The 57,267-nt window shown below is 57.1% G+C and carries 52 protein-coding genes, 2 tRNA genes and 1 pseudogene (1 of these 55 only partly in view); 32 read left to right on the top strand and 23 right to left on the bottom strand.

What is annotated here, in order from left to right; all coding sequences use genetic code 11:
* The 12 genes from NFR47_RS04115 to NFR47_RS04060 all read right to left on the bottom strand — a co-directional run.
* Nucleotides 1-793: the 5' portion of a restriction endonuclease subunit S gene (locus NFR47_RS04115; protein WP_251214316.1), read on the bottom strand. The gene continues 365 nt to the left of window position 1, outside the view; only the first 793 of its 1,158 coding nucleotides appear in the window; the start codon lies at nt 791-793; the stop codon falls past the left edge of the window.
* Nucleotides 786-1,820, bottom strand: a complete 1,035-nt coding sequence (locus NFR47_RS04110; RefSeq protein WP_251214315.1) for a hypothetical protein — start codon at nt 1,818-1,820, stop codon at nt 786-788. The genes NFR47_RS04115 and NFR47_RS04110 overlap by 8 nt, the downstream gene beginning before the upstream one ends.
* A gap of 15 nt (nt 1,821-1,835) precedes the next feature.
* Nucleotides 1,836-4,271 carry a type I restriction-modification system subunit M gene (locus NFR47_RS04105; RefSeq protein ID WP_251214314.1) on the bottom strand — a complete coding sequence of 812 codons (2,436 nt, stop codon included), beginning with the start codon at nt 4,269-4,271 and terminating at the stop codon, nt 1,836-1,838.
* 123 nt (nt 4,272-4,394) lie between these two features.
* Nucleotides 4,395-5,108: a hypothetical protein gene (locus NFR47_RS04100; protein WP_251214313.1), complete on the bottom strand. Its 714-nt coding sequence runs from the start codon at nt 5,106-5,108 to the stop codon at nt 4,395-4,397.
* Between the two features lie 19 nt (nt 5,109-5,127).
* Nucleotides 5,128-5,910, bottom strand: coding sequence for a hypothetical protein (locus tag NFR47_RS04095; RefSeq protein WP_251214312.1), 783 nt, complete (start codon nt 5,908-5,910; stop codon nt 5,128-5,130).
* 469 nt (nt 5,911-6,379) lie between these two features.
* A complete protein-coding gene (locus NFR47_RS04090; RefSeq protein WP_251214311.1) occupies nt 6,380-7,627 on the bottom strand; it encodes a hypothetical protein in 1,248 nt (415 codons plus the stop codon).
* A gap of 734 nt (nt 7,628-8,361) precedes the next feature.
* On the bottom strand, nt 8,362-8,709 hold the full coding sequence (locus tag NFR47_RS04085) for a helix-turn-helix domain-containing protein (protein ID WP_251214310.1): 348 nt from the start codon (nt 8,707-8,709) through the stop codon (nt 8,362-8,364).
* A gap of 232 nt (nt 8,710-8,941) precedes the next feature.
* The gene (locus tag NFR47_RS04080) at nt 8,942-9,931 is read right to left on the bottom strand and encodes an AAA family ATPase (protein ID WP_251214390.1); all 990 of its coding nucleotides are present in this window, start codon (nt 9,929-9,931) and stop codon (nt 8,942-8,944) included.
* A 30-nt stretch (nt 9,932-9,961) separates the two neighbouring features.
* The gene (locus NFR47_RS04075) at nt 9,962-10,411 is read right to left on the bottom strand and encodes a hypothetical protein (protein WP_251214309.1); all 450 of its coding nucleotides are present in this window, start codon (nt 10,409-10,411) and stop codon (nt 9,962-9,964) included.
* 4 nt (nt 10,412-10,415) lie between these two features.
* On the bottom strand, nt 10,416-10,811 hold the full coding sequence (locus NFR47_RS04070; protein ID WP_251214308.1) for a helix-turn-helix domain-containing protein: 396 nt from the start codon (nt 10,809-10,811) through the stop codon (nt 10,416-10,418).
* A gap of 242 nt (nt 10,812-11,053) precedes the next feature.
* On the bottom strand, nt 11,054-11,491 hold the full coding sequence (locus NFR47_RS04065) for a hypothetical protein (protein ID WP_251214307.1): 438 nt from the start codon (nt 11,489-11,491) through the stop codon (nt 11,054-11,056).
* A 4-nt stretch (nt 11,492-11,495) separates the two neighbouring features.
* Nucleotides 11,496-12,716 carry a site-specific integrase gene (locus NFR47_RS04060; protein WP_251214306.1) on the bottom strand — a complete coding sequence of 407 codons (1,221 nt, stop codon included), beginning with the start codon at nt 12,714-12,716 and terminating at the stop codon, nt 11,496-11,498.
* Between the two features lie 319 nt (nt 12,717-13,035).
* On the opposite strand from NFR47_RS04060, the gene NFR47_RS04055 reads away from it, so the two are divergent.
* Nucleotides 13,036-14,079 (top strand): linear amide C-N hydrolase, encoded by a 1,044-nt coding sequence (locus tag NFR47_RS04055; RefSeq protein ID WP_420838554.1) that lies wholly within the window; start codon nt 13,036-13,038, stop codon nt 14,077-14,079.
* A 36-nt stretch (nt 14,080-14,115) separates the two neighbouring features.
* Here NFR47_RS04055 and NFR47_RS04050 read toward each other — a convergent pair.
* Nucleotides 14,116-14,346, bottom strand: a pseudogene (locus tag NFR47_RS04050) (FCD domain-containing protein); the annotation flags it as partial.
* 128 nt (nt 14,347-14,474) lie between these two features.
* Between NFR47_RS04050 and NFR47_RS04045 the strand changes: the two are divergent.
* The 10 genes from NFR47_RS04045 (at nt 14,475) to NFR47_RS04000 (ending at nt 27,034) form a co-directional block, all read left to right on the top strand.
* A complete protein-coding gene (locus NFR47_RS04045) occupies nt 14,475-16,076 on the top strand; it encodes a thiamine pyrophosphate-dependent enzyme (RefSeq protein WP_251214304.1) in 1,602 nt (533 codons plus the stop codon).
* Nucleotides 16,077-16,098: 22 nt separating this feature from the next.
* Nucleotides 16,099-16,683, top strand: coding sequence for an indolepyruvate oxidoreductase subunit beta (locus NFR47_RS04040; RefSeq protein WP_251214303.1), 585 nt, complete (start codon nt 16,099-16,101; stop codon nt 16,681-16,683).
* Nucleotides 16,680-18,002, top strand: a complete 1,323-nt coding sequence (locus tag NFR47_RS04035; RefSeq protein WP_251214302.1) for an aminotransferase class I/II-fold pyridoxal phosphate-dependent enzyme — start codon at nt 16,680-16,682, stop codon at nt 18,000-18,002. Before NFR47_RS04040 ends, NFR47_RS04035 begins: the two co-directional genes overlap by 4 nt.
* 6 nt (nt 18,003-18,008) lie before the next feature.
* Nucleotides 18,009-19,304: an acetyl-CoA hydrolase/transferase family protein gene (locus NFR47_RS04030; RefSeq protein ID WP_251214301.1), complete on the top strand. Its 1,296-nt coding sequence runs from the start codon at nt 18,009-18,011 to the stop codon at nt 19,302-19,304.
* 354 nt (nt 19,305-19,658) lie between these two features.
* Entirely contained in the window at nt 19,659-20,345 is a 687-nt protein-coding gene (locus NFR47_RS04025) for an ABC transporter ATP-binding protein (RefSeq protein WP_251214300.1), read from the top strand.
* Nucleotides 20,342-21,592, top strand: a complete 1,251-nt coding sequence (locus NFR47_RS04020; protein ID WP_251214299.1) for an ABC transporter permease — start codon at nt 20,342-20,344, stop codon at nt 21,590-21,592. The genes NFR47_RS04025 and NFR47_RS04020 overlap by 4 nt, the downstream gene beginning before the upstream one ends.
* A gap of 7 nt (nt 21,593-21,599) precedes the next feature.
* A complete protein-coding gene (locus NFR47_RS04015) occupies nt 21,600-22,859 on the top strand; it encodes an ABC transporter permease (RefSeq protein WP_251214298.1) in 1,260 nt (419 codons plus the stop codon).
* Between the two features lie 25 nt (nt 22,860-22,884).
* On the top strand, nt 22,885-23,997 hold the full coding sequence (locus NFR47_RS04010; RefSeq protein WP_251214297.1) for an efflux RND transporter periplasmic adaptor subunit: 1,113 nt from the start codon (nt 22,885-22,887) through the stop codon (nt 23,995-23,997).
* Between the two features lie 3 nt (nt 23,998-24,000).
* Nucleotides 24,001-25,332 (top strand): TolC family protein, encoded by a 1,332-nt coding sequence (locus NFR47_RS04005; protein ID WP_251214296.1) that lies wholly within the window; start codon nt 24,001-24,003, stop codon nt 25,330-25,332.
* A gap of 40 nt (nt 25,333-25,372) precedes the next feature.
* On the top strand, nt 25,373-27,034 hold the full coding sequence (locus NFR47_RS04000; RefSeq protein WP_251214295.1) for a putative transporter: 1,662 nt from the start codon (nt 25,373-25,375) through the stop codon (nt 27,032-27,034).
* On the opposite strand, the gene NFR47_RS03995 is transcribed toward NFR47_RS04000, so the two are convergent.
* The 5 genes from NFR47_RS03995 to NFR47_RS03975 form a co-directional block, all read right to left on the bottom strand.
* Entirely contained in the window at nt 27,003-28,304 is a 1,302-nt protein-coding gene (locus tag NFR47_RS03995) for a mechanosensitive ion channel family protein (RefSeq protein WP_251214294.1), read from the bottom strand. The two genes, NFR47_RS04000 and NFR47_RS03995, sit on opposite strands and share 32 nt — an antisense overlap.
* 149 nt (nt 28,305-28,453) lie before the next feature.
* Nucleotides 28,454-30,835: an OstA-like protein gene (locus NFR47_RS03990; RefSeq protein WP_251214293.1), complete on the bottom strand. Its 2,382-nt coding sequence runs from the start codon at nt 30,833-30,835 to the stop codon at nt 28,454-28,456.
* Nucleotides 30,836-32,245, bottom strand: a complete 1,410-nt coding sequence (locus tag NFR47_RS03985; protein ID WP_251214292.1) for a peptidylprolyl isomerase — start codon at nt 32,243-32,245, stop codon at nt 30,836-30,838.
* Nucleotides 32,246-32,339: 94 nt separating this feature from the next.
* Nucleotides 32,340-33,239: a hypothetical protein gene (locus NFR47_RS03980; RefSeq protein WP_321571061.1), complete on the bottom strand. Its 900-nt coding sequence runs from the start codon at nt 33,237-33,239 to the stop codon at nt 32,340-32,342.
* 59 nt (nt 33,240-33,298) lie between these two features.
* Nucleotides 33,299-34,168 carry a CPBP family intramembrane glutamic endopeptidase gene (locus NFR47_RS03975; protein WP_251214291.1) on the bottom strand — a complete coding sequence of 290 codons (870 nt, stop codon included), beginning with the start codon at nt 34,166-34,168 and terminating at the stop codon, nt 33,299-33,301.
* 191 nt (nt 34,169-34,359) lie between these two features.
* Here NFR47_RS03975 and NFR47_RS03970 point away from each other — a divergent pair, with 191 nt between their 5' ends.
* The 8 genes from NFR47_RS03970 (at nt 34,360) to NFR47_RS03935 (ending at nt 43,011) form a co-directional block, all read left to right on the top strand.
* The gene (locus NFR47_RS03970) at nt 34,360-35,127 is read left to right on the top strand and encodes a ParA family protein (RefSeq protein ID WP_251214290.1); all 768 of its coding nucleotides are present in this window, start codon (nt 34,360-34,362) and stop codon (nt 35,125-35,127) included.
* A 17-nt stretch (nt 35,128-35,144) separates the two neighbouring features.
* On the top strand, nt 35,145-36,017 hold the full coding sequence (locus tag NFR47_RS03965; protein WP_251214289.1) for a ParB/RepB/Spo0J family partition protein: 873 nt from the start codon (nt 35,145-35,147) through the stop codon (nt 36,015-36,017).
* 4 nt (nt 36,018-36,021) lie between these two features.
* Nucleotides 36,022-37,215 (top strand): DUF5683 domain-containing protein, encoded by a 1,194-nt coding sequence (locus tag NFR47_RS03960; RefSeq protein ID WP_251214288.1) that lies wholly within the window; start codon nt 36,022-36,024, stop codon nt 37,213-37,215.
* Nucleotides 37,216-37,217: 2 nt separating this feature from the next.
* Nucleotides 37,218-38,603 (top strand): lytic transglycosylase domain-containing protein, encoded by a 1,386-nt coding sequence (locus NFR47_RS03955; RefSeq protein ID WP_251214287.1) that lies wholly within the window; start codon nt 37,218-37,220, stop codon nt 38,601-38,603.
* Between the two features lie 2 nt (nt 38,604-38,605).
* Nucleotides 38,606-39,958, top strand: coding sequence for a tRNA uridine-5-carboxymethylaminomethyl(34) synthesis GTPase MnmE (mnmE, locus tag NFR47_RS03950; protein ID WP_251214286.1), 1,353 nt, complete (start codon nt 38,606-38,608; stop codon nt 39,956-39,958).
* Nucleotides 39,959-40,236: 278 nt separating this feature from the next.
* Entirely contained in the window at nt 40,237-41,361 is a 1,125-nt protein-coding gene (locus tag NFR47_RS03945) for a site-specific integrase (protein ID WP_251214285.1), read from the top strand.
* A gap of 13 nt (nt 41,362-41,374) precedes the next feature.
* Nucleotides 41,375-42,370, top strand: coding sequence for a virulence RhuM family protein (locus NFR47_RS03940; RefSeq protein ID WP_251214284.1), 996 nt, complete (start codon nt 41,375-41,377; stop codon nt 42,368-42,370).
* Nucleotides 42,367-43,011, top strand: a complete 645-nt coding sequence (locus NFR47_RS03935; protein WP_251214283.1) for a hypothetical protein — start codon at nt 42,367-42,369, stop codon at nt 43,009-43,011. The genes NFR47_RS03940 and NFR47_RS03935 overlap by 4 nt, the downstream gene beginning before the upstream one ends.
* On the opposite strand, the gene NFR47_RS03930 is transcribed toward NFR47_RS03935, so the two are convergent.
* From NFR47_RS03930 to NFR47_RS03915, 4 genes are all read right to left on the bottom strand, one after another.
* Nucleotides 42,991-43,344, bottom strand: coding sequence for a hypothetical protein (locus tag NFR47_RS03930; RefSeq protein WP_251214282.1), 354 nt, complete (start codon nt 43,342-43,344; stop codon nt 42,991-42,993). The two genes, NFR47_RS03935 and NFR47_RS03930, sit on opposite strands and share 21 nt — an antisense overlap.
* A gap of 321 nt (nt 43,345-43,665) precedes the next feature.
* Entirely contained in the window at nt 43,666-44,598 is a 933-nt protein-coding gene (locus tag NFR47_RS03925; protein WP_251214281.1) for a hypothetical protein, read from the bottom strand.
* 174 nt (nt 44,599-44,772) lie between these two features.
* Nucleotides 44,773-45,993: a site-specific integrase gene (locus NFR47_RS03920; RefSeq protein ID WP_251214280.1), complete on the bottom strand. Its 1,221-nt coding sequence runs from the start codon at nt 45,991-45,993 to the stop codon at nt 44,773-44,775.
* A gap of 126 nt (nt 45,994-46,119) precedes the next feature.
* A tRNA-Pro gene (locus NFR47_RS03915) sits at nt 46,120-46,194 on the bottom strand.
* A 92-nt stretch (nt 46,195-46,286) separates the two neighbouring features.
* Between NFR47_RS03915 and NFR47_RS03910 the strand changes: the two genes are divergently transcribed.
* The 6 genes from NFR47_RS03910 (at nt 46,287) to NFR47_RS03885 (ending at nt 51,083) form a co-directional block, all read left to right on the top strand.
* A complete protein-coding gene (locus tag NFR47_RS03910) occupies nt 46,287-47,456 on the top strand; it encodes an ABC transporter substrate-binding protein (RefSeq protein ID WP_251214279.1) in 1,170 nt (389 codons plus the stop codon).
* A 1-nt stretch (nt 47,457) separates the two neighbouring features.
* Entirely contained in the window at nt 47,458-48,462 is a 1,005-nt protein-coding gene (locus NFR47_RS03905; protein ID WP_251214278.1) for a FecCD family ABC transporter permease, read from the top strand.
* Nucleotides 48,459-49,223, top strand: a complete 765-nt coding sequence (locus NFR47_RS03900) for an ABC transporter ATP-binding protein (protein WP_251214277.1) — start codon at nt 48,459-48,461, stop codon at nt 49,221-49,223. Before NFR47_RS03905 ends, NFR47_RS03900 begins: the two co-directional genes overlap by 4 nt.
* Before the next feature lie 99 nt (nt 49,224-49,322).
* Nucleotides 49,323-49,394 (top strand) — tRNA-Glu (locus NFR47_RS03895).
* 34 nt (nt 49,395-49,428) lie between these two features.
* Nucleotides 49,429-49,680, top strand: a complete 252-nt coding sequence (rpsT, locus tag NFR47_RS03890; protein WP_251214276.1) for a 30S ribosomal protein S20 — start codon at nt 49,429-49,431, stop codon at nt 49,678-49,680.
* Between the two features lie 89 nt (nt 49,681-49,769).
* On the top strand, nt 49,770-51,083 hold the full coding sequence (locus NFR47_RS03885; RefSeq protein WP_251214275.1) for an acetylxylan esterase: 1,314 nt from the start codon (nt 49,770-49,772) through the stop codon (nt 51,081-51,083).
* Nucleotides 51,084-51,353: 270 nt separating this feature from the next.
* Here the strand turns inward: NFR47_RS03885 and NFR47_RS03880 are convergent, their stop codons facing one another.
* Entirely contained in the window at nt 51,354-51,932 is a 579-nt protein-coding gene (locus NFR47_RS03880; RefSeq protein ID WP_251214274.1) for an adenylate kinase, read from the bottom strand.
* 86 nt (nt 51,933-52,018) lie between these two features.
* Between NFR47_RS03880 and thiL the strand changes: the two genes are divergently transcribed.
* From thiL to NFR47_RS03845, 7 genes are all read left to right on the top strand, one after another.
* Entirely contained in the window at nt 52,019-53,062 is a 1,044-nt protein-coding gene (thiL, locus tag NFR47_RS03875) for a thiamine-phosphate kinase (RefSeq protein WP_251214273.1), read from the top strand.
* A 216-nt stretch (nt 53,063-53,278) separates the two neighbouring features.
* The gene (gene rpsF / locus NFR47_RS03870; protein WP_251214272.1) at nt 53,279-53,620 is read left to right on the top strand and encodes a 30S ribosomal protein S6; all 342 of its coding nucleotides are present in this window, start codon (nt 53,279-53,281) and stop codon (nt 53,618-53,620) included.
* A gap of 3 nt (nt 53,621-53,623) precedes the next feature.
* Nucleotides 53,624-53,902 carry a 30S ribosomal protein S18 gene (gene rpsR / locus NFR47_RS03865; RefSeq protein ID WP_018694586.1) on the top strand — a complete coding sequence of 93 codons (279 nt, stop codon included), beginning with the start codon at nt 53,624-53,626 and terminating at the stop codon, nt 53,900-53,902.
* An 18-nt stretch (nt 53,903-53,920) separates the two neighbouring features.
* The gene (gene rplI, locus NFR47_RS03860) at nt 53,921-54,361 is read left to right on the top strand and encodes a 50S ribosomal protein L9 (RefSeq protein WP_251214271.1); all 441 of its coding nucleotides are present in this window, start codon (nt 53,921-53,923) and stop codon (nt 54,359-54,361) included.
* Nucleotides 54,362-54,494: 133 nt separating this feature from the next.
* Nucleotides 54,495-55,799, top strand: coding sequence for a M23 family metallopeptidase (locus tag NFR47_RS03855; protein WP_251214270.1), 1,305 nt, complete (start codon nt 54,495-54,497; stop codon nt 55,797-55,799).
* Between the two features lie 4 nt (nt 55,800-55,803).
* On the top strand, nt 55,804-56,508 hold the full coding sequence (locus NFR47_RS03850) for a 2-C-methyl-D-erythritol 4-phosphate cytidylyltransferase (RefSeq protein WP_251214269.1): 705 nt from the start codon (nt 55,804-55,806) through the stop codon (nt 56,506-56,508).
* A gap of 4 nt (nt 56,509-56,512) precedes the next feature.
* Entirely contained in the window at nt 56,513-57,040 is a 528-nt protein-coding gene (locus NFR47_RS03845) for a PH domain-containing protein (RefSeq protein ID WP_251214268.1), read from the top strand.
* Nucleotides 57,041-57,267: the final 227 nt, after the last annotated feature.

The following is a 57,267-nucleotide window of genomic DNA, read 5'->3' as shown; positions in this document are numbered from 1 at the left end:
CACCTTCGCCGGGGACTAAAATAGCTTCTCCGTCAAACGAATAAGAATCAATACGAGCAACAACATTTGACCTGACGAAAAATGGATATTTACCATTTTTGACTTGTTCTTCACCATTCCGTTTACCTGTTTTTATGCGCGCTATTTCTCCCAATTTCTTAAAAACCCATTTCTCCGAGAAACCAGGTAGTCGTTTTTTGCCGGTCAACAGTTGCTGCATTGCACCTTGTTTGATAAGGCGTTTTTTTGCGATTTTCTTGTTGAGTGCCGCAATCAACGCATCCACATCGCTCAATGCTTCAGCAATAGCCTTTTGTTCCATTGGCGGAGGGATAGGGCAACGCATCTGTTCTATATCCTTGTGAGAAAGATGCTTGACGGTCGTTGCTCCTGTTTTTTCTTGTTTTTGCGATAACGGTTCAAATAATAAGTAAAATAAGAATATTTCGTTCCAGTTCGTTCTTGTAATAATTCGACCAACCCGTTGATTTAGCAATGCAACTCCTTTTTGCCAAATACACGGCAAAAAATCACCATCCATGCTAACTAATACATTGCCATTATGAACAACATATTCTATTTGATATTTTCCTGAATAATAAATGATTTGGTCATCCGATTTCAAATCTCTATTCCGAACGAGGCGCAACCCAATAGCATCTCCATTGAAATGTTCAGAAACAAACGGGAACCCGACTTGAAAACTTAAGCCTTGTTCCAATTCCACAACCTCCCAATCCTTCGGAATAACTCCCAGTTCGGTCTGTTTATATCCTTGCGGTATATTATTCATTTGCATGAGTATCTTTAGTTGGCGGGAATAAAGAAGGCAACTTGCCTTCGTAAAAGGTGCTATTTATATAATCTAAAACTTCTCTTATTTGAGATGCATAGGTATAATCCCCGGAATTGTAATTATTGGCAATGTATTCTGCCATATTGCCCGGTGATTCATAATAATTTCTGTATTCATAGTCCTTATATTTTTCAATATATTCTTCCCCGCTATGCTTGATTCTTTCCATTGCCAAATAAATGGATTTTTTATTATTAATCCATTTGTCTGTGGTTACTTGCATGATGCCTAATGTGTGAGGTTTGCGAGTAATGAAAAAGCGCAGATATTCAATCAATCTAATAAGTTTCGGGCGATTGAAATCTTCGTATATCATTATCGAGTATGTAATCGCTTCATAAGTGCTATTGTTATAACATCCAGCTATTATATCATTGTATTCTGCTCTGAATTTTTTGTATCGGGATGTTATATATTTATTTTTTCGCTTAATAGTTCCCTCCCTCGATATCTGAATTTTATTCAAAGTAGAATAAACAAATATTATAATGAGAATCCATAATTGGTCAAGCAAAGAACGCGGTGTGGGTAATATTTGTTCAACACTTTCAAGTAGAGAATACACCCATAGAGAAAGCCCGATTGAACTTATCCAATACAAGATTTGCTCGCACCAGTTGGTCAAACTCCCTCTATTTGTACATAGAACCCACAACAATCGAAAACACCAGTAAAATATTACTATAAAATAACAATTTTTATTTAATTGAGGGATATTGAGGCTTTGAAATAAAACCGCACTTAATACGAGAAAAACAATAGGAGCAATAACTTTGAAAAGAAAATTAAAAGCAGGTGCGGATTCTTCTTTTATAACGATGTCCATTTGCATATATCCTACGGAAATAGAATGCGCACCTATCCAATTGATTATAAAAAATAACAGAACGGCTAATGCAAAATGGATTGTCGCAATCCACCATGAATATTCGCTAAATACTTCTATAATAATATCGTTACACATATTTTATTTTGGTTATTAGAATCCCATCTGTTTCAAATGTGCGGCAACTTTGGCTTCGAGGTCGGCGATTGCGGCGTCGATTTCCGGAAGTGTCTGTGCATAGCGTTCGGCGAGTGCCGAGACTTTCGAGGTCAGTTGCTGGCCAATGCGTTGCATTTCGCTGTCGAGCCGGGCCGAAAGGGCCGCGAACCATTTCTTTTCGATAACCAACCGTTTGATATCGTCTTCTGCCAGATCGGCGTATGTGACCATCAGTGCCGTCAGCAGATTATATTTCAAGGTCTTCAAGGTTTTCTTCGTCAGCGAAATATCCTCTTTCAACTTAAGATATTGCATCAGAACAGCGATTTCATCGGCATCCGATTTCTTGTCGAGGGTTTTGATTCGCTTTTTGATGTTGCTGTCGGTGAGTTTGTTGTCCGCGAAGTTATCTTCGTCGAATGCTTCGTCCGCATGCTCTTCGAGCAGTTCGTTCAGTTGGTTTTCCTTATCGCTCAACAGCTCCTCAGAAGCCGAGATCAACCGCTTTTCTTTCGCGAAATACTCGTCGACGACAATCGAAACAGGCAATAAATCGCATGCGACATCTTCCGGCGTCGAGGCCTTCTTCTCCTTCGGTTTCGCATCTTTCTTTTTTACCGTCGGCTGCGGCGTATACAGTTCCGCTTTCCACCCGTTCGCGGCAATCAGATAGCAGTCGTCCTGCATCGTTTCGCTCCAATAGTTCATCAGGCAATCGTATACATCATAAGCATCGACCAGCGATTCATCGTGTTTGAACGTTGCGAGCAGCGAATCGCTCAACGCTTCGATCAAACGTTTCGGCGCAAATCCTGCGGTAAGATCATAGAGCGTCGCGCGATGCCGGTCGCACCACTCGGCATAACTCCGATAAAAAATTTCGGTCTGGCGGCGGAAATCGACATTGTCCATAATCGTATCGCGAACCGCTTCCGCGTCGCAATTCAATGCGAAATATCCCGTGCGAGTGTCGTGCGGCCGGAACAGATCATTGCGCAACGAGGGGCACACCTGCCAATATGCGGCAAGTTGCTCGATGTCGTGAGCTGGTAAACCTCCATGCAGATGAGCATCTATATCCTGTAAAATTTCAGTGTCGGGAGCCGAGATATAACGCGGAATGTTTAAGTTGTAATCGTTGCGTTCGATTTCCTCCAGCGGAACGAATCGGGCAAAGTGCGGGACATCGCGCTGTTGCTGCCAAATATCGACAATACGGCGGATATCCTGCTCGCGCAACCGATTTTTCGCACCGTCTTTCATGAACCCCGATTTCGCGTCGATCATGAAAACGCCCTTACGATTGGAAGCCTCGGACTTTTCGAGGATGATAATACATGCCGGAATGCCTGTGCCGAAGAAAAGATTGGCCGGCAATCCGATAATGCCTTTGATATATCGCTTCTCCGCCACCAGATACTTCCGAATTTGCGCTTCGGCATTGCCTCGGAACAACACGCCATGCGGAAGGATGCAGGCCCCACACCCCGTCTGTTTAATCGACCGCACGATATGGAGCAGAAAGGCGTAATCGCCGTTTTTCTCCGGCGGAATACCGATTGACGATCCCCAACGATAATATTGGTCTTCTTCTTTCGCGCCTTTCAGCCACGATTTGGTCGAGAACGGAGGATTGGCCACCACGAAATCGAACGTTTTAAGACAGCCAGAATCCTCCTTATATTGAGGGTCATTGAGTGTATCGCCTTGTTTAATTTCGGTCAACTGCTCGCCATGCAGAATCATATTCATCTTAGCCAATCCGACTGTAGCATTGTCTTTCTCCTGCCCATATAAAGTTATGTTATTCTGTATTTCTGCCTTTGCGCGTAAAAGCAATGAACCAGACCCGCATGTCGGGTCATAGATGGTCGTCTGAGCTGTAGTGTGAACTTTATCAAGGCCCAAAACTTTTGCCATGACACGGCTGACCTCGGCCGGAGTATAGAATTGCCCTTTGCTTTTGCCGCTTTCTGTGGCGAAATTTTTCATCAGATATTCATAGGCATCGCCTATAAGGTCGTCATCAGCCGCGCGGTTTTTGCTGAAATCGAGGTCTGAAGTCTGGAATATGCCGATAAGCCCGCTCAATGTTTCGACTTTATCCTTACCCTTGCCGAGCTTGGTTTCATCATCGAAATCCGCGATAAACACCCCGTCCAGTTGATTGGCTTCGGACAAAGCCGCCATTTTCTTGTTCATCTCCTCGCCGATGTTGGCATGTCCTTTCAGGGCGACGAAATCCTCGAAGTGGCAACCTGCAGGAATGTCTATCACGAAATTGGAGTCGTTGCGACTTTTATCGCTGATGTATTTCACGAACAGAATCACCAATACGTAATCCTTGTATTGGCTTGCATCCATGCCTCCGCGAAGTTCATCGCAACATTTCCAAAGAGTACTATATAATTCCGATTTTTTGACTGCCATATTGCTTTGCTATGATTAAATACCTTTTATTCAATTATTTATTTCACCCGTCACATGTGTGCGAATACAATATTTGCTATAAAAGTATGAAAAAAATCCGCTACATCCGGTTGAAGCGGAGAATTATTTGTTCTCGTCAGGTTTACGGGTACGATAGATGATTAAAAGACCCAACATGGCCGTTGCCGAAATTATTCCGGTTATAATTGTCTTATATAACCTGTTTGATAATTCCCTAAAGCCATATTCGACACTCATTCGGGTGGAACGTATGTGAGCGTCTGTATTTGCGACTTCCTGTAAAATCTGGGAAAAGACTGTATTGTTTGTTTCATATTGAGAAGCAGGAAGGTTGAAATAAAAATCTAATGATTTGCCTTGACTTAGAAGCATTGAAGTAAGAGGTACTATTATTAATAATATCAACCAAGTAACATTATTAAACTGAATTCTGATCTTAGGGAACAGCTGTTTGTCGTGTGGAGTCGATTCGATCTGTTTCCAGCGTTCGATCAATCCACGCAAATATAAGAACCATAATATACTTATCTCAAGAATTGCAGCAAGCGTCCACCATAAAGCCTTATGTTGAAATAAGGCATTGTCTTGCGCTAAACCTATTGAGCCAAGAGGGATTATGAGCATGAATAATACACCTAGCCACCTACCTGCTGTGAATAAAAATCCCATGGCGATATCTCCGATTTTATATCGCAAGGGTACCGGTGTATCTCCTATTTTTCGCATGTCACTCTTGTAAATGTACCAAAAGGAGCTTTCTATATACCAGCAAAGCAGGAATAAAAGAATAAGTACGATAATAACTAAAGCTGTCATAATATCATTTTTTTAGGAGTTAATCTTCATGTATGTCCATAGAGGGTTCGGTCAGACGAATTTCTGTTTTACCGTCCGGCGATAAGGCTGCATAGTACCAATAACGGCCGCCCTGTCCCTCGATAAAGCAAGAATTCAAGATTTTGAGATATCCGATATACGGTTCATCCAAAATAAGACCGACCAGATTTCCGCTGGACAGGCAGGCGACTCTTCGGGTTGCAAGGCTGTAACTAAAAATTTCGGAGGAACCGGCAGTATCGCCATAGCTCGTGAAATAGATGACATCCGACTCAAGATTCCAAATAAGATTGACGATATTTTCCTTTATTGGGTCTTGTCCCGGAGCTACAATTTGACGAGAGGCCCCGGACTGGCGGTCGATCAGACGAATGCCATTTCGGTAGATGGAGCATCCTTCGGTTTCTCCGGCGATCACTTCATCTCGAAAAACCGGATTGGGATGAGTCGAAATATAAGCCACATACTTCATATCCACCGAGAAAATGCGCTCCGCATTCTCGGTTTCTATATCAGCCCGTTTGTTCCATTCGTCAATATTCGCTTGCGCATCTGTTTTTGCAACTTCCGTTGAGAACGTGTTGGGTATTTCTTGTTCGCAAGCCCGAATTGTCGCCATATATTCATCCCATTCAGCCTTTGCATTCTTATATACATCAAGCTGTTCTTGCCTATCCACTGCTTCTCGAATCTTTTCGGGAAGGTCATGAGAAGCGTATATGATTATTGCCAAAATACATATGGCCAACAACCAAATTACATTCTGTTGTTGTGATGTCATAGAGCTATTATTCTGAATATTCGACCAATCTATTGTTTACGAAGGTATAAGAACGAATCTTACTGACTGTACCCCAAAAACTATTATAGCCTCCATAGGTCAATACAATAATTTCGCAGCCCGATTCTACATGGCGAGTAACTTCTCATCCGACAGATAAGTTGTACTGGCAGGCATCCAAAGAATAGCATTTAACGGTTTAACAAAAAACACTCCAACAACCTGATTATCTATCTGCTGTGTCGAAAAAGCAATTTCGGAATCCGGACTATCCACGTAACATGGCATAAGAGGCATGGGTACCGTCACGCCATTAAATGTACAAAATGGATTGAGCTTGTACTGTGGTTCCTAATAATAAGCCACCAAAGAGTGAAAACCAAAATATAGAAGCATCGTTGCATTGTAATAAATTTATCAAAAAGGACTTGTGGTATTCCCGCTACAGTATACCAAGGAAAATATATCTTTAATTTATGGCCGTCAATACTCCATCCGTAAATTCAAGCTGGGAATATCGGCGTTTGCGAATTCTTGGTGTAATTCCAAACGCTTGGTAGATTCCAGAAGTCAATTCCAGCTCCATCAAATCCCGCTCATAATTGAAACTCCATGTTTCAATATTGCGTCCCCAAGATACATGTTTGCTAATGTCGTATGAGCCGATATCTACAACCTCTTGACACATCTGCTTTGTCATGCCAAGCTCAAGTTTGCCCATTGCAAGCAATACACCCCATTTTGATCCATATTTCCGAATAAGTTGGGCTTTTCGTTGTTCTGCTTTAATTCGCTGCTCCCGTTCTTTTTTCAGTTGTTCTTCTCGTTGCAAGGCTTCCTCCCGGGCTTTTTCTTGTTGCTTTTCAAGTTCTTGTTGCTTTTTCTTAGCTTCTTCTTTTTGCTTGCGTTCTTTCAGAATTGGCAATAATTGAGAAGGATTAAGATACTCGTCTTGCTCGGTAAGGAATTTTTTGTAATTTATCTTGTAATCTTCATAACCCAATGTGCTGCCATCAACAAGATGGAAGCATCCGCTCACAACGGAAGTTATTAGCGGATTCGCATCTTTGTGCGAGTTAGAACTCTTCAATTCTCCTATGAAATAATCTCCGTTGGGCCATACATATTGATACTTAAAGTTACCATAATCTTTACCTATATACCATCCATTTATAAGGATAATTGGTCCGATATATTTGCATCCATTCGGAAAATAAACAGTTGCAGCAATACAGTTATTAATAGTATGGCCCCAGAAGCTCCAGTCAATTGATTCTTTTTCGGTAGAAAACTGGAATCGAAATTCGGGTATCGCTTTAATTTGGGGATCGTTGTCAATAAACAAGTAAAACCGCAGATCAATCTCCCACTCTTTTGCTGATGACTTTTTTGAAATGGTGCGGTTTTCTTTGTTGTTATATACGGTGCCATAACAACCTAAAACAGGGCCACGGTATTCTTTGTAAGTTCCCAAGAATGTGCATGTTGAGTCGGAGCAATAAGTCCCCTCTAAAACAATGTTCCAATCTCTGCCTTTTTCCGGATGCAACGATAAATAAATAGGCCCATCGGATAACATTCCATTTTGGAAATTTCCACGACATATTATAAAATGATACCCTCCCTTACCTTTAATGGTGTAGGTTTTCGTTTGCTCTTCTGCATAGGAGGTTGAACACAGATAAGTCGCGAATAAAAGCAGTAAAAAACGTTTCATAAAGTAGATTAATTGGTGTTTGATTTTGTGTGATCTTGATGTTATTTCTTAGCAGGCATCCATTTCCCAAAACAAATCAAGACATCTTCGTTAAGTACCATCAATAATTTATAGGGCACCACTGCGTAATGCAGGTACATCCTCACAAAAGAAAATGCCTTAAATATGATGATAAAATCAGTGAGACAAATCCCGGCCAAATTTCCCATGAATCTTGCCGCATAATAGTCTAACTAAAAACCTGCAAGGTCTCTTGATAATAGATCATAGCAACAAATTTTTTGTTGCCATCCGACTCCTGATATGGCGGGTTAGTATAGAAACAGAAAGTGTGGAGTCGTTCGTTTATCTAACAAGAGGCTCTGGAATGCCCAACCGAAATAAACATAACACAATACCCCACACCTGTTCAGTATGGGGTAATAAAGATACGGCCGAGAAAGGCCGCGGAATGTACGCATACCGAAACAGATGATGAGTGTTGTCGTTATCCTTCGGTTGCGAAATTTTCCAGATTTCTTGTCAAGGATAAAAGCGAAACACTTTCATCAATATGTCCGCCGCTTACGCGACATGACAAAGATAGAAAATGTTTTTGCTTCGGACAACACTCATCGGGGTATTGTTGCGCAAATCTCGTAGAAAACGCCGTAGGAAATATTGCATTCCAAGCCGGTTCGCATCATGTGAGCGCTCTCACACGACGTTTAAGCCGACAAGACCGGAAAATGCCGCTATCTCCGGCATAATTTGCGGGCGCACTTTTTATCCTCTTGTTCGATGGCAGGTATGCGTTGACTTTGGAACCAGTCGAGAATATCTTTCCGCAGGAAATAAAGTTTGCGCCCGCCGTGATCAAGTTTGCAAAACGGAATTTTACCCTGATGGACCAATTTATAAATAGTGGACTTGCTGCAACCCATTAACCGAACAAGCTCTTCGAGATTCATAACCTCTTTATCCGAGGGTTGAACCGAGGTCGGATTTTCCATGATGCACCCAAAAAGAGTCCAAAGTTCTTTTTGTGGTCCTACAATCAGCATAGCAATCGGAGTGTCGTCCGTAATTAAATCATTTTTCATAAGAAAAGAATTAAGTTTTACTTGATTTCTTTTCTCAGATATATGATGAGAATCCAAACAGAGTGAGCATAAGAAAACCGCCCCAAAATCAGATGATTTCGGAGCGGTCGCACACATCGGACAAGAAAAATTCCCAGCCGTTTGGGGCGGGTGGGGTCACAAAGTCACACCCCTATATAAGGGGTTGTGACTGTGACCCGCCTCCCACAAGCCTGTAACAAGACATAGATATTCAGAAAGGTTCATCGTGCAACTCGGGTTGTGAAACCTCGACTTGCGACCCCGGGAGGTAATAACCGCCTGCTTGGTTCTTCACGATGTTACCGGCCTTGACAGCACGGGAGATTTTCATCTTGGCCCCGCTCTCTTTTACATTCAACCGTTCACGAATCAATTCTGCCAACTCCGAATGCGAATAGACTTTACCGCTCTCCATGACCTCGGCGAATACATCCTCTTTTGGTTGAGGAGCCGGCAGACCGCACGGCTCTGGTAGGCCGGCCGCATTGATCTGGAATGCGAACTCCGAAAACGGCTCGTTCCGGCAATACTGCGGCGAAACGACGGAAGTAGCACTATCGGCCTTGACGAGCATGACCGTTTCAGCCTTACGGAGCAATGCCGAACCGAGGTGTCCACGAGCTTTTTCGCCGCCGGGATTGGAATGCAACACACAAAGGATATGGTTGTCGTACTCGCTGCTCCACCGCATCAGCTCGCACGTCAGGGCCTCGGACTCGTGCAAGTCATTGGGATCGTTGCAGAGGTCGGCCACACCGTCGAGAATCAGCAGGTCGGGCTTATACCGTCGCAGAATTTCGGAAGTAACCTCCTTGCGCTGATCGGGTGTCAACTCCCGCAACGCCGCAACGATCAGTTTATCGTGGTTGCGGTCAGTGGGTAGTCCGATGCTCCGAAGAATCCGCCGGGCGATCTTATGGACGTGGGCTTTCGACTGCTCCGTGTCGATATAGACCACCTTACCCGTAGCGGGCGTATCGAACCCCATGAACTCCGAATCGGAAAGGAAGCCCGAAGCCACGGCACACGTCAAAAAAGTCTTTCTTGACTTGGCCAATCCTACCACAGCGGAGACATTACCCCGAGAAGCGATTAAATTACCCCGAATTCGCACGATCGGCTGCGGATCGGGCACTCGTTCGGACAAGTCGATAATAAGTGCCGAAATGTCAATTTTAGCGCTTTGCTCCGGCTTGCTCATGATACAATCATCTACGAATCCCATTACCGCCTACATTTTGAAGTGATCGAGACCTTCGAGAATCAAGTCGAACGCATACCGAGCACTCGGAGAATCGGCCGGATTGTGTGTAATGATGGCCCGGCGGTCGCACGCCTCGATTTCCAACAATTCGTACAATCCTTTTTGCGGGTCGTCGAACTTTGCAGTATAGATTAAATCAGCCAATCCGATACGCTTGATTTCGGGATTGGATGTTAGTCTCATGCCCACAATCAATGCGTCGTCCCGGTTCTCGACGTACAAAGCTTTGTAGAGAGTGTCCCTCAACAAAATCAACAACCGATTATCCACTCCGCTGTCGTTGAGGTCTACGCAATGCTCCAATACCTTGATTTGCTCTTCCAACTTATTGATGATGTAAGGCTTTGCATCGGGACGCTGGCGGTAACGAGCCAACTCCCGCATCTTATCGAGCTTGATGGTTTCGAGAGTTTCCATAAGGCTACCCGATTTTAAAAGTGCCGCACGAATGCACGGAACAGCCTTTGTTTTCAACACTTCGAGCAATCCGCAATGCGGCCTCCGAACGTTTCGACACAGGACGCGTCAGACGCTCGTCAATCCACACAAGCAACTCCTTTTTCGAGAAGACCGTACGTCGTCCGAACTTGCGATAGGGAATCGAATTTTTGTAGATAAGATTGTAGAGCGAAGACCGTGTAGTGGGGATGCCCTGTTCAGTCAGAAACCGGGCTGCATTCTCAACGGTCATGCCGTCCGTTTCGACGGCTTCGTTCTTGCGCCGGAAGTCAGCGAGTTTCGGAATGATGGCGCAGACCGCTTCGTCGATGATGGTTTTCAGCTGCGCTGGAGTAGTTACAATTACGGAATGATCCATAACTTTACACTATTTAACGATTTGACATTTCCCGCCGGCCGAGCGGGTTGCTCAACGTTGATAGTGCAAAGGTGAGGAATACGAATCCAAAACGTAAATAGCGGATAACCAAGTAATAAATGCCAATAAATGTAAACGGCATGCCCAGCAAAGCAAGATAAATACTGGGCAACACAATAGTTAAATGTAACCTAATGTAAATGGGCTGACCAGTAAAAACCTATTTTTACCGGTCAAAAAAATCATAATTTTTTACAAATTTCTTCAATGGTTGCTTCTATATCGATTTTTCTGGGCCCGATACCCGAATCAAACCGCACGATTAATCCTTTGCGCATCCAATCTTCGACCGTTTTCCGATTACGTCCTGTAATCTTTGAAAACTGCCCAACGGTTACAGCACGTTCTTCATCCGGAAAAGACGACAAAGGAAAAGCTCTCTCATTACCATTCATATCGCACAATAGAACATCCGAAGTCATATAATTTTGAAGTTTTTCGAGAGTCTCCTTGAATCTATGCCGTTGTGCATGATCAGCCTTTTTTACTCGAATATCAATATTGCACCAATCATAATCGTCTCTATTGACTCCATGACATTCAACCAACTCTTTTGCAATTGCCTCACGAGTTTCTAATGAGAATTGCATTAAAAATTTATCGTATTTATACCGTCCCATAATGCTAAAATTGCGTGAGTAATTCCGCATTCTTCTGCCGCTCCTCGCGCTCGAAGCTGGCGAGGTAGTTTTCCGTCGTTTTGAGGTCGCTGTGCCCGAGCGATTCGGAGATATAGGCGATGTTGGCCCCTGCGCGCTTCAAGACCGTAGCAAACGAATGCCGGGCGGTGTAGGTCGAGATATTGCCTATTCCGAGGACACGGCCGATTTCCGCCATCCGTTTGTTGATGGCTTTGGTCAGATACATCGTTTTCATCTTTTGTTTCATCGCATCTTCCGACCCGTCGAGAATCGGGAAAATGAATCGCTCCGGCGCTGGCGCATTGCCTCGTCGGTCGATAATGGCCCGCATCTGTTCGGTGACAATAACTCGAATCTCTTTGCGAGTTTTGGTGGTGTGTTCCGTTTTTTGCCGGACAAAACAAATTTCGCCGTTCACGATGTCCCGATACCTCAACTTCACGAAATCGGCGACGTTGATGCCATTGCACAAGTAGAGGAACAGCCAATAATCGCGGTATTTGGCCGAAGTGTCGGTTCCGTCGTCGTAACGGGCGATTTGTCCGATCTGCTCTAATGTAAGCGCCAGCTTGCGTCCTTCACCAGCTTGTATTTCATAGCGACCGCGGCCGAACGGATATTGCGCCTCCTTGACTACGCCAAGACGTCGAGCTTCATTGAGGATGGCTCGCAGATGACGCAAGTGTATCGAAACAGTCGTCTGTGTTTTTCCCTCCTTGTGCAGAAATGCAGCATACTTGTCCAACCACGCGACCGTGATTACCTCGAACCGGATATGCTCACCAGAGAAACGCTCCAACCCTTTCAACACGTTATCGTAGACAAGCATACTGCCGATACGCTCAGCCTTTCGCAAATGCTCTATCTTCGCCCGGAACATCGTATTTACCGTATCCGACGCTGCACCTTTCAACCGACCGTTGAGAGCATCGAGAGAGAAGCTGCCCGCCGAAGCCAGCTCTTCGACGGCAGATCGTACAATCTGATAGCTGTTTTCGATGTCCTTGCGGACTGCGACAGCCTGCCGGGCTTTCGAGGCCGGCAATACATCCCATTCCTCCGGGGTCATATCTTTTCCGGTCGGGTAGTATCGACGATCCCGGGCATAGGTTACCCGAATACGAACCGGATAAAGTCCGCTTTTCTTCGGGTGGCTCGTATCGAGCATTGCCGCGACCGTGATACCGTCTTTTGCGTAATTCATTTTGTGTATAAATTTCGGAATCGGGCACACAATTTATACACAAAACTACAAAATAAATAGAAATAGACAAAAACAGAATGAAAGAAAATAGTTATATTTACATCTGAAAAACAAACAATTACGAACAGATGTAGAAATCGGTCGAAATTCGTAAAAACAGCCGAATTATGCCTACGGATCAGAAGGTTACAGGTTTGAGTCCTGTCGGTGTCACACTCAAAATCAACCTCTTACAGCAATGTAAGAGGTTTTTCGTGTCGTATCCGAAAACTCCGGCCCTAAGAAGAGGTGTAGCACGCAATTTGCGAAAGGGGCGAACATGAACAAGAAAACAATTCTGATACTGCTGCTGGCGACGGCGGCATGGAGTGAACCGAGAGCGGAAATGTGCACGAGAGTAGTATACACGGGCCCGGAAGAAACAACGCTGACGGGCCGGACGATGGACTGGAAAGAAGACCCGCAGAGCAAACTCTGGGTATTCCCGCGGGGCATGCGCCGCGACGGAGCGGCGGGCGCGAACTCGCTGGAATGGACGTCGAAATACGGCAGTGTGGTGACCTCGGCCTACGACATCTGCACGACGGACGGGATGAACGAAAAAGGACTGGCCGCGAATCTGCTGTGGCTGGCGGAATCGGAATACCCCGCGAACGACGGCCGCAAACCGGCCCTCTCGGTCTCGGCATGGACGCAATACGTACTGGACAACTTCGCGACGGTGGACGAAGCCGTGGCCGCCTTTTCGGGCGGCGAATTCGACGTGGTTTCGGACATGATGCCCGACGGCACGAGGATGGCGGCGCTCCATCTGTCGGTGTCGGACGCCACGGGCGACAGCGCCATATTTGAATACATCGACGGCAAACTTGCCATCCACCACGACTGCGCCTACAAAGTCATGACCAACTCGCCCGCATTCGAGAAACAGCTGGCGCTCGACGACTATTGGAACAGCATCGGAGGGCTCGTTTTCCTGCCGGGCACCAACCGGGCGGCCGACCGTTTCGTACGGGCTTCGTTCTACATAGATGCGGTTCCCAAAACCGCCGAGCAGCGGCTGGCCGTGGCATCGGTCTTCAGCGTCATCCGCAACGTCTCGGTGCCGCTGGGCATCAGCACGCCCGACGAACCGAACATCTCGTCGACGCGCTGGCGCACGGTCGCCGACCAGAAAAACCGCGTCTACTACTACGAATCGGTGCTCTATCCGTTCCTTATCTGGGTGGATTTCGACGAACTGGATTTCACGGCAGGCGCTCCCGTCGGGATGATCGACCCGGCCTCGGGCAAACGGTATGCCGGGAACACGAGCGCAGAGTTCAGCCCGGCCGAGCCGTTCGTCTTTCAAGCGGCGAAATAGCACAAGTCCCGGAAAACGAATGTTTCCGGGACTTTCTCATTCGAGGAAATGATTCTCCTGGTTGTTGGTGCGGGAGAACTCGCGGATGGACTTAAGGTGGCGCTGCAACATGGCGACGCACCCTTGCTCGTCGTGCTCGCGGACGCACCGCAGCAACTCGCGATGCTCGAAACAAACCTCGTCCAACAGCACGGAACAAACCCGATAACGCTGATAATAGCGCAGAACGTCGGGCGTAATAACCAACAGCAACGACACGATGACGGGATTGTGCGCCCCGCGCCGAAACTACGATTCTGCCGAAAATCAGCGCAATCGCTAACTTTTTGTTGCCGAAAGCGGTTTTTCTGCTAAAAGTTTTTAACTTTGTACAAAACAGCTAACCGACCGCAAACATGGCAAAACGGGAACTTTTACTCGGAGACGAAGCTCTCGCGCTGGGAGCCCTCCACGCAGGTCTGTCGGGGGTGTACGCCTACCCTGGCACCCCCTCGACCGAAATCACCGAATACATCCAGCTCCATCCGCTCACCGCACAGCGCGGCATCCACTGCGCATGGTCGGCCAACGAAAAAACCGCCATGGAGGAAGCCCTGGGGATGTCGTTCGCCGGAAAGCGGGCGCTGGTCTGCATGAAGCACGTAGGGATGAACGTCGCGGCCGACGCGTTCGTCAACGCGGCCATGACGGGAGCCAACGGCGGTCTGGTCGTCGTGGCGGCCGACGATCCCTCGATGCACTCGTCGCAGAACGAGCAGGATTCGCGCTTCTACGGCAAATTCGCCGGAGTGCCGGTCTTCGAGCCCTCGACCCAGCAGGAAGCCTACGACATGGTACAGGAGGCGTTCGGGCTGTCGGAACGCCACCGCATCCCGGTGCTGATGCGCCTGACGACCCGCATGGCCCATTCGCGCGCCGTGGTCGAAGTGGCCGACGTACGCGAACAGAACGCCCTGCACTGCCCCGAAGCGGAGCACAAGCGCCAATGGGTGCTGATGCCGGCCAATTCGCGCGTGCGCTACAAAGCACTGCTCGAAGAGAACGCCCGGCTGGAGCAGGAAGCCGAAACGAGCCGATTCAACACCTATACCGACGGGGCCGACAAGTCGCTGGGCATCATTGCCTGCGGCATCGCCCACAACTATGTCATGGAGAACTTCGCGCAGGGGGCGCCGTATCCCGTGCTGAAGATTTCGCAATATCCCCTGCCCGCGGCGCTGATTCGCCGCATGGCCGCCGAGTGCCGGGCGCTGCTCGTCGCCGAAGAGGGGCAGCCCGTGGTCGAAGAAGCCCTGCGGGGCATTCTGCCGACCCCCATAGCAATCCGCGGGCGGCTCACGGGCGAACTTCCCCGCACGGGCGAACTGACGCCCGACAGCGTGCGCGCCGCCTTGGGACTGGCACCGCTGGAAGCCCACGCCCCGAGCGAAATCGTCGTACCGCGTCCGCCCGCCCTGTGCCAGGGCTGCGGCCACCGTGACATGTACACGGCGCTGACCGAAGTGGTCCGCGAAGAATATCCCACCGCCAAGGTCTTCAGCGACATCGGCTGCTACACGCTCGGGTGGCTGGCGCCGTTCCATGCCATCGACACGGTGGTGGACATGGGCGCGTCGATCACCATGGCCAAGGGAGCCGCCGACGCAGGACTGCGCCCGGCCATCGCCGTCATCGGCGACTCGACCTTCACCCACTCGGGCATGACGGGGCTGCTGGACGCCGTGAACGAACGGAGCCCCATCACGGTCATCATTTCGGACAACCTCACCACGGGCATGACGGGCGGCCAGGATTCGGCGGGCACCGGACGCCTGGAACAGATATGCGCCGGGCTGGGCGTCGACCCGGCCCACATCCGCGTGACGGTGCCGCTGCCCAAGAACCGCGAAGAGATGAAACGGCTTATCCGCGAAGAAATCACCTACGACGGCGTGTCGGTCATCGTCCCTCGCCGCGAGTGCATCCAGACGGCCAAGCGCCACGCCGCCAAGAAATAGCCCCACCCAACCACCAGCGACAATGAAAAAGGACATCATACTTTCGGGCGTCGGAGGACAAGGCATCCTCTCGATAGCCACGGTCATCGGCCGCGCCGTGCTCGACGCAGGGCTCCGAATCAAGCAGGCCGAAGTGCACGGCATGAGCCAGCGCGGCGGCGACGTGCAGTCGAACCTGCGCATTTCGTCGGACGAAGTGCGCTCGGACCTGATTCCGCAGGGGGCCGCCGACATCGTTATTTCGCTCGAACCCATGGAGGCGCTGCGCTACCTGAAGTGGCTCGCGGCCGACGGATGGATCGTGACCAACACCGTCCCGTTCAAGAACATCGACAACTACCCGGCGGACGACGCCATCGCCCGCGAACTCGCGGCCCGGCCCCATGTCGTCCGAATCGACGCCGAAGCCATCGCCCGGGAAGCCGCCTCGCCCCGCTCGGCCAACATGGCGCTCTTAGGCGCCGCGGCACCCTTCCTGGAACTCCCGGTCGAGAAGCTGGAACAAGGCATCCGCGACATCTTCGCCCGCAAGGGAGAGCAAGTCGTCGAACAGAACCTCGCGGCGTTCCGCGCCGGATACGCCCACGCCCAAAAACAGATAGGATGACGAAGACCCTGCCGCTGCCCGCTTCGGCCCTCGGCGAGGTGCTGGAGCGGATGGAGATCGCCGACATCGCGCAGGCGACCATCCGTCAGTCGGGCGACATCGCCCGCACGCTGGAACAGGAATCGGGAACCGAATTCCTCCATCTGGAAATGGGGATTCCGGGACTGCCGCCCCACGAAGCCGGGGTCGAAGCCGAATGCGCGGCCCTGCGGCAGGGCGTCGCGTCGCTCTACCCCAACATGTTCGGCATCCCGGCGCTCAAGAACGCCGCGTCGCGGTTCGTCCGGGCGTTCCTCGACGTCGATATAGCCCCCAAAGGCTGCATCCCGACGGTAGGTTCGATGCAGGGCAGTTTCTGCGCGTTCCTGCTCTCGTCGCAGCTCGACCCGCAGAAAGACACCATTCTGTTCATCGACCCGGGGTTCCCGGTCCAGCGCAGTCAGGTCAGTCTGCTGAACATCCGCAGCGAATCGTTCGACATCTACGAACACCGGGCCGAAAAACTGGGCCCCAAAATCGAGAGCTACCTCTCGACGGGCCGCATCGCCGCCATCGTCTACTCCAACCCCAATAACCCGGCGTGGATATGCCTGACCGAAGGCGAACTGCGCACCCTCGGCGAACTGGCCACACGCTACGACACGGTGGTCATCGAAGACCTCGCCTACCTCTGCATGGACTTCCGCAAGCCGCTGGGGCGTCCGTTCGAGCCGCCCTACCAAGCCACCGTGGCACGCTATACGGACAACTATATCCTGCTGATTTCGGGCTCGAAGATTTTCAGCTATGCCGGGCAGCGCATCGCCATCGCGGCCATCTCCGACGCCCTCTACCACCGCGAATACCCCGCCCTGCGCCAGCGCTACGGCATCGGACGGCTGGGCGAAGCCTACGTGCTGGCGATTCTCTACGCCGCATCGTCGGGCACGAGCCACTCGGCGCAGTATGCGCTGGCCGCCATGTTCGACGCGGCGGCCGACGGTCGGCTGGACTTCGTGGGAGACACTTCCGAATATGCCCGCCGAGCCCGCCGGACCAAGGAAATCTTCCTGCGCCACGGCTTCCGCATCGTCTACGACAAGGACCGGGACGAGGAGGTCAGCGACGGATTTTTCTACACGGTCGGCTACCCCGGGCTGAGCGGCTCGGAACTGCTGCGCGACCTGCTGCTGCACGGCATCTGCGCCATTGCCCTTTCGCTCACGGGCAGCCGCCAGGAGGGCATCCGCGTCTGTGTCTCGCAGATGAACCGCCCCGAACAATTCGACATGCTCGAAGAACGTCTTGCACTCTTCGCACAAACCCACCCGCTTGAATAACCGCCCATGAAATACACTTCCGCCGCCGAAGCCGCAGGGCTCATCCGCTCCCACGACAGCGTCTACATCCAGGGCAGCACCTCGATTCCGGAGACGCTCGTGGCCGCCATGGCCGCCCGGGGCCCCGAACTCACCGGAGTGAAACTCTACTCGGGATTCGCCGTAGGCCGTGCCGACGCCCCCTACTGCCGCCCCGAATACAAGGACGCCTTTTTGGTCAACAGCCTGTTCGTGGCCAACAACATCCGCCGCTGGCTGGCCGAGGGCTACGGGCAGACGATACCTGCTTTCTTAGGCGAAATCCCGGGGCTGTTCCGCAACGGCACGCTGCCTGTGGACGTGGCGCTGCTCAACGTATCTCCGCCCAACGAGGAGGGCTACTGCTCCTACGGCGTTTCGGCCGACCTGGCCGTCTCGGCCGTGGAGTGCGCCAAGACGGTCATCGCGCAGGTCAACCCGCACATGCCTTTCTCCTATGGCGACGCACTGATCCACGTATCGCGCATAGCGGCGGCGGTCGAAGCCGACGAACCGCTGGTGGAGGTTCCCACGGCCACCCCGACTGAGACGGAAACCCGCATCGGCAACTACATCGCCGAACTCATCCCCGACGGTGCGACGCTCCAAATCGGCGTAGGCGGCATACCCAACGCCGTACTGGCGGCGCTCAAAGGCCACAAACACCTCGGGCTGCACACCGAAGCGATGACCGACGGGGTGCTTCCGCTGCTGGGAAGCGGCGTAATCGACAACTCGCAGAAAAAGGTGCTGCCCGGTACGACGGTGGCGTCGCTGGCGCTGGGCTCGCGCAGGCTCTACGACTACATGGACTACCGCAAAGACCTGCTGATGAAAGACGTGGCGTGGACCAACGACCCGTTCCGCATCCGCGAAAATCCGCGCGTGATGGCCATCAACTCGGCCGTGGAGGTCGACCTGACGGGGCAGGTATGCGCCGATTCGGTCGGCGAACGCATCATCTCGGGCGTGGGCGGCCAGCACGACTTCATGTACGGCGGTGCGCTGTCGGAGGGCGGCAAGACCTTCATCGCCATCCCCTCGGCGACACCCAAGGGCGAATCGAAAATCCGTGCGCGTCTGAGCCCCGGAGCGGGCGTCGTGACGACCCGCCACATGGTACAGCACATCGTCACTGAATACGGCGTAGCGCATCTGCGGGGCAAGAACCTGGCCCAGCGGGCCCGGGCGCTGATTGCAATCGCCCACCCCTCGGTCCGCGAAGAACTCGAACGCGCCGCCTGCGAACGCTTCGGCTATTCGTTCGTCCACCTGCGCGGATAGGCCGCAAGCCCCCAGGATGCCGAATTCCATTCCTGTCACTCCGAGGAAAGGCAGAGCCTTGACGAAGAATCCATCTCGCAAAACAGATTCTTCGCTGCGCTCAGAATGACATTTCACTTATCATTTACCGAAAAGAACGGCCCCGAGCCGTTCTTTTTTTGCTGCCTGCGAAGATGCGCCAACAAGGCATTGCCGGACGGATTATGGCGCTGTCGAAGGCCGAAATCCGATAAAAGAGTAAAAATTTATTGATTTTCGATAAAAATAAATTGTTTTTCGAGCAATAAATCGTACATTTGTCCGTTGACATACGAGGAAACCGGCCACCGGTCCCGACCGCAAACAGGAAAAAACATGATAAGACTGCACCAAATCCACAAAACCTACAACAACGGTTCGCCCCTGCATGTGCTCAAGGGCATCGACCTCGAAGTGGCCCGCGGCGAACTGGTGTCGATCATGGGCGCTTCGGGCTCGGGCAAGTCGACGCTGCTGAACATCCTGGGCATTCTGGACAACTACGACAGCGGCGAATACTACCTGGCCGGGCGGCTGATCCGCCACCTGAGCGAGACGCAGGCGGCCGAAGCGCGCAACAACATGATCGGCTACATCTTCCAGTCGTTCAACCTCATCGGCTACAAGAACGCGATGGAGAATGTCGCCCTGCCGCTCTATTACCAAGGCGTGCCGCGCCGCAGACGCAACGCCCTGGCGCTCGAATACCTCGACATGCTGGGGCTCCGCGACTGGGCGGCCCACCTGCCCAACGAAATGTCGGGCGGGCAGAAACAGCGCGTAGCCATCGCGCGGGCCCTGATAAACGAACCGCAAATCATCCTGGCCGACGAACCGACGGGCGCCCTCGACAGCGCTACGTCGCAGGAGGTGATGAACCTGCTGCGGCGCGTCAACACCGACCTGGGCATGACGATCATCTGCGTGACCCACGAACAGTCCATCGCCGACCAGACCGACCGCATCATCCGCCTGCGCGACGGCGTGATAGACACCATCACCACAACGGACCCGGGACGATGAACGAACTGCTGCTCGAAATCTGGACCTCGGTCCGCCGCAACAAACTGCGCACGTTCCTGACGGGATTTTCCGTGGCGTGGGGCATCTTCATGCTGGTCATCCTGCTGGGCTCGGGCAACGGACTGAAGAACGGCGTGCTCTCCAACTTCGGCAGCTACGCCGTCAACTCCATCGACCTCTACGGCGGGCGGACCTCGAAACCCTGGAAAGGCTACGAGAAAGGACGCCACATACGGCTCAACAACAACGACATAGCTATCCTGCGGCGCGAATTCCCCGAAATCGAAGAAGTCGCGGCCGCCAAATGGCTCTCGGGCTGCACAGCCTCCTACGGCAGGCTCTACGCGCAGACATGGCTGAAAGGAACCCATCCCAAAACACAGCGGATGGAGGGCATCGAACTCTCGGCGGGCCGCTATATCAATGAAGAAGACCTCCGCTTCTACCGCCGCTCCATTGTCATCGACGAACCCCTGCAACGCCTGCTCTTCAAGGACGAAGACCCCATCGGCAAGCAAATCAAGGTCGGCAGCTCGGTTTTCACGGTCGTCGGCGTGGAGAAAGGGGACGCGCAGCGCGGCAACTCCTCGTGCAGCATCCCGCTGACCACGGCCCAGCTGCTTTACAGCGCCAACGATCCCGAAGTAAGCAACATCGTTTTCACACTGCGCGGCATAACGACCACCGCGCAGATGAAAGACTTCGAGCAGCGCCTGCTCCGGCGTTTGGCCGCCGGACACAACTTCGCCCCGGACGACGAAAGCGCCGTCTGGATCGACAATACCCTGGAACGCTACAAAAGCATGATGGTCGTCTTCGGCGGCATCAACCTGTTCGTGTGGATTATCGGCATGGGAACCCTGCTGACGGGCATCGTCGGGGTGAGCAACATCATGCTGGTGACCATCTCGGAGCGGACCGCCGAATTCGGCATCCGCAAGGCGCTGGGAGCCCGGCCGTCGTCGATCGTGCGGCTGATTCTGACCGAATCGGTCATGCTCACCGCCGCGTTCGGCTACATGGGCATGGTACTGGGCGTCGCCGTCATGGAAGCGGTGAATCACTATCTGGTCGCCTCGCAGCAGGTGTCGGACGGTCCCACGGTCTTTCTAAACCCGACGCTCGACATCGGGGTAGCCGCCAGCGCCACGCTGGTGCTGGTGCTCTCCGGACTGATCGCCGGCTACATCCCGGCCCGCCGCGCCGCCCGGCTCAAAACCATCGACGCACTCAGATACAACAAATAGGACAGCCATGCAATTCTTCGACCCCGACCGCTGGAACGAAATCTGGCAAACCATCAGCCGCAACCGCAGGCGCAGCGTCATGACGGCGCTGAGCGTCTTTTGGGGCATCTTCATGCTGACCGTGCTGCTGGGCGCCAGCGCCGGACTCGAACGCACGTTCGCCCGCCAAATCGGAGAGATGAGCACCAACCTGGTGCTGATGCAAGGCAACCGCACGTCGCTCCCCTACAAGGGGATGCCCTCGGACCGGCAATGGAACCTCGAAACCGAAGACGTCGCCGCCGTCAAGCAGCTTCCCGAAGTGCTTTATGCCACGGGGCTCAACTGGGGCGGGTCGCACCCGTGCAGCCGCCAGGGGCGCAAGGGCGACTACGGCGTCATGGGCCACACCCCCGACTACCAGCTCATCAACCCCGAAAAAATCATCTACGGCCGCTACATCAACGAAATCGACATCCAGCGCAAGCGCAAAGTCTGCGTCATCGGCACGCAGGTGTGGAAAGACCTCTTCCCGGGCGGCGAGGACCCCACGGGCCAGATGATCCGCATGGGCGGCGCCTATTTCACGGTCGTCGGGGTCCAGCAGCGGCAGAGCTCGATGGTTTCGTTCAGCAACGTCGAACGCACGGTTGTACTGCCCGCCACCCTCGTGCAGCAGCTTTTCGGCTTCGGCAACACGGTCCACATGCTTGCCGTCGCCGGACGCGACGACGTGGACAGCCGGACCTTGCAGGAAGTCTGCAAAAAGACGGTCTTCGCCCGGCACATCATCGCGCCCGACGACGAAAAAGCGGCTTGGATAATGGCCGTGGCCGAGTTCATCGAGAAGTTCCGCGGCGTCACGCGCGGCATCAGGCTGCTGACCTGGATCGTCGGACTGGGAACCCTGCTGGCGGGCATCGTCGGGGTGAGCAACATCATGCTGGTGACCATCAAGGAGCGGACGCAGGAAATCGGCATCCGCCGCGCCATCGGAGCCCCTCCGGGCGCCATCCTCTCGCAGATACTGAGCGAAAGTTTCGTGCTGACGTTCATTGCGGGCGTGCTGGGGCTGACCGCCGCCGTCGGACTGCTCTCGGTGGCCGATTCGGCCTACCACCAGGCGGTGGTCGTGGCGCAGGAGGGGGCCGACGTCTCGTGGCAGGTGTCGTTCGGCACCGCCCTGCTGGCGTTGGCCATCATCGGCGCCGGCAGTCTGCTGGCCGGCGTCATTCCGGCCTTTCGGGCACTGAAAATCAAGGCGGTGGACGCCATACGCGAAGAATAGAGACAACAACAAAACGGATACGGCTATGAAAAAATTCCTCAAAATCCTTTCGGGCGTGCTTTTCGCGGCGCTGCTGCTCGGCACGTTCTGGTTTCTGTGGCAGAAGACCCGCCCCGAGAAGACGGTCTACGCCATCGTGCAGCCCAAGCTCGACACCCTCCGGCAGTACGTCATCGCCACGGGCAAGGTACAGCCCCGCGACGAAGTGCTTATCAAGCCCCAGATTTCGGGCATCGTCTCCGCCGTCTGCAAGGAAGCGGGACAGAGCGTGCGCAAGGGAGACATCATCGCCACGGTCAAGGTTGTGCCCGAAATGGGACAGCTGTCGAGTGCCGAATCGCGCGTCTCGGTGGCCGAAATCGCCCTTGCCCAGACCCGCCGCGAGCACAACCGCACGGAGGTGCTCCACGAAAGAGGGGTCGTCTCCGACGAGGAGTACGAGCAGAGCCGCGCCACGCTGGCCAAGGCCGAGGAGGAACTGCGCAATGCCCGCGAAAACATGGAAATCGTCAAGAACGGCATCACCCAGCGCTATAAGGATTTGAGCAACACGCAAATACGTTCCACCATCGACGGCATGATCCTCGACGTGCCCATCAAGGTCGGCAACTCGGTCATCCAGGCCAACACCTTCAACGACGGCACCACCATCGCCACTGTGGCCGACATGACCAACATGCAGTTCCAGGGCAAGGTCGACGAGACCGACGTGGGCAAACTCCGCAGCGGCATGCCCGTGCGGCTGACCATCGGCGCCTTGCAGGACGTCGAACTCGATGCCGAACTGGAGTACGTGGCCCCCAAGGCGACCGAGGACAACGGCGTCATCATGTTCGAGGTCAAAGCTGCCGTGAGCATCCCCGAGGGGATTTTCGTGCGGGCCGGATACAGCGCCAACGCCAGCGTGATGATCGAGAACCGCGAAGGGGTACTCACCCTGCCCGAAAGCACCGTCGAATTCGACGGCGGCAAATCCTACGTGCAGGTCCTCACCAGCCCCGAGGGGAGCGAGGAGCAGACTTTCGAGCGCCGCGAAGTGGGCGTCGGTCTCTCCGACGGCATCGACATGGAGATTACGGAGGGTGTCGGCGAGAACGACCGGGTCCGCGGCGCCAAACAGGCAGTCAAAGAGAAGTAGGCCATGAAAAAGTTCATTCTGACCGTCGCGCTGTGGGCCGCCGCCGCACAAGCCCAGCAGCCCGGGCCCGGCGCCCCGTGGACGCTCGAAGAGTGCATCCGCCACGCCCAGCAGAACAACATCGAAGTGCAGCAGCAGGCTCTGACCGTCGAACGGCGCAGCGTGGAACTCTCCACGGCGCGCTTCAGCCGGCTGCCCGATCTGAACGCCGCCGTCGGCTACAATGCGTCGTTCGGACGCGGCACCTCGGCCGACAACGTCCGCCGGAACGAGACGCTGCAAACCGGTTCGTTCGACCTCTCGGCTTCGATGCCGCTGTTCGAGGGGCTGCGCATCAACCGCCGGATCAAGGGCGGCAAACTCGACCTGGCCGCCGCCACCGAAGACCTCGAACGCATCCGCGAAGACGTGGCGGTGCGGGTCATGACCCGTTATCTGGAAGTGCTCTACAACAAGGAACTTGTCGGCGTGGCCGAACGGCAGCTGGCGCTGAGCAGCCGGCAGGCGGCCCGCAGCCGCGAACTGGTGGACGCAGGCAGGCAGCCCGAATCGGCCCTCTACGAAAGCCAGGCGCTCGAAGCCAACGACTTCCTTGCGCTCACGCAGGCCCGCAACAACCTCAGTCTTGCCCTGCTCGACCTGAGCCAGACGCTCAACCGCGAGAGCGCCGCAGGCTTCGACATCGCGGTGCCCCGGCTCGACAGCATCGCGCTTGCGTCGCTGCGCCGCTTGGGCTCGGCCGATGCGGTCTACGACTACGCGGCGCAGAACCGCCCCCACATCCGCTCCGAAAGGCTGCGGCTCGAAAGCACCGAAAACGCCGTCCGCATCGCCCGCTCGGCCCTCTACCCCACGCTTTCGCTGCGCGGCGGCTTCGGCACGGGCATATACAGCACCATGGACATGGATTTCTGGCCCCAGTTCGCCAAGAACCGCAACGAATTCGTGGGGCTCTCCTTAGGCATACCGATTTTCAACCGCCGCGCCACGCGCAACAACGTCCGCACGGCCAAGATTTCGGTGCGCAGCCAGCAACTTGCGCTGCTGAATGCCGAACAGGCCCTGCGCAAGGAAATCGAACAGGCGTGGGTCAACGCCGATGCGGCCTACGCCAAATACGGTGCGGCCGAGAAAGCCCTGGCAGCGGCGCGCGTGGCTTTCGCCTACGAAGAGCGCAAGGCCGAAGCGGGCCGCTCGACCCTCTTCGACTTCAACGACGCCAAGACCCGGATGCAGAAAGCCGAAGCCGAACTGGCGCAGGCCCGCTACGAATTCGTGTTCCGTCAGAAAATCCTCGACTACTACCGCGGCGAACCCCTGACGCTGGGAAAATAAAAAAATTGGGTTACTTTTGCAGCCATAAAACGCACCCGCGATGGACTGGCTCCGAACCATACTCGTCGAACACTCGGCCCTGCAGGCCGTGATGGTCATCTCGCTCATCTCGCTCGTCGGCATCGGGCTGGGCAAAATCCGCTTTTTCGGCATTTCGCTCGGAGCGGCGTTCATCTTCTTCGTGGGGATTCTGGCCGGACACTGCGGACTGACGATCGACCCGGCAATGCTGGCCTACGTCGAGAGTTTCGGTCTCGTGCTGTTCGTCTATGCCCTCGGGTTGCAGGTGGGACCCGGTTTCTTCAGCTCGATGCGCGCCGACGGCGTGCGCCTGCTACTCCCCTCCATCGCGGTCATCGCGCTCGGCACCGGAGCCGCCGTAGGGCTGAGCTACGCTTTCGGAATCCCCATGCCCAGCATGTCGGGCATTCTGTGCGGCGCCACGACCAACACCCCGGCCTTGGGTGCCGCCCAGCAGACGCTCCAACTGCTCGGAGAGGAGACCAACGGCGCCGCCTTGGGCTGCGCCCTCACCTACCCGATGGGTGTGGTGGGGGTAATCCTGGCCCTGCTTTTCGTCCGCAGGACATTCGTCCGCCCCTCCGACCTGACGGGCCCCGACGCCGAACACCGCCGCAGCGTCTTCATCGCCAGCTACCGGCTGACCAATCCGGCCCTTTTCGGCAAGAGCCTGCACGACGTGGCGACCGAGAGCCAGCGCCATTTCGTCGTCTCGCGGCTGTGGCGCGACGGGCGCGTTTCGATTCCCACCTCCGACAAGACCCTCGAAAAGGACGACATCGTGCTGGCCATCACCCGGCCCGACGAAGCCGACGCCCTGCGGCTCCTGTTCGGCGAGCAGGAACACAAGGACTGGAACAGCGAAAACATCGACTGGAACTCGGTCGACAACCAGCTCATCTCGCAGCGCATCCTCGTGACGCGGCCCGAAATCAACGGCAAACGGCTGGCGTCGCTGCGCCTGCGCAACAACTACGGCATCAACATCAGCCGTGTCTACCGCTCGGGCGTGCAGCTGCTCGCCACCCCCGACCTGCGGCTTCAGCTGGGCGACCGGCTGACGGTCGTGGGCGAAGCCGAAGCCATCCGCAGCGTCGAAAAGATACTGGGCAACGCGGTGAAAAGCCTCAACGAACCCAACCTCGCGGCGGTTTTCATCGGGCTGTTTCTCGGCCTTGCGCTCGGGAGCATCCCCGTGGCGATACCGGGCATTTCGGTACCCGTCAAGCTGGGGCTCGCGGGCGGTCCGATCATCGTCGGCATTCTGGTCGGCACGTTCGGCCCCCGGCTCCACATGATAACCTACACCACGCAGAGCGCCAACCTGATGCTGCGGGCGCTGGGACTTTCGATGTATTTGGCCTGCCTGGGGCTGGATGCCGGGGCGCACTTCTTCGAGACGGTCATGCGGCCCGAAGGGATGCTGTGGCTCGGCACGGGCGTACTGCTCACCTTCGTACCCGTAGTGCTGGTGGCGCCCCTCGCCCTGCGGCTGTTCCGGCTCGACTACGGTTCGGTGGCCGGACTGCTCTGCGGCAGTATGGCCAACCCGATGGCCCTGGACTACGCCAACGACACCATCGAGGGCGACAACCCGTCGGTCTCCTACGCCACGGTCTACCCCGTCTGCATGTTCCTGCGCGTAATCATCATTCAGATTGTGCTGATGCTGACGCTCTAAGGGCTTCCGCCGCCCGGGTCCATGCGCGGAGGTCGTCGCCCGAGGGCGACTGGAACGCCCGCAGCCCGAACTCGGGCAAAGCGCACAGCATGTGCTCGAAAACGGCCAGCTCCACCTGCACGTAATCGGCGAAATAAATCGACGTGGTATAGAAATAAAGTTCGAGCGGCACGCCCGTATCGGTCGGCGGAAGCATCCGCACGGTCAGTTTCATGTCGCGGCGCGCCGAAGTCTTCTCTTCCAGATAACGCATCATGTAGGCGCGGAAAACCGCCAGATTGGTCTGCCGCAGTCCGTTGACGGAAGGTTCCCCGGCCCCGACACCCTCCGATTCGTTGGCCTTGGCATACTCCTTTTCGGTCCGGTCGATGTAGTCGCCGAGCAGCCGGATCCGGCGGAAACGGTCGAGCATTTCGGGTGTGCAGAACCGGATGGTAGTCATGTCGACGAGCAGCGACAGCTCGATGCGCCGCCCGCCCGAAAGCTGCATCGCATGCCAGTTGACGAACGAATCGCTCACCAGCTGGTAAGGCGGCAGGGTCACTATCGTGTTGTCCCAGTTACGGATTTTGACCGTCGTGAGCGACACCTCCTCCACCGTGCCGTCGGCGCCGAACTTGGGCACCGAAATCCAGTCGCCGACCTTGAGCATGTCGTTGGCCGAGAGCTGGATGCCCGACACGAAGCCCAGGATACTGTCGCGGAATATCAGCATCAGCACCGCCGCCGAGGCGCCCAGGCTGGTCAGCAGCAGCGTCGGCGACTTGTCCATCAGAATCGAAATGACCAGGATGGCGCAGATAAGCAGCGCGATGCCCTGCGCCGTCTGCCGCAGCCCCTTGATGGGCTTGTTCTGCCACGCCGGACGCGTCGCGACGATATGGAACGAAGCATAGATCAGCGCACTGGCAAACCGGAAGACCGAAACGAGGAGATAGACGTTGAGCAGGCGCATCATGACCGTCTGCGCGTGGGATTTCTCGTCGAAGACCACCGGCAGCACCACGTCCAGCAGCACGGCGCTGACGACATGGCAGCCGCATTTGAGCACCCGCGTGCTGAAAAGCGTATCGTCCCACTTGGTCCGCGTACGCTCCACCACCTTGCGCACACCCGGCACGACGGTCCACTGCAACAGGTAATCGACGAGCGTGACGATGAGAAGGACCAGCCCGCAGGCCACCCAGACATCCCAGCTGTCATGGGCCGCCGATTCGACCCCCAGCCCGTCGAGCAGGGCGTCGGTCCATTTTTTCAGAAGATGGCGCATAAAGCGCCGTCGAGCAATTTCCGCGCCGCAAAGGCCGCACGAAAAGAGCCGGAAAAGCCTGTGTTTCGGGAGAAGCGCTCAGCCCCCGGCAGGGCTCAGCGGCGCCGGGAGTTCGGCCGGGCGGAATTCCGGCCGTTCGGGAATCCGTCTCAGAATTTCGGGCCGCCCGAGCGGGGCTGTCCCACCTCGAAGCCCAGCTCGTGCATCCATTCGACCGTAGCCGGATCGACCTGGTCCACGCGGTCGGCCCAACGCCGCTGTGCGACGAGCACCCTGCGGTGCTCCTCGATGCGCCGCTGCAACGGGAACTGCGGATGCCGCAGCGCCTGCCGCGCCTGCCGCTCGGAAGGACGGATGCGGCGGTCGAAGACGTCGGTCTGCGACGGACGCCGCGCCCCCTCCCACCTGAAACCTTTCAGATAGAGCTCCTGCCCGGGCGGCAGCTTGCCGATGGGCGTGATGGAATAATGGGGCTCGGTGTACCAGGCCATGCGGACCACCTGATTCCGGTCGATATAGAAATTGATGCTGCCGCTCTCGACGAAAAAGAGCTCGGTCACCTGCGGCGGCTGGCCGTCCTGGTTGAAATAGAGGGTCCGGGCATTGCCGTTGACGCTGTTGAGCCAGATGGCGTTGTCGCGGAAATAGGCCGTCATCTCCTTGCCGGCGATCTGGTTGTAATAGACGCTGTCGAGCCGGCTGACCATCATCGGACTGCCGACGAACTCGGCCCGTTCGAGCTGCTGATTGCGGGTGAACACATCCATCACCTCGGAGGTAATCTGATTGGTCTCGTTCCACAGCACGGGGTCGATGTAGAAATGCAGCGTCGAATCGGTGCTGACGGCGGTCATCGAATCGCAGACGCTCTGGAAATCGGAACGGTAGATGCGGACGTTGCGGTAGCCCTTGAGCAGGCGGTAGATGCTGTCGTGCGCCGGGGGCAGCGAATCGAGCGTGTCGGCCGGGGCAAACATGGCCGCGCTGTCGATCACCCATTCGTCGTAGAGCAGTCTGAAAAGCGAATCGCGCTCGGCCTGGCTGCGGGCCAGCTGCCGTTCGAGTTCGCGCAGGGCCGCCGAATCCACCGGAATGGGCTTTCCCCTGCGGGCGGCCCGGGCCTGCCGGGCGCGCAGCTTGGATTCGGCCTTGAGCCTGCGGGCCGCCAGCCGCGCCTCCTCGCGCTCTTTCTGCGCCAGCAGTTTGGCCGTAGCCTTGGCCTGCCGTTTGGCCGCGATTTCCTGCAACAACTTTTTCTTGCGGGCCGCGGCCTCTTTCTTACGCATCTCCTTGGCCTTGCGGGCTTCCTCCTTGAGCCGGGCTTTCCGCTCGGCAGGCGTCAGCACCACGCTGTCGGCCACCAACGAATCGACCGCAGGGGCCGCCGCCAGCGAATCGGCCGGAACCTCCTGCCGCAGGGAATCGGTCGTCGGAACCGGCTGCGCCGGCTCCACGCTCGGGCGGCCGTTCCTTTCGTCCGCACCCGGACGGGCGGGCAGCGAATCGCGCACTTCGGCTTTCGTGCCGGCTTCCTCCTTGGGCGTGTCGTCCACCCAAGGCAACGTATACAGGCAAATCGAATCGGCCCGCATGAAGAGCGAATCGCCCTGCGAAAGGTCGTAGCTGACGACCGCCGGACGCCGGGTCAGCAGGGCGTTGCCGGGCTGCTTCCAATATTCGCCGTAATCGCCGAACGCCAGCACCTTGTGCGTGGTGTCGTCGATTTGGATGTCGCGGCGCAGAATCGCGTGGTTCTGCGCCCGGTAGAAGTCGATGCTGTCGCTCCACAGCTCCTGCTCGGCGGTGAGCAGATAACCGTTGCGCGTCACGAGGTAGAGGGTGTCGGCCTTGCGGTATTCGCCGCGGTCGGCATAGAGGTAGTCGCCCCCGCTGCTCCAGATGTGGGTCCGGTCGAAGAAATAGGCGTTGTCGGTGGCCATGTTGTAAACCACCGAATCGCCCGTGAGCTCGTACTCGTCGCTGCGCATTTCGACCTCGTCGACCGCCACCAGCTCCTTGGTGTCGGCATAGTAATAGCCGCGCACCGATTCGAGGATGTTCTCGCGGTTGGTCAGCACTCCGCCGCCTGCGAAAAACCCGACATTGTCCTTGGTATTGAACCGGAACTCGTAGGTATAGAGCGTGGCGTCGCCGTCGACCACCTTGATGATGGGCGAATAGACACGGGCCTCGTTGACCTCGCCGTTGTAGTCGGCCCGGTCGCCGTAGATGTAGGTGGTGTTCTTGTTGATTAGGACGTTGCCGAAGAACTCGATGCGCTTGTCCGAATAGCGCACGGCGCTGTCGCACGTAATGACCGCCCCGTTATGCTGCGCGGCGAAGTTGCCGACCAGGAAGATGACCGAATCGCCCGGAGCCACCGGACCCGAAAGGTCGGACTTGAGGTCGATAATTTTCGGAGCCGACCCCGCGGCCGGCCCCTGCGGCTGCGGCGCAGTCTGCATCCCGCCACCGGCGAAAACGGCCCCGCAGAACGCCGCCCCCCCAAGTATGGCAAACCAGCGGCGCACCTACTTGACCCAGTGTTTGTTCTCGAACTCGCCGTCGCGGAATTCGGGAGCTATGAAGACATACATGGCATCGATCTTCTTGGTGAGCCACTCGCGGAACACCCGGTCCTGCTTGGCCGCGATAGCCATCTCTTCGAGCCGCAGGTAATCCTCCTCGAGCGACGCCTGGTGCGTGGGGATGATTTCGACCAGCTTGACGATTTTGGCCATCTTGTTGCCGAGCATGTCCTCGGTGAGGAACGCGGGCGAGACGCCGCCGGGTTCGAGCTTCATCAGAGCGTTGTAGTCGTCCAGGCTTCGGAAATGGCCGAAATCCTCGCGCAGGAACTTCGTGACCGTGAGCTTGGGATTCGACGCGTTGTAATAGCTCATGATGTCGCTGTTCGACACCACGCCGCCGTTCATCTTCGAGCCCTTGTCGTCGGAGTGGAGCAGCGCGGCCCGCTCGAAGGTAACCGAATCCGAACGTATCTGCCGGGCCAGGCTGTCGAGCTGATCGAGCGACGCGGCCTGCTCCTCGACCGTGTAGATGGGTTTGAGCAGGATATGGCGGAAATGGTAGTAGTCGCCCTGCTTATCGATCATTTGGATGATATGGAACCCGAACTGCGATTCGACCACCTCGGAAATCTGCCCGGGGCGCATCTTCTCCAGCGCGGCGGCGAACGACGAATCCAGCTCGGCCAGCCGCGAGGGGGGCATCTCGCCGCCCCGCATCATGGTGCCGGGGTCGACCGAGTACATGCGGGCCAGGTTCTCGAACTTGGCGTTGCCCGTGATGACGCGGCCGCGCATGTCCAGAAGCCGCTCGCGCGTGCGCTGCTTGGCCTCGGTCATCGACTTGGGAAACTTGGTTATCTGTGCGTAGACGTACTGCTCGGCGATGGTCGGCAGGCTGTCGCGCGACAGCGACTTGTAGTAGCGCTCCACCTCGCCCGGCACGATGGTCACCTTGCTCACGACGGTGCGCTGCATTTCATTGGCGTACTCCTGCTCCTCGTAGCGCTGCCGCATGATCTCGCGGATGGTGAAGACGGGCATGTGGTGCTTGGCTTCGAGCTGTGCAATCGACCCTTCCTCGTCGACCATGCGCTGCACCTGCTCCTCGACGGCCGACACGATGGCGGCGTCGTTGATTTTGACCGAGTCGATCAGCGCCTGGTTGTAGAGCAGCTTGCGGGTCATGAGCGCTTCGAGCGCCTCGCTGCGCGGGTCGCGGTCGGAGGTGTAGCCCTCCTGCCGCCGCTGGCGGACCAGCTGCGCGGCATAATCGTCGACCTCCGAAGCCAGCACCGACGAACCGCCCACCACGGCCACCACCTTGTCGAGCATCACCTGCCGTTTCTGCGCCGCGACGCTCCCTGCGACGAGCAATGCCAGCGCCGCAACCAAGATACCTTTTCTCAACATATTTTTCCGTTCCTAATTCATGCAGCTTTTCCCGCCTCGGCAAAACCCAAGCAAACTCGGCTCCGCACCCGGCTTATCGAAAAGGCCATATTCTCTATTCGTTCTCCGCCGCTTCGTCCTCGGGTTTCTGACGCCCGTAAATCTCCACCTCGCCGCTTTCGAGCGAACGGTTGTAGAGGTCCTCCTCCTGGCGGCGGATGGTCTCGCCCTGCCGCTGGTTGAACAGAATGCGGCGAATCGTGGGCCGCAGCCGCTCCAGCGGAATGGGGTCGCCCGGGCGCCGGACGTCGACGATGCGGAAATAATAGTGCGAATTGTTGTCGCGCATCTCCTGCACCGACGACGAGGAGAGCATCGAATTGTAGTTCTGCGACTTGAGCGTGGGCAGGTAGCTCAGAAACTCCGAAAAGTCGGTCCAGCGGTCGCGGAAGTCGTTGACCATAAGCCCGTTCTTACGGCAGAAAGCCGTGAAGTCGCGCTGGTCGGCATCGGACGGCGAAGCCATCGCCTCGCGCAGGCGGCGGGCCTGCCGGAAGTTCTCGGGGAAGCGGACGATGCGTCCCTTGACCACCGGGTGTTCCAGCTTGAAATCGCCCTTGTGCGAATTGTAATAGGCCGCGATTTCGTCGTCGGTGAAAGTCGTATCGACCCCGTTGTCGACGTAGTGCTGTTCCAGCTTGCGGATCAGCAGTGCCTGCCGGTATTCCTCGACCATCCGGTCGATGTCCTCGACCGAGGAGGAAAAGAGCACTTCGGCCTCCTTGATTTTGAGCTGCTTGCGCACCCACCGATCCACATAGACCTCCAGAAACGCCACGCTGTCGTCGCCCGTGACCCCCGCGGGAACCACCGACTGCACGTTGCTCTGCCGCAGTTCCTTGCCCCCGGCACGCGCGAGCAAGGTGTCCTTGTTCAGGTAGGCAGGCAGTTCCTGACACGCCGCCAGCGCCAGCAGCCCGGCGGCAATCCCTATCTTCTTACGCCAATTCATCATAGTTTCAAGTTGCAAAAATAGGCTTTTTCCCAAACATTAACGCCGGAAAGCCCCGTTTATTACTCCAACACCGGATTTTCCGCCCGGTCCTTGAGCCGCCGCAGCGTCCGCCACACCATCCAGCCCGAAACGAGGGTGACGGCCGCCGCACCTATATAGATACTCCAGTAGAGGGTCCGGTTGCCGATCATGTCGGTCAGCAGCAGGTCGCCGCGCCCGCTCGTCATCATCAGATAGGCGATGCCGTTGTTGAGCGCATGGAGAATCATCGAGGCCCACAGCGAATCGGTGACCATATAAATATAGCCGAGAATCAGTCCGATGATGAAGGCGTTGACCACCAGCATGGGCTGGAGGTGCAGCACCCCGAAAAAGAGCGACGACAGCAACCACGCCGCCACGACGCCGAAACGCGTACGCAGCGACTCCAGCACCAGCCCGCGGCACAGCAGCTCTTCGAGCACCGGAGCCGCCACGACCAGCGTCAGCACGGCCCAAAGACCCGTACCGTAATCGAGGTCGCCCGGAGCCGGCAGCCACGAAAGCAACGGTTCGCAGACCACGCCTGCCGCCATCATGAAGACGAACGCCCACAGCAGCAACACGGGATTCAGCCCCCGGACCGCAAAACGCCCGAGCAGCCCGCCGCCCCCGCGCATACGCCGATACCAGATTACGGCCAGATAGGCCGGGAGCATCGACAGCACATAGGCGAGTGCGGTGAAAATACCCTGCTGTGCAGGATTCAGCCGGCCGGGAACCCAGCCCGCCAAGGTAAATCCGACGGTCAGCACGACCCCGGCAACGACCTGCATGCCCAGCACGATGCCCAGCATGGCGAACAAATCGCCCACACCGGGAAACCGTTTCTTGGGAGCGAGTACCGGAAAGGCTCCTCCGGCCTCCGGCTGTCGGTTTTGGTCAGTCATAAGCAATGCGTTACGAAATTTTGCGACTTCCTTGATTTCCTGCAAAGATAGTCGGGCCGGGGGCAGTTCCGAACCTGTTCGGTTTTTGCCGCGGCGCAGTTTATCTTCTACAAAGGTAATCAATTTTCGGCAACGGTTGCGGATTTCGATTTAATTTCATTAAATTTGTCCGCTTATAAACCCATTGCAACATGGCAAAAGTTATCGCACTGGCCAACCAGAAAGGCGGTGTGGGCAAGACCACCACGGCCATCAATCTGGCGGCTTCGCTGGCCCTCCTGGGGCAGAAAGTATTGCTGCTCGACGCCGATCCGCAGGCCAACGCCACTTCGGGCCTGGGCTTCGACATCAACCTCGAAGGCATCTACGAGTGCATTTCGGGGGCCCGGCAGGCTTCCGAGCTGCTGCTCGAAAGCCCCGACGTGAAGAACCTCTGGCTGCTGCCCTCGTCCATCGACCTGGTGGCCGCCGACGCCGAACTGCCCAAGATGGAGGATGCCCACCACGTGCTCAGGCGCATCGTCGATTCGGTCCGCGACCGCTTCGACTACATCTTCATCGACTGCTCGCCCTCGCTGGGCTACACGACGGTCAACATCCTCACCGCGGCCGACACGGTGCTCATCCCCGTGCAGTGCGAGTACCTGGCGCTCGAAGGGCTCTCCAAGCTGCTGGCCACCATCCGCAAGGTGCAGGGTTCGCTCAACCCCGCGCTCCGCATCGAGGGCTTCCTGCTGACCATGTACATGCGCAACCGGCTCAACAACCAGGTCGTCACCGAGGTCCGCGAGCACTTCGGCGAACTGGCCTACGACACCATCATCCAGCGCAACATCCGGTTGGGCGAGGCGCCCTCGCACGGCAAGCCCGTCATGCTGTACGACGCCACGGCCATCGGCTCGGAAAACTACCTCAGCCTGGCCCGCGAGTTCCTCAAACGCAACAAGAACAACGGCTAAAACGTTATAGCAACCCCATGAAACAGCAAAAAGGATTGGGCCGCGGCCTGGACGCCATCTTCGGCGCCGACGCCCTCGACGCCCGCGTCAAGCCCATGAGCCGGATGGCCGAAATCGACATTGCCGACATCATCCCCAACCCCACGCAGCCGCGCACGCAGTTCGACGAGGAGGCGCTCGACGAACTGGCCGATTCGATCCGCCAGTTGGGCGTCATCCAGCCCGTCACGGTCAAGAAGTCCGACAACGGCAAATATATCATCATCAGCGGCGAACGCCGCTGGCGCGCGGCCCAGCGTGCCGACCTCCGGACCCTGCCCGCCTACATCCGCGAGGTCGACGACGAAAATCTCCACGCCATGGCCCTCGTCGAGAACATCCAGCGGCAGGACCTCAACGCCATCGAAATCGCCCTCGGCATGCAGCGGCTCATCGACGAATGCCACCTCACGCAGGACGCCCTTTCGGAAAAGGTCGGCAAGAAGCGTTCGTCGGTCTCCAACTACCTGCGGCTGCTGAAGCTCCCCGACGAAGTGCAGCTGGCACTCAAGGAGGGGCTGATTTCCATGGGCCACGCCAAGGCCATCGCCGGAGCCCCCGCCGAGGAGCAGGTGCGCATGCTGAAAAAGTGCGTCAAGAAAGCCCTTTCGGTACGGCAGGCCGAAGAACTCGTCCGCGCGCTCACCGAGCAGCCCGCCACGGCCGCGGCCAATGCCGACGACGAGGAGTACCCCGAAACCTATTCGCGGCTCGTCGAGCAACTCGAAAAATTCTTCTCGCAGGAGATTTCCATCAAGCGCTCGAAGAACGGCGGCGGCAAGATTACCATCGGATTCGCCGACGACAAGGACATCGAGCGTTTCATCGAACGTTTTTCCGCCCGCTCCTGAGCCCATGGCCCGAATCCGGTTCCGACTGCTCCTCCTGCTGGCCGCACTGGCCCTGTGGACGCCCGCCGACGCCCAGCTGCGCCGCGGTGCCCGCACCGTCGTGCGCGGAGGAACGATGCCACGGACCGATTCGCTGAAGCTCAGGGCCGATTCGCTCGCCGACGCGGCCTTTGCCGCCGAACTCGATTCGCTGTTCGACGCCGAGTTCCGGGCCGATTCGATCCGGCTGACCGAACTGCGCACCGACGACCTGTTCACGCTCGATTCCATCGCCGCCGCACGGATCGCATCGGGCGGTGCGTTCGCGGAAGCCGGCGCCGAAAAGACCGATACCGCCGGGCTCCCGGCCCGTCCCTATCGCAAGGGGTGGTTCATGAGCGATTCCATGTCGCTCTCCAAGGTATGCTGGCTCTCGACCGTCCTGCCGGGCTACGGCCAGGTCTACAACAAACAATATTGGAAACTGCCCATCCTCTACGGCACCGTCGGCACGGGGCTGGCCCTTTTCTTCCACGAAAACAGCACCTACCGGCCGCTCAAACGCCAGTACGACGCGCTGACCGACCGGGGCCTGAGCCGCACGCCCGAGCTCAACGCCCTGCAATCGAAGATGATTCGCAGCAACACCCGGCGGCAGGTGTACCTGGGTCTTACCATCGCCTCCTACGTCTATTTCATCGGCGACGCGGCGGTCAACTACTCCACCAACGACGTTTCGCACGTCAAGAAAGCCACGACGCTGGCCTGCATCTTCCCCGGCGCCGGACAAATCTACAACAAAAGCTACTGGAAGGTGCCTTTCGTCGTGGGCGGCTTCGCCTCGCTGATTTACTGCATCGACTGGAACAACCGCGGCTACCAGCGTTTCAAGAAGGCCTACAACCTCATCAGCGACTACGACGCCCACCCCGAGAACTACCCCGACGGCCCGACCGACGAGTTCCACGGCCGCTATTCGGCGTCGTTCATCCTCAACCTGCGCAACAACTACCGGCGCAACCGCGACCTCTGCATCATCATCACGGGGGCGCTCTATGCGCTTCAGATCATCGACGCCCACGTCGACGCCCATCTGAAGGACTACGATATTTCGGACGACCTCTCCATGAACCTCGAACCGCTCGTGGACTACGCCTACGTGCCCGGGGCCGGAGGCAACCGACCCGTTTTCGGATTCAACATGAGCCTTAAATTCTGATCATGAAAAGACTGACCGTACTGCTGCTGTTCTGCCTGTGTGCCGCACAGGCCTCCGCCCTCGACCGCAAGCCGCGCAACCTCCGCCCTGCTGCGCAGGCCGCCGAGACCGAGACCGGAGCCGAGGAATGGCAGCTCGAAGAACCCGTACAGCCCCAAAGCACTCCCCAGGCCGCCGAAACCGCGGCCGACAGCACCCCGGAGCCCGAACCCGCCTGCGTGATTCCGGAGCTCTCCGCCGAGCAGGTCGATTCGCTCGTGGCCGAATGGCGCGAACGGCAACGCAGCGAGGCGTTCCGCGAATTCTTCAACACCTATGTGCTGGTCGATTCGCTCCCCGCCGAAAGCAGCGTCCCCGATTCGGTCTACACCGGACGCCTGCGGGCCCTCGCATCGCCCATCCAGCTCCCCTACAACAGCATCGTGAGGAGCTACATCAACCGCTACGTCGCATCCGGAGGTTCGACCATCGGCCGCATCCTCGGCATGTCGCAATACTATTTCCCGCTCATCGAGGACGAACTCATCAAGGAAGGGCTGCCCGTCGAACTGCGCGCCCTGCCCATCATCGAATCGGGACTTTCGTCCACGGCCATTTCCCACGCCGGAGCCGCCGGGCTGTGGCAGTTCATGCCCTCCACCGGACGCAGCTACGGGCTCGAAGTCAATTCGCTGGTCGACGAACGCTGCGACCCCATCCTTTCGACCAAGGCCGCCTGCCGCTATCTGAAAGACCTCTACCGCATCTACAAGGAGTGGTCGCTGGCCATCGCGGCCTACAACTGCGGTCCCGGCAACGTCAACAAGGCGCTGGCCCGTGCGGGCGGAGAGAGCCGTTCGTTCTGGGACATCTACGACTTTCTGCCGCGCGAGACCCGCGGCTACGTTCCGGCGTTCATCGGCGCCTCCTACGCCTATTCCTACCACCGCAACCACGGCATCGAGCCCGAAGCGGCCCCCATTCCGCTGTCGGTCGACACGATTCGCATCAACCGCCTGATGCACCTCGAACAGATCGCGTCGACAATCGACATCCCGATGGAAACCCTGCGCCAGCTCAATCCGCAGTACAAGCTCGACATCATCCCCGCCACGACCAAGACCTACACGCTCGTTCTGCCGCAGCGCAAGGTGGCCCAGTATATCGCCCACGAGCAGGAAATCATGGCCAAGGACTCCACCTACCTCAAGGAGTACATCAACCCGGCCAACATCGACAAGAAGCGCGCGGAGATGGGCAACACCATCCACACGGTCCGCAGCGGCGAAACCCTCAGCGGCATCGCCCACAAATACCACATTTCCACGGCCCAAATCATGCGTTCCAACAAGCTCAAGAACGCCAATAGGCTGCGCATCGGCCAGAAACTCATCATCGAGCGGCGCTGACCATGACACGCGGGGAGCCCACCATCGTCGCCCCGGCCACCGCGGCGGGCGGAGCCATCGCCGTCGTCCGGTTCAGCGGCCCCGATGCACTGACGCTCTGCGACCGGCTGTTCCGGGGAACCGCTCCCCTTTCCCAAGCCCAGGGCTACACCGTCCACTACGGACGCATCATGGACGGCGAACGGACCATCGACGACGTGCTCGCTACCGTCTTCCGCGCGCCGCATTCCTACACCGGGGAGGATTCGGTCGAAATTTCCTGCCACGGCTCCGCCTACATCGTCTCCGAAATCCTGCGGCTCGCACAAGCTGCCGGAGCCCGCATGGCCGAGCCCGGCGAGTTCACCATCCGCGCCTACCTGGCCGGAAAACTCGATTTGTCGCAGGCCGAAGCGGTCGCCGACCTCATCGCCTCCTCGTCGCGTGCAGCCCATGCACTCGCCACCGGACAGATGCGCGGCGGCTACTCCGCCGCCCTCGAAGGCCTGCGCCAAAAATTGCTCGACCTCGCGTCGCTGTTGGAGCTGGAGCTGGATTTTTCGGAAGAAGACGTCGAATTCGCCGACCGCGAAGAACTGCGCCGAACGATGGAAAGCATCCGCCGCGAAACCGACACGCTGCGCAATTCGTTCTCGCTCGGCAACGCCCTCAAAGAGGGGGTCGCCGTGGCCATCGCCGGAGCGCCCAACGCAGGCAAATCCACCCTGCTGAACCGACTGCTGCACGACGACCGGGCGCTGGTCTCCGACATCGCAGGCACCACGCGCGACGTCATCGAGGAGCAGGCCAACATCGACGGCGTGGTGTTCCGGTTCCTCGACACGGCAGGCATCCGCACCACCGACGACCGGCTCGAACAGATGGGCATCGAACGCACTCTCGCAAGCATCGCCCGAGCCCGTATCGTCATCCATCTGATCGACGCAACTACCATTAAAGGGGCGATTCCCGCCCCCGATTTCCCGCTCCGCGAAGACCAGACCCTCCTCACCGTCATCAACAAAACCGACGCCGCTCCGACGCTCGTTCTGCCCGACAACGTTATCGGCATTTCCGCCCTCAGCGGCTCCGGGGCCGACATGTTATGCCGCGCGCTCCGCAGCGCCGTCGACACCGAGGGGCTTTTCCACGGCGATACCGTCGTTTCCAACAGCCGCCATTTCCAAGCTCTCAGCGAGGCTTCAGCCGCTCTCGACCGCGCCCTCCTCGGGCTCCAATCCGCTCTCCCCTCCGACCTCCTCGCCGAGGAAATCCGATCCGTCATCCGCGCCCTCTCGTCCATCACCGGCATCGGCGCCATCATCCCCGACAACATCCTCTCCAACATCTTCTCTAAGTTCTGCATCGGAAAGTAACCCAATAAAACAAATACGAATAAATATCGAAATAAAATTCATATATTCAGTTATTTATAAACAAATAACTGACTTTTATTTCGACTTCATTTTATCGTTCGAGGTGTAAAACTTGCCGCTTATTTACAACACATAGTAATCGAGGTGTAAAAAAGTGTAAAGAAATTTTTCTATCTTTGCACGGCACGTTTTCGATAAGCCGAGCGCAGAGCCGAACGCAGTTCGTGCTATGCCGAGGGAGAAAACCTGCAAAAAATTGAACCTAAAACCTCGACCGCATGGAAATTAAGATTCGACAGAAACCGCAGCGCTCGACGGGCAAGACCTCGTTGGTGCTGGAATACTATTACGGGTACACCCGCGACGATGAAGGGCGCATCAAGCATCGCCGTAAATTCGAGACTCTCGAATACTACCTCTACACCGACCCGAAAAACAAATTGGAGCGCGACCACAACAAGGTCAACCTCGAAATGGCCGAGAAGGTCAAGGCCAAACGACTGCTCGCCGAACAGAACGAGCAATATGGCTTCGCCGTAAAATATAAAATTCGCACCAACCTCGTCGAATACATCAAGGGACTGATCGAACAGCGCAAGGAGTCGCCGGGGAACTGGGGCAACTGGGACAGCGCACTGAAACACCTCATCGCCTACGCCGGAACGAATACGACGTTCGAGATGGTCGATAAAAAGTTCGTCGAGGGGTTCAAGACCTATCTGGCGAAGCAGGCCAAGACCAAAAGCGGCACAGCTCTTTCGACGAACAGCCAGAGCAGCTATTTCCTCAAACTCAAAGCCGCGCTGAACCAAGCGGTCGAGGACGGCATCATCCCCCACTCGCCCGCCATGTCGGTCAAACCCGCGCATGTCGAGGACGTGCATCGCGAATACCTGACTTTCGACGAGTTGCAGCGCCTCGCCAAAACGGCGTGTCCGTATCCCGTACTGAAAGACGCGTTCCTCTTCTCGTGCCTGACCGGCATGCGCTGGAGCGACATCAACAAACTGACGTGGGCCGAGGTGCAGGAGTTCGACGGCGGTACTCGCATCGTCTTCCGGCAGAAAAAGACCAAAGGGCTGGAATACCTCGACATTACCGGCCAAGCCGTGCGCTACATGGGCCAGCGCGGCAAGGCCGACGAGCGGGTCTTCGCCGGACTGAAATACTCCGCATGGCACAACCTCGCTCTGCGCGAGTGGTGTCTGAAAGCGGGCATTACGAAACACATTACGTTCCACTGCGGACGGCACACGTTCGCCGTGCTGCAACTCTCGCTCGGCACGGAAATCTACACCGTGTCGAAGCTCCTCGGCCACCGCGAACTGAAAACGACGCAGGTCTATGCGCAGATTATGGATGCGAAGAAGCGTGAAGCAGTAAACCGGATTCCGGAATTATAACTATCTTTATGCTATGGAGAACGAAATGCTGATATACCGCTCGGCCGACGGGAGCATCAAAATCGACGTCCGCATGGGCGAGGAGACCGTCTGGCTGACCCAAGGCCAGATGGCAACGCTGTTCGACAGAGACAAATCCGTGATTTCGCGCCACTTGAAGAACATTTTCGAGGAGCACGAGTTGAGCGAGAATTCAGTTGTTGCAAATTTTGCAACAACTGCCGCCGACGGCAAAAGCTACGACACGAACTACTACAACCTCGACGTGATTATTTCGGTCGGCTACCGCGTGAAATCGCATCAAGGCACGCAGTTCCGCATCTGGGCGACGCAGGTGCTGCGCGAGTACCTCATCAAGGGCTTCGCGCTGAACGACGAACGGATGAAGTCGGGCAAGTCGATGAACTATTTCGACGAGTTGCAGGAGCGCATCCGCGAAATCCGCCTTTCGGAACGGGTGTTCTACCAAAAGGTCAAGGACATCTACACGACGAGCATCGACTACGACCCGAAAGCCGAAAAGACGGTCGAGTTTTTCAAAATCGTGCAGAACAAACTGCTGTGGGCCATCAGCAGCCAGACAGCCGCCGAACTGGTCGCCCGCCGCGCCGATGCCCGCCTGCCGATGATGGGCATGACCTCCTGCGACAAAAGCGACCCGCGGCGCATTACCAAAGCCGATGCCGCAACCGCCAAGAACTACCTGACCGAAGACGAAATGAAAGACCTCGGACTGCTGGTCGAACAATACCTCGCCTTCGCCGAAAGTCAGGCGCGGCGGCAGATACCCATGTATATGGCCGACTGGATCAAGAAGCTGAACGATATTCTGGTCATCAACGGGCGCGAACTGCTCGAACATGCCGGGCAAATCAGCCACAAGGTAGCTGAAAGCATCGCAGCTCAACAACTCGATGCCTACAAGGGTCGTTTACGTGAAGAGGAGCGCCGCGCAAGTCTTGCCGAACTCGAAGCCGACCTGCAAGCAGCTGCCAAGAAACAGCCATGACCCACATCGAATACATACGCATGTCGCACCGACGCACCAACCGCAAAATCCGCGAGCGGTTGCAAGCTATTCGCACCCGATTAAATGCCAAGAGCCGATGGCTCGGCGATGTATGGCAGGCGGTCGCATGGGTGCTGTACGGAGCGGTCAGCGTGGTAAGCTGGCTGGCATTCGCTGCCGAAATGTTCAAGGACAACCGTTTTTCGCTGCACTACATGGAGTGCGAAATCGAACATCGCAACCTATCCACCGCCGAAGCGCGGCGATACATCGCCGGCAAAAAGCAGGAGTACGACCGTCGGCTCGCCTACGGTTCCATCTCGGCCAAGGAGCAGCGCCGCATCGACAAGACGTTCGAGTATCTTTTCGCCCGTTATCCGGCAGACACCCCTGCGGACGAGCTGCTGACCCGTATTACCGAAGTCCGGTCTACCGTTACCGAAATCGCCGACTACACCCGTCACCGGCAGACGGAGGAGACGCAGCGCAAGAAGCGCGAAGCGGAATTGCTGGCCCAAGCCGAGAAACGCCGAGCCGCCCAGCGCAGCCGCACTGGCTTCGACCCGACACCCGCCGACCATTGCCCCTTGTCGATGTTTAAGGTTTCTGTCAGCATTCTGTTATCGTGCATAGGTAAGTGAAACATTCTTGTAAAAGATATTCAAGGCATGGAGCATCCGCATTTTCAACACGGACATTCCGCGAAAAGCAACTAAACTATCGGCGTGCGAAAGATTGAATCGGCCAGTTGCGACGGATAGAATCGTTTGACAACCCAGCATTCGCTGTACCGTCGCATAAACCTCGGCATTGAGGTACATCAGGAACATGACCGTTGCATCCGCTTCGTGCACCCGTACTCGGTAATAATAGTTACCGTCATATTCAAGCACAATGCTCATGCGGTAGCCGTTCTTGACGGCTTCTTTCAAATAGGCGAGATTCGCCCGTTTAATTTGACTTTTAATAGTCATTGTTTTTTTAATTTTATGCCTACTTTACTACGGGCATCGGCTTCTTCCCACAACCTCGTCGATTCTATTTCCAACTCGGTTGCGAACAGAAAACTCACACAAATCCCACCTTTGGCAGACTTTGAAAAATAGACAATAACCCCCAAAAACAGACCTATTCATTAGGTCTGCTGTCAAAGGGCTTGCAAAAACGCATAAAATTACTGAAAATCTGTCAGTTGATATGTCATGTCACGATGTCATGACATGGCAGACGGGTGCGGTCCGAACACGAAAAAGGGACGCCGTGAAGCATCCCTTACACCCTTATATATAAGAGCGTCAGAAAAGTTCGTTCCGAACGATATTATCCGTTACAATATGTACTGTTCCAAAGCTAACTGGTGGAAATTTCGGTATGCGCTTTTCGCCGATCTTCCGCACGACTTTTCCCGTATATTGCAAACCTACTCGAATCAAATCGGGACTATAATTTCCGTCCCATCCTTTATTGGTCGGATAGCATCCTGTCAGTCGCGTAAAGTCGTGAATCAACGCACATAGTTCGTTCGGTATATCGGGCTTTTCGGGGATGGCGTTTTCTTCATGAAGCATTCGATAGATTCCATACTCGATAATCGTATAGATAGCATTCATTCGCTTAGCTCCTGCCGACGGTTTGCGGCGGTCCAATTCCTGCCGTGCTTCCTCGGCGGTCCGAATGTCGGGGAAATAATCGGCGAGTTCCTTTCGGATCAGACGGAACAACCAGTTATCGGTATTCGGGATGGTACTCTTTTCTACAATTCCATTGTCGGCTCGGAGGGTGATTGAGGTCGGGGATAATTCATCTTTCTTGGCGGGAATGGATGCCCGTTGTTCCATATGCTCCATAAATAGCATCAGTTTCGCCCATTCGCCTTTATAGGTGTTCCAATCTTCCCAATATCCGCGCTCGTATAAATCTTCTTCGTTGAATTTGCGGTCAGTAATGATGTAAGCCACGAATAAAAGGGCTTCCCGCAATCGGTCGGTCAAAAGGGGCGTTTCTCCGAACAACTCCATATAAGCATCGTAATCGAAACGGTTGGTCGGCAAATATATCTTGTGATCCTCTTGAATCGCTTTGGCGGCATGTTTGCCTGTACTCGATTCGATTTCATTGGTAAGGTAACCCAGCGTAATGCCGAAATAGTTTTCCAGCAACGGAGCGATTTCCCGTAAGGAGCGGGTATCGGTAGCCAAACAGCCTTTCGAGCCTGCAAGTTCGGTCATAAGCGGTAATTGTTTCAACGAATTTACAAAATTCCGCTTTCCGCCGCAACCACCGACCGCAGAAAAAAGAAAAGGGACTACCCGATGCAAACGGATAATCCCTTAAAAGAGTAGGACCAACTTTGACAGAGGGGCTATTTTAAGACCCCGCGACAAAGTCGGTCCGATTTTTCGTCATAACAGATTGGCCATTGCCGCGCCGATTTGGCTATTCTCGAATGCCCCTAAATAAATCTGTGTGGTTTTCAGACTATGGTGGCCCAACGCCTCGGATATGATGCCGATATTTACACCCGATTTCTTCAATACGGTAGCAAAGCTATGCCTTGCAACATAAGTCGTTACCTCTCCCGAAATATTCAACTTGCAGGCTAATCGGCGCAATTCGGTATTGACTTGGTGGCAGACTTTATGCACCCGATTCCGTTTCTGCATCGGCGTCGTATGCCTGCGCGAATCGAGTATCGGAAACAGATAGCCCGACCGTTCGCAGACTTCGGCATAGCCGTCTACAATTCGCATCGCCTTTTCCGACAGCGGAATATCGATCGTCCCGTGTGTCTTCTGGCGCTTGTACGACAGCCGCCCGTCTATGATATTATCGGGTGTCAGATTCGCCACATCGACGAATGAAATTCCCCCGCACAAATAAGAGAACGTAAAGACGTTTTGCGCCAGTCGGCAAAAATCGCTTTCCGCCGTACAATCCGCATCGACGATTTTCATTACATCCGCCTTGCTCAAAGCCCGTTTCGGGGTGCGGGTGTTGAATCGGCTAATCTTATAGTCGGCGAACGGGTTCTTCTCGCGGGCAACGGCTTTCGACTTAATCGCCCGATTGAACACGGCCCGCAGAGTGCGCATCTGAAAACTCATCGACGTATCTTTATTCCCCCGTGCCCGCATCCACTCCTCGAATCGTTCCAGATAATCGGCATCGATACGGCTGAACGTGAAATTGAGCGGTTTGTCCCGATTAAAGGATTTCAACACGTTGTAGGAGTTCAGATAGGCATAGGCAGTGCCGACACTCCCCCGTTCTTTCAACTCAGCAATAATCGTTTTGTAGACTTCCTCGACGGTCTGCACCTTGATGCGCTCCTTTTGTTCGGCTACAATCGTCTGCGGGGTAAATTCTTCTTCGTTGATCTCTTTCGTCAGAATCTTGCCGTTGTATTCGGTTTCGTATTTCAGTACGATTTGACGAATCAACGCCCGATTCGGACAATTGGGCTTGGGTTGGTTGGTGTCGAAATTCCAGAATTTGGGATCGACCGACACGCCCAGACTTTTCATCGTGCGGCGGCCCTCTTTGGAAATGCGGAGCATCAGCGGAGATTCTCCGTTTGCAAGTACCTTGTACCTGTAACAAACGACGGAAACGGATGTTTTCATCGGATTCGGTTGACTTCTTGGTTGACTTTTTCGCGTCAACCGTGGCGTCAACCGCTCATTTTCGGCAGGTGCGGATAAAAAAGAAAAGCACCGATAACCGTTGGATTATCAGTGCTTTTTCTGTTGTCGGGGTGACTGGATTCGAACCAGCGACCACACGCCCCCCAGACGTGTACTCTAACCGGACTGAGCTACGCCCCGATTACCCGAAACCTTTCGGTTTGGGACTGCAAATATAGCATATTTTTGAGAAAACAACAATTTATGCGGAATTTTTTCTACTTTTGAAGTCGATGAAAGCACAGAAGATATTCCTGGCAGTCCTCGCGGCCCTCGCGGCCGCCGCATGCAGCGGCCGCAAAAACTATTCCGCCGCCGATTTCTGCCGCGAAGTCTATACCCCCGCCTACGCCACGGGGTTCGACATCCGCGGTACCGCCCATGACAGCACCACGTTGGTCACCGTCCGCAATCCGTGGCAGGGCGCCGAGCAGGAGGAACAGCATTTGCTCGTTCTGCATGACGACAGCCCCGTGCCCGCCGGGTTCGACGGGCAGGCAGTCAAGGCTCCCGTCCAGCGCGTCGTCTGCTTATCTTCCAGCCACGTGGCGTTGTTCGACGCCCTCGGCGAGGTCCGGCGCATCAAGGGCGTTTCGGGCATCGACTACATCGCCAACCCCTACATCCGCGAGCATCGTCTGTGCGGCGAAGTCCGCGACATCGGCTACGATACCAACCTCGATTTCGAGTTGCTGGCCGCCATGCGTCCCCATGTCGTTCTGCTCTACGGCGTCTACGGCGAAAACAGCGTACTGACCGGCAAGCTCCGCGAGCTGAAGATTCCCTATATATATATAGGTGATTACCTCGAACCCTCGCCTTTGGGCAAGGCCGAATGGTTGATGGTCGCCGCCGAGCTGTGCGGTTGTCACGACCGCGGCAAGGAGGTTTTCGACGGCATCGCCGCGCGTTACAACGCCGTCGCACAGCGTGTCCGCGCGCATGTCGGCGAGGCGCATCCCGACGTCGTCACGCTCCCCAAAGTGCTGCTCAATACCCCCTACCGCGACACGTGGTTCATGCCGCCCGCCCGCAATTACATGGTGCAGCTCATCCGCGATGCAGGGGGCGACACCTTCACCGTCTCCGACGACGGCAACACCTCGCGGCCCGTCGACATGGAGCAGGCTTATCTGTTCGCGGCCGACGCCGATGTATGGCTCAACGTCGGCGGGTGCAATTCGCTCGCCGAGCTCCAGGCGCAGAATCCGAAGTTCGCCGACCTGCCCGTCGTGCGCAACAGACAGGTTTTCAACAATAACCGTCGGCAGACCTTCGCCGGAGGGTCCGATTTCTGGGAATCGGGCGCCACCCACCCCGACCTCATTCTCCGCGACCTCGCCGCCATTTTCCACCCCGCGCTCGGTTGCGATACACTCACCTATTACAAGCAGCTCCGGTAGCATGTCCCGTTCGGCCTTGGTCTTCGTCCTGCTCGCCCTCGCCACCGCGGCACTCTTCGCCGCCGACCTCGCCGTGGGGTCGGTCGCTCTGTCGCCCGGCGAGGTGTGGGGTGCGCTCACAGGTGCCGAATCCGACTCTACCGTTCGCAATATCGTGCTAAACATCAGGCTCTTGAAAGCCGTCACCGCCTTGCTGGCCGGGGCCGCCCTCGCCGCGGCCGGGCTCCAGATGCAGACCCTGTTCCGCAACCCGCTCGCCGGGCCCTACGTCCTCGGGGTCAGCGCCGGGGCCAGTCTCGGCGTCGCGCTGTTCCTCCTGGGCGCTCCTTTGCTGGGCATTGCGGGCCATTCGGCCGTCCGCTCGCTCGGCGTCGCCGGGGCGGCCTGGCTCGGGTCGGCGGCCGTGCTGGCCGTCGTCATGGCCGTCAGCCGCCGCATCCACGACATCATGGTGATTCTGATTCTCGGCATCATGTTCGGTTCGGGCATCGGCGCCGTGGTCGAAATCATGCAGTACCTCTCCAACGAGGCCGCGCTCAAGTCGTTCGTCGTCTGGACCATGGGCTCGCTCGGCGACGTCACGGGGCCGCAGCTCGCCCTGCTCGCACCCGTCGTCTGCGTCGGGCTCGTGCTCGCGGTCCTCGTCATCAAGCCCCTCGACCTCCTGCTCTTAGGCGAAAATTACGCACGCACCATGGGGCTCCATATCCCGCGCGCACGGGCCTTGATTTTCCTCTCCACCATCCTGCTCGCCGGCACCGTCACCGCGTTCTGCGGTCCCGTCGGCTTCGTCGGGCTGGCCGTTCCCCACATCGCGCGCATGCTGTTCCGCCGCGCCGACCACCGCACGCTGATGCCCGCCTCGATGCTCGCAGGCGCATCGTTGCTGCTCGGCTGCGACCTGCTGGCCAAAACGCTGGCCCTGCCCATCAACAGCATCACCGCGCTGATGGGCATTCCGGTCGTCATCCTCGTCGTCGTTCGCAACCGCAGTTTCTTCGGATGAGTATTTCCTTGCATCATATCCGGCTGGCCTACGGGCCGCGCGTGCTGCTCGAAGAGGTTTCGGCCGAGATTCCGCGCGCATCGCTCACCGCTTTCATCGGCCGCAACGGCACCGGAAAAAGTTCGTTGCTGCGGGTCATCGCCGGGCTGCGGCCCGCTGAGGGCGGAGAGGTCCGGCTCTGCGGCACGCCGGTTTCCGCGCTCAATCCCAGACAGCTGGCGTCCACCGTTTCGTTCGTCGCCACCGACAAGGTCCGCATCGCCAACCTCGCCTGCGAGGACATGGTCGCCCTCGGCCGCGCCCCCTACACCAATTGGTTCGGCCGCATGCAGGAGACCGACCGGGCCGCCGTCCGGCACGCGCTCGAAACGGTCGGCATCGCCGACCTCGCCCGCAAGCCGATGGAGACCCTTTCCGACGGCGAGTGCCAGCGGGCCATGATCGCCCGGGCGCTGGCCCAGGACACCCCCGTCATCCTCCTCGACGAGCCCACGGCGTTCCTCGACCTGCCCAACCGCTACGCGCTGGCGTCGCTGCTCCGGCGGCTCGCCCACGACGAGGGCAAGTGCATTCTCTTTTCGACCCACGACCTCGACATCGCCCTTTCGCTGTGCGATTCAGTGCTGCTCATCGACACCCCCGCCCTACACCATCTGCCCGCCGCCGAGATGGCCGCCAGCGGGTTGATCGAGCGGCTTTTCGCAGGCGCCGGGCTCTCTTTCGACCCCCTCTGCGGACGGATTCGCACCGACGAACCATAGTTTTCGCAACATTTTTCGTCGTTTTCTTTGGTCGATTCACTTTTTTAGTTACCTTTGCACCGCTAAAGTACTTCCGACACGGCGGGAAATAGCGGTAAAGGCCCATTCGTCTATCGGTTAGGACGCAAGATTTTCATTCTTGAAAGAGCAGTTCGATTCTGCTATGGGCTACTCAAGAAGTCAAAAAAATAAAATTATACGGATTATGGCAAACCATAAGTCATCGAAGAAACGGATTCGTCAGACCGCAACCAAGCGGGCCCACAACCGTCTGTTCCACAAGACGGCCCGCAACGCCGTGAAGGCCCTGCGCACGACGTCCGAGAAGAGCGCTGCCGAGGCCCTGCTTCCGAAGGTCACCTCGATGCTCGACAAGCTCGCCAAGCACAACATCATGCACAAGAACAAGGCCGCCAACCTCAAGAGCGCTTTGCAGCTGCATGTGAACGCCTTGTAGCAGCAGCCGTTCAGTTCCACAGGAGCCGTTCTCTCGCAGAGCGGCTCTTTTCGTATCGTCCCTCAACCCCAACCGAAACACCCGACCCTATGAAACAACATTTGCTATTGCTTCTTTCGCTCCTCTGCCTGCCGCTCGGATTGCAGGCCGAGAATTATCCCTACCGCAGCGACGTGCTGTGGGTCGCACAACCCGACCATGCCGACTGGCTCTACCGCACGGGCGAAAAGGCCGTCATCGAGGTACAGCTCTATCGCTACGGCATTCCGCAGGACGGCATCACCGTCCATTACGAACTGGGCGGCGACCTGATGCCCGCCGACACAAAAGGCAGCGTCGTGCTCAAAAACGGCCGGGCGGCCATCCCCGTCGGCACCATGAAGCGCCCCGGGTTCCGCGACTGCCGCCTTTCGGCCACCGTCGGCGGGCAGACCACCCGGCACCATGTCAAGGTCGGGTTCTCGCCCGAGAAAATCGAACCCTATACCGCCATGCCCGCCGATTTCCGTGAGTTCTGGGAGCGCAGCAAGGAGGAAGCCGCCGCTTTCCCCCTGCGCTATACGAAAGAGCGGGCGGAAAAATACTGCACCGACAAAATCGACTGCTACCTCGTCAAATTGCAGCTCAACAAGCAGGGACAGAGCATCTACGGTTATCTGTTCATGCCCAAGGACGCCCGGCCCGGGAGCTGCCCTGCCGTGCTCGTGCCGCCGGGCGCTGGCATCAAGACCATCAAGGAACCCCTGCGCCATAAGTACTACGCCGAGCAGGGCTGCATCCGGTTCGAGTTCGAGATCCACGGCCTGCACCCCGACCTGCCCGAGGAGCGTTTCCGCGAAATCAGCGCCGCTTTCAACGGCCGCAGCAACGGCTATCTGACCAACGGGCTCGACAACCGCGACAACTACTACATGAAGCGCGTCTACCTCGCCTGCGTGCGTGCGGCCGACCTGCTCGCTTCGCTGCCCGAATGGGACGGCCGGAACATGATTGCCCAGGGCGGCAGTCAGGGCGGTGCACTGGCGCTCATCGCCACCGCGCTCGACCTGCGCATTACGGCCTGCGTGGCCAACCATCCGGCCCTGAGCGACATGGCCCGCTTCAAACTCGGCGAGGGCGACGGCTACCCCCATTTCTCCAAAATCCCGGGGATGGACACGCCCGACAAGCTGCGCACGATGGCTTATTACGACGTCGTCAATTTCGCCCGGCTGATTCGGGTGCCCGTCTACATGACCTGGGGCTACAACGACGACACCTGCCCGCCGACCACCAGCTACGCGGTCTACAACGTGCTGTCGTGCCCCAAAGAGGCCCTGCTCACTCCTGTCAACGAGCACTGGACTTCGGAAGCCACCGGCCGCAACCAGCTGGAGTGGATCAAACGACACTTAACAAAGTGAAAGATGGAAAGTGACAGGTGAACTTTGCGGTTAAGCAAGGGCAGAGACTGCTTGCAGGCTATGCCGAGCGCAAGCAAAGTCAAACACTTTGCGGTTCAGCGAGGGCAGAGACTGCCGCTTGCGTTGCCATCTGCGGCGGCCCGCATCGAAGATGCGTCGGCCCCAGCCGCCGCAGATGAAAATAACCCAACGCCCCCGCCAGCCAACAAAACCAGCCGACAAAAAAGGTCCCGAATTTTCGGGACCTTTATCTTCGCGGATAAACTCTATCTATTTCTCCAGCCCGTCGATGACGGTCGCCACGCGGGCGAACACCTCGTCCATCGTGCCCGTGCCGTTGACCGACGCATATTTGCCCTGCGCCGCATAGTAGTCCGACACCACGGCGGTCTGCTGGTGGTAGACCTCCAGCCGTCCCCGGACCACTTCTTCCGACGCGTCGTCGGCACGGCCCGAATCCTTGCCGCGCAGCAGGATACGGCGTATCAGCTCCTCCTCCGGCACATGGATATCCACCATGATGTCGACCTTCAGTCCATGCTTCTCCAGAATCCGGTCGAACGCCTCGGCCTGCACCGTCGTGCGCGGGAATCCGTCAAAAATGCAGCCTTTCGCCTCCTTGTGCGAAGCCACATATTCCTCGATCATTCCGATCACCAGTTCATCGGGTGCCAGCTTGCCCTGGGCGATACACGATTCCATGCTGCGGCCCAGCTCCGTGCCGCGGCGGATGTGTTCGCGGATGACCTCGCCGGTCGAAACATGGTCGATGCCGTAGTGCGCTTTGAGCCGTTGGGCCTGCGTTCCCTTGCCGCAGCCCGGAGCGCCGAACAAGACGATATTTATCATAGCCAATACCTTTTTTGACCCGACAAAAGTACGTCAAATTTTTGGGAAAATGGAAAGATTCGTTAGTTTTGTAAAAATTTTAAGGAATGGCAGCGCAGAAAAAACGCAACGAAATCGCCGAATTGGGCGAATTCGGACTGATCGACCGGCTCACCGCCCGCTTCGCACCCTCCAACGCTTCGACCCTGCGCGGTGCGGGCGACGACAGCGCGGTGCTCGCTCCGCCGTCCGGCGAGCGGACGGTTCTTTCGACCGATTCGTTTTTCGAGGGGGTCGACTTCGACCTCACCTATTTCCCGCTCAAGCACTTGGGTTACAAGGTCGTGACGGCCGCCGTGAGCGACATTCTCGCCATGAACGCCACCCCGTCGCAGCTGCTCGTCTCGCTCGGCGTTTCGGCCAAGCTGCCCGTCGAGGCGCTGGACGACCTCTACGAGGGCATCGGTTTCGCCTGCAAGGAGTTGGGCGTCGACGTGGTCGGCGGCGATACGCGGGCTTCGATGACGGGGCTGGTCATCAGCGTCACAGCCGTGGGCCACGCACCCGAGGAACGCATCGTCGGGCGCGGCGGTGCACAGCAGAACGACCTTATCTGTCTGACGGGCAACGTCGGAGCGGCTTATATGGGGTTGCAGCTCCTCGAACGCGAAAAGCGGGTTCTTGCCGGCGTGGACAACCCCGAGCCCCAATTCGCAGGCTACGAATATCTGTTGGAAAAATACCTCAAGCCCCGCCCGCGCACCGACATCCTGGCCGCCCTGGCCGAGGAGAAAATCGTGCCCACGGCAATGATCGACCTTTCGGACGGGCTTTCGAGCGATCTGCTACAGCTCTGCCGCTCCTCGAAATGCGGCGCCCGCATCTACCTGGAGCGGATTCCCATCGCCAAACAGACCACGGCCCTGGCCGAGGAGATGCACTCCGACCCGGTCGTCGCGGCGCTCCACGGCGGCGAGGACTACGAACTGCTCTTCACCGTGCCGCTCTCCATGCAGGAGCAGGTCATGCGGCTGGGGCTGGTCGACGTCATCGGCCACATCACACCCGAATCCACCGGGTGCTTCCTCGTCACGCCCGACGGGCAGGACATCCGGCTCAAGGCGCAGGGATTTCCCGAGCAACGGAATTAAAAATGCGATTCCGGGGAAGCCGGAGACCTGCCGAAGGCAGAAAGCGCCTGCACTTGCTTGCTTTCTCCTTGCAGGGAATCCCGGTCCCCGCACATGATCCGTCCGTCGCTTCGCATTGTCCGACCGACATTTTTAATTCTTAATTTTTCATTTTTAATTTATTTATTCCTATCTTTGCCAGCCCGAAAAGGGGATAACTTTTTAATTCAACGTATTATGAACAATTACGAAACCGTTTTCATTGTCACGCCGGTTCTGTCCGAACAGCAGGTGCAGGAGGTGGCCGACAAATTCCAGGGTGTCATCACCGAGAACGGCGGTCAGATTGTGAACAAGGAGTCGTGGGGCCTCAAGAAGCTGGCCTACCCCATTCAGAAGAAGACCACCGGTTTCTACTTCCTCGTGGAGTTCACGGGCGAGGGCACGCTCATCAACACCCTCGAAACGCAGTATCGCCGCGACGAGCGGGTGATCCGTTTTCTGACTTTCAAGCAGGACAAGTACGCCGTCGAGTACTCGGAGAAACGTCGTGCTAAAACCACTAACAAACAGGAGTAAGCCATGGCACAGGAGAATAAAGCACAGTCCGAAATCCGCTACCTGAACCCCGTTTCGGTAGACGTCAAGAAGAAGAAATACTGCCGTTTCAAGAAGCTCGGCATCAAGTACGTCGATTACAAGGACGGCGAGTTCCTCAAGAAGTTCCTCAACGAGCAGGGCAAGATTCTGCCCCGCCGTCTGACCGGTACTTCGCAGAAGTTCCAGAAGAAGGTGGCCCAGGCCGTCAAGCGCGCCCGTCACCTCGCCATTCTGCCCTTCGTAACCGATTGCATGAAATAATTTAAGGAGGACAAGCACATGGAAGTCATTCTGAAGAAGGATATGGAGAATCTGGGCTACGCCAACGACATCGTCAACGTCAAGCCCGGTTACGCAAATAATTACCTCATTCCGCAGGGTCTGGCCACCGCCGCTACGGCTTCGGCCAAGAAGGTGCTCGCCGAGAACCTGCGCCAGCGCGCTCACAAGGACGCCAAGATTCTGGCCGACGCACAGGCTTTGGCCCAGACCATCGGCAACCTCTCGCTGTCGCTGAGCGTCAAGGCCGAGGAGGGCAAGCTCTTCGGTACCGTCACGGCCGCCGACCTGGCCGAGGCGCTCGCCGCCAAAGGCATCGAGCTCGACCGCAAGGTCATCAGCGTCGAGACCATCAAGACCGTCGGCGAGTACGAGGCTTCGGCCCGCCTCCACAAGGAGGTCAAGGCCGTCATCAAATTCTCGGTTTCGGCCGCTGAATAGGTTTCGCGCCTGATTCGCAAGTGAAAAGCGCTCCGGATTCGTCCGGGGCGTTTTTTCGTTGGCCACGAAAAGCACGCGCAGGCGGCTCCGAACTTTCATTCTTCGTTTTTAATTACTACCTTTGCCTGCAAGTATGAAAACACTCCGAATATACCTCGCGGCTCTGCTGGCCCTGACGGCCGGAGCCTGCGGCCGCACTGCCTCGGATGCGGAGACCCAACGCAACATCGTCTACGGCATCGACGCCGACGCCTACCGCCTCGAAACGGGCGAAATCGGCAAGGGAGAGACCCTCAGCAAAATCCTCAACAACTACGGCATCACGGTGCGCCAGATCGACCGGCTCGACCGCTCGGCGAAAGAGATTTTCCCGCTGCGCAACATCCGGGCGGGCCACAGGTACACGGTCTTCATCCACGAAGATTCGCTCTACGCCCCGCACCTCGATTACCTCGTCTACGAAACCGACCGGACCAATTACGTGGTCTTCGGATTCCACGACGGCGACTCCGTTTCGATCCGCAAGGACACCAAGTCCACGACCCTGCGCCGCACGCAGCGTTCGGCCGTCATTTCGTCGTCGCTGTGGGGTTCCATCATGGAGCAGAACCTCCCCTATTCGCTCGCCGCCGAGATGGAGAACATCTACCAGTGGACCGTCGATTTCTTCGGCATCCAGAAGGGCGACAGCTTCACAGTCATCTACGACGAGCGGTTCATCGACGACACCGTGTCGGCTGGCGTCGACCGCATCTGGGGCGCCAAGTTCACGCAGGGCGGCAAGGAGTATTACGCCATTCCGTTCCGCCAGGGCGGTAAAATCCAGTATTGGGAGTTGGACGGCACCAGCCTGCGCAAGCAGCTGCTCAAGGCGCCGCTCAAATACACGCGCATCAGTTCCAAGTTCTCCTACGCCCGCAAGCACCCGGTTTACAAGGTCTACCGTCCCCACACGGGCGTCGACTACGCCGCACCCAAGGGTACGCCCGTCCATGCCGTGGCCGACGGCGTGGTGACGTTCAAAGGCTGGGGCGGCGGCGGTGGCAACACCCTCAAAATCAAGCATGCAGGCAACCTCGTCACGGGTTATCTCCACCTGAGCGGTTACGCCAAGGGTATTTCGCAGGGCAAGCGCGTGTCGCAGGGCCAGCTCATCGGTTACGTCGGGTCCACAGGCACCTCGACCGGGCCCCACCTCGACTACCGCATCTGGCGCAACGGCACCCCCATCGACCCGCTGAAGATTCCCCAGAAGCCCGCCGAGCCCATCGCCAAGAAAAACCGTGCGGCGTTCGAGTTCGTCCGCGACCGGATTCTCGCCGAGTTGAACGGCGAGCTTCCCGAGGAGGAGCGCATCACACAGCTCGATTCTATCGTCATCCCGGCTCCCGTGCCGCCTGCACAGCCCGCCGGAGCGGCCGCAGAACCCAAGAAATAGCGCCATGGAGCGGGTCGGGGTCATCATCGTGGCGGGAGGTGCCGGAACGCGTTTCGGCGGCCGCATCCCCAAGCAGTTCGCGCTGCTCGGCGGTGAGCCCGTGTTGGCCCGCACGATAGGCAGCTTCGCCAAGGCGTTGCCGGGGGCTCCCATCGTCGTGGTGCTTCCTGCCGCCCATATCGAGTTTTGGCACAACCTGTGCGCGCGTTTCGACGTGGCGCCCCACACCGTCGCCGAGGGCGGAGAGGAGCGGTTTTTCTCCGTCCGCAACGGGCTCGCGGCGCTCCCGGACGACGTCGGGCTGATCGCCGTGCAGGACGGGGTGCGGCCCCTCGCTTCGTCCAAGCTCATCCGCCGCACGGCCGCCGCGGCCGCAGAGCACGGCACCGCCGTTCCGGTTGTCGAGCCTGCCGATTCTTACCGCCAGACGGACGGCACCGTCTCGCACGCCGTCGACCGCCGCCGCCTGCGCATCGTCCAGACGCCGCAGATTTTCCGCGCGGGACTGCTGCGCGAAGCCTACGGCGCCGACTACCGACCGGAGTTCACCGACGACGCGTCGGTGGTCGAAACGGCGGGGCACAGCATCTGTCTGTGCGACGGGGAGCGGCAGAACCTCAAGATTACGACCCCCGAAGATTTCGCCGTGGCCGAAGCCCTGCTGGCGGCCCGCGAAGAGAACGCCTACGAACGACTGCCCGAAAAATAGCACCATGCAAAGCACCTACAAATACCGTTTCGACCGCAACACGCTCTATTGGACGCTCGTCTACTGGATCGTCTTCGCCCTGCTGGGCGGCGGTCTGTTCTATCTCTACGAGGGAGGTTACCTCTCGGCGTGGTTCACGTCGTTCATCGTGGCGCTGATTGCGTTGATGGCCCTTTCGATTCCGCGCAAAATCGTCGTCACCGACCAGTCGGTCCAGGTGCGCTGCCTGCTGGACATCACCGAAATAAACCGCAGCGAAATCGCGGCTGTGCGCAAGGTCAGCGCAGCTCACATGAAGTGGATAGTGCCCGTGTTCGGCGGTTTCGGCTTCTTCGGCTACTACGGCCATTTCATCGACCTGCGGCGCTTCGAGCGGGTGCGGGTCTACGCCACGGAATGGCGCAATTTCGTGGAAATCGTCGACATCTACGAAGACAAGCTCTACGTGTCGTGCAGCGACGCCGACCGCCTGGTGGCCGAGCTGACCCCTCCCGGCGGCAACCGCCCCGTAGACGACGATGAGGACGAATAGGCGTCCCGGCTTTCCATCCGATAAAAAACAGCCTCCGACCCGGAATGGCATGGGCTACGGTTCATTCAAGCCCCTTTTCCTGCCCCGGCAGGTCCGAACGGCTTCGGTCTGCCGGCGGCTCGCCGAAAAGGTGCGCGCCAGCGTGGTCCGGCAGATTCAGCAATCCGCTGGCAGTGTTGTTGTTGAAACGTTTTAGCAAACAGTTGAAACGTTCCTTTTCAGGCAGG

Source organism: Alistipes muris, from assembly GCF_943193205.1.
In the GTDB taxonomy this organism is placed as follows: domain Bacteria; phylum Bacteroidota; class Bacteroidia; order Bacteroidales; family Rikenellaceae; genus Alistipes; species Alistipes muris.
Note: the sequence above shows the minus strand (reverse complement) of the source record. Positions and strands in the feature narration are given on the sequence as shown.

Excerpts from the sequence above, each read along its gene's own strand:
- NFR47_RS03975 (WP_251214291.1), bottom strand. The coding sequence starts at position 34,168 with ATGACTGACCAAAACCGACAGCCGGAGGCCGGAGGAGCCTTTCCGGTA.
- NFR47_RS03885 (WP_251214275.1), top strand. The coding sequence starts at position 49,770 with ATGAAACAACATTTGCTATTGCTTCTTTCGCTCCTCTGCCTGCCGCTC.
- rplI (WP_251214271.1), top strand. The coding sequence starts at position 53,921 with ATGGAAGTCATTCTGAAGAAGGATATGGAGAATCTGGGCTACGCCAAC.
- NFR47_RS04045 (WP_251214304.1), top strand. The coding sequence starts at position 14,475 with ATGGCAAAACGGGAACTTTTACTCGGAGACGAAGCTCTCGCGCTGGGA.
- rpsT (WP_251214276.1), top strand. The coding sequence starts at position 49,429 with ATGGCAAACCATAAGTCATCGAAGAAACGGATTCGTCAGACCGCAACC.
- NFR47_RS04015 (WP_251214298.1), top strand. The coding sequence starts at position 21,600 with ATGCAATTCTTCGACCCCGACCGCTGGAACGAAATCTGGCAAACCATC.
- NFR47_RS03980 (WP_321571061.1), bottom strand. The coding sequence starts at position 33,239 with ATGATGAATTGGCGTAAGAAGATAGGGATTGCCGCCGGGCTGCTGGCG.
- NFR47_RS03960 (WP_251214288.1), top strand. The coding sequence starts at position 36,022 with ATGGCCCGAATCCGGTTCCGACTGCTCCTCCTGCTGGCCGCACTGGCC.
- NFR47_RS03920 (WP_251214280.1), bottom strand. The coding sequence starts at position 45,993 with ATGAAAACATCCGTTTCCGTCGTTTGTTACAGGTACAAGGTACTTGCA.
- NFR47_RS03985 (WP_251214292.1), bottom strand. The coding sequence starts at position 32,245 with ATGTTGAGAAAAGGTATCTTGGTTGCGGCGCTGGCATTGCTCGTCGCA.
- rpsF (WP_251214272.1), top strand. The coding sequence starts at position 53,279 with ATGAACAATTACGAAACCGTTTTCATTGTCACGCCGGTTCTGTCCGAA.
- NFR47_RS04025 (WP_251214300.1), top strand. The coding sequence starts at position 19,659 with ATGATAAGACTGCACCAAATCCACAAAACCTACAACAACGGTTCGCCC.
- NFR47_RS04030 (WP_251214301.1), top strand. The coding sequence starts at position 18,009 with ATGAAATACACTTCCGCCGCCGAAGCCGCAGGGCTCATCCGCTCCCAC.
- NFR47_RS04040 (WP_251214303.1), top strand. The coding sequence starts at position 16,099 with ATGAAAAAGGACATCATACTTTCGGGCGTCGGAGGACAAGGCATCCTC.
- NFR47_RS04085 (WP_251214310.1), bottom strand. The coding sequence starts at position 8,709 with ATGAAAAATGATTTAATTACGGACGACACTCCGATTGCTATGCTGATT.
- NFR47_RS04080 (WP_251214390.1), bottom strand. The coding sequence starts at position 9,931 with ATGAGCAAGCCGGAGCAAAGCGCTAAAATTGACATTTCGGCACTTATT.
- NFR47_RS04100 (WP_251214313.1), bottom strand. The coding sequence starts at position 5,108 with ATGACAGCTTTAGTTATTATCGTACTTATTCTTTTATTCCTGCTTTGC.
- NFR47_RS04075 (WP_251214309.1), bottom strand. The coding sequence starts at position 10,411 with ATGGAAACTCTCGAAACCATCAAGCTCGATAAGATGCGGGAGTTGGCT.
- NFR47_RS04005 (WP_251214296.1), top strand. The coding sequence starts at position 24,001 with ATGAAAAAGTTCATTCTGACCGTCGCGCTGTGGGCCGCCGCCGCACAA.
- NFR47_RS03850 (WP_251214269.1), top strand. The coding sequence starts at position 55,804 with ATGGAGCGGGTCGGGGTCATCATCGTGGCGGGAGGTGCCGGAACGCGT.
- NFR47_RS04105 (WP_251214314.1), bottom strand. The coding sequence starts at position 4,271 with ATGGCAGTCAAAAAATCGGAATTATATAGTACTCTTTGGAAATGTTGC.
- NFR47_RS03995 (WP_251214294.1), bottom strand. The coding sequence starts at position 28,304 with ATGCGCCATCTTCTGAAAAAATGGACCGACGCCCTGCTCGACGGGCTG.
- NFR47_RS03855 (WP_251214270.1), top strand. The coding sequence starts at position 54,495 with ATGAAAACACTCCGAATATACCTCGCGGCTCTGCTGGCCCTGACGGCC.
- NFR47_RS03945 (WP_251214285.1), top strand. The coding sequence starts at position 40,237 with ATGGAAATTAAGATTCGACAGAAACCGCAGCGCTCGACGGGCAAGACC.
- NFR47_RS04095 (WP_251214312.1), bottom strand. The coding sequence starts at position 5,910 with ATGACATCACAACAACAGAATGTAATTTGGTTGTTGGCCATATGTATT.
- NFR47_RS03845 (WP_251214268.1), top strand. The coding sequence starts at position 56,513 with ATGCAAAGCACCTACAAATACCGTTTCGACCGCAACACGCTCTATTGG.
- NFR47_RS04000 (WP_251214295.1), top strand. The coding sequence starts at position 25,373 with ATGGACTGGCTCCGAACCATACTCGTCGAACACTCGGCCCTGCAGGCC.
- NFR47_RS04065 (WP_251214307.1), bottom strand. The coding sequence starts at position 11,491 with ATGGGACGGTATAAATACGATAAATTTTTAATGCAATTCTCATTAGAA.
- NFR47_RS04010 (WP_251214297.1), top strand. The coding sequence starts at position 22,885 with ATGAAAAAATTCCTCAAAATCCTTTCGGGCGTGCTTTTCGCGGCGCTG.
- NFR47_RS03970 (WP_251214290.1), top strand. The coding sequence starts at position 34,360 with ATGGCAAAAGTTATCGCACTGGCCAACCAGAAAGGCGGTGTGGGCAAG.
- NFR47_RS03930 (WP_251214282.1), bottom strand. The coding sequence starts at position 43,344 with ATGACTATTAAAAGTCAAATTAAACGGGCGAATCTCGCCTATTTGAAA.
- NFR47_RS04035 (WP_251214302.1), top strand. The coding sequence starts at position 16,680 with ATGACGAAGACCCTGCCGCTGCCCGCTTCGGCCCTCGGCGAGGTGCTG.
- NFR47_RS03900 (WP_251214277.1), top strand. The coding sequence starts at position 48,459 with ATGAGTATTTCCTTGCATCATATCCGGCTGGCCTACGGGCCGCGCGTG.
- NFR47_RS03910 (WP_251214279.1), top strand. The coding sequence starts at position 46,287 with ATGAAAGCACAGAAGATATTCCTGGCAGTCCTCGCGGCCCTCGCGGCC.
- NFR47_RS04055 (WP_420838554.1), top strand. The coding sequence starts at position 13,036 with ATGAACAAGAAAACAATTCTGATACTGCTGCTGGCGACGGCGGCATGG.
- NFR47_RS04070 (WP_251214308.1), bottom strand. The coding sequence starts at position 10,811 with ATGGATCATTCCGTAATTGTAACTACTCCAGCGCAGCTGAAAACCATC.
- NFR47_RS03905 (WP_251214278.1), top strand. The coding sequence starts at position 47,458 with ATGTCCCGTTCGGCCTTGGTCTTCGTCCTGCTCGCCCTCGCCACCGCG.
- NFR47_RS04020 (WP_251214299.1), top strand. The coding sequence starts at position 20,342 with ATGAACGAACTGCTGCTCGAAATCTGGACCTCGGTCCGCCGCAACAAA.
- NFR47_RS03925 (WP_251214281.1), bottom strand. The coding sequence starts at position 44,598 with ATGACCGAACTTGCAGGCTCGAAAGGCTGTTTGGCTACCGATACCCGC.
- NFR47_RS03955 (WP_251214287.1), top strand. The coding sequence starts at position 37,218 with ATGAAAAGACTGACCGTACTGCTGCTGTTCTGCCTGTGTGCCGCACAG.
- NFR47_RS03880 (WP_251214274.1), bottom strand. The coding sequence starts at position 51,932 with ATGATAAATATCGTCTTGTTCGGCGCTCCGGGCTGCGGCAAGGGAACG.
- NFR47_RS04060 (WP_251214306.1), bottom strand. The coding sequence starts at position 12,716 with ATGAATTACGCAAAAGACGGTATCACGGTCGCGGCAATGCTCGATACG.
- thiL (WP_251214273.1), top strand. The coding sequence starts at position 52,019 with ATGGCAGCGCAGAAAAAACGCAACGAAATCGCCGAATTGGGCGAATTC.
- rpsR (WP_018694586.1), top strand. The coding sequence starts at position 53,624 with ATGGCACAGGAGAATAAAGCACAGTCCGAAATCCGCTACCTGAACCCC.
- NFR47_RS03965 (WP_251214289.1), top strand. The coding sequence starts at position 35,145 with ATGAAACAGCAAAAAGGATTGGGCCGCGGCCTGGACGCCATCTTCGGC.
- NFR47_RS04110 (WP_251214315.1), bottom strand. The coding sequence starts at position 1,820 with ATGTGTAACGATATTATTATAGAAGTATTTAGCGAATATTCATGGTGG.
- NFR47_RS03940 (WP_251214284.1), top strand. The coding sequence starts at position 41,375 with ATGGAGAACGAAATGCTGATATACCGCTCGGCCGACGGGAGCATCAAA.
- mnmE (WP_251214286.1), top strand. The coding sequence starts at position 38,606 with ATGACACGCGGGGAGCCCACCATCGTCGCCCCGGCCACCGCGGCGGGC.
- NFR47_RS04090 (WP_251214311.1), bottom strand. The coding sequence starts at position 7,627 with ATGAAACGTTTTTTACTGCTTTTATTCGCGACTTATCTGTGTTCAACC.
- NFR47_RS03935 (WP_251214283.1), top strand. The coding sequence starts at position 42,367 with ATGACCCACATCGAATACATACGCATGTCGCACCGACGCACCAACCGC.